Source organism: Cupriavidus sp. FW305-27, from assembly GCF_058787995.1.
On record NZ_JBYTAG010000027.1, the window covers coordinates 1 to 55,385 of the forward strand.

The window sequence follows — 55,385 nt, forward strand, 5'->3', positions numbered from 1 at the left end:
CTCCCGATCCCCTGCCCCTCCCCCAGGAGCCACAAGCATGACCGTCAGTCTGAACAAGGCCGTACCCGACTTCAGCGCGCCGATGACCGGCGACGCCACCTTCCGCCTTGCCAACTACCGCGGCAAGACGGTGGTGCTGTACTTCTACCCGAAGGACAACACGCCGGGTTGCACCACGGAGGCCATGAACTTCCGCGACCAGTATGAGGACTTCCAAAAGGCCGGCGTGCAGGTGTTCGGCATCTCGCGCGACAGCATCCGCTCGCACGAAAACTTCAAGGCCAAGCTTGAGCTGCCCTTCGAGCTGATCTCCGACGCCGACGAAGCCGTGTGCACGCTGTTCGATGTCATCAAGCTGAAAAAGCTCTATGGCAAGGAGCACCGGGGCATCGAGCGCAGCACCTTCATCATCGACGGCAAGGGCATCCTGCGCCACGAGCTGCGCGGCATCAAGGTGCCGAACCATGTTGACGAAGTCCTGGAAATCGTGCGCGGGCTCTGAGGTATCGCGTCGGTATCGGCCTTGCCACGACACGGACGCCAGCCCGGCCGTGCTGTGTCGCAACACGCCGTTGGCAAACCCAATTGCCAAACCCAAAACCTTCGGATACATTGGCCCGTAATGAGTTCAGATTCCGGATGCCACGCTGTTTCGACTCCCCGGCCCAGGCGGTTCGCGCCACAGGCCGGTAGCGGACCTGCCGTGTCGGCAGTCCGCAAAAGAGCCGCCAATCCTGTTATGCAGGCATGGCGGCTTTTTTGTTTGCAACCGCGTCTGTCCTCATGCCTGTCCGCGCCGGGAGCCTCGCGCATGCATGCCCCGGCCATCGGTCGCCACGCCGTCTCCGACGTATCGCGGCGTCGCGGCACGGATACCCTCGCCCCCTTCTTGTCCCCCTGAAAGGAAAGCCAAGCATGCCGCTGCCTACCATGCCCGCCAAGCCTGCCCAATTGCTGGATCCGAGCGAGTTTGCTCCGGTCTCCGCGGTGCCCAAGGCCAAAGCCGCCACACAGGGCAAGAAACCTGTGCCGGCGCTCGAGCGCGTGGCATTGCTGGAAACCGGCGACACCGAGGTGCCTGAGGTCCAGGCCCGCGCCGCCGGTGGCACCCGTGCCCGCAGCACCGAGACCCCGGCCGTATCGACGCCTGCCGTCAATGCCGCACCGGTCAGCCTGGTCAAGCCGTCCACCGGCCCCACGCGCCGCGCCCGCAAGTCCGAAGGCCCGAGCAAGCTGTTCGTGCTCGACACCAACGTGCTGATGCACGACCCGGCCTCGCTGTTCCGCTTCGAGGAACACGACATCTATCTGCCGATGATGACGCTCGAAGAGCTGGACAACCACAAGAAGGGCATGAGCGAAGTCGCGCGCAACGCGCGCATGGTCAGCCGCACGCTCGATTCGCTGGTGGGCGGCACCGACGGCGTGCTCGACGAAGGCCTGCCGCTGGCCAAGCTGGGCAACCGCGACGCGCAGGGCAAGCTGTTCTTCCAGACGCGCCTGAACGACATCAAGCTGCCTGAAGGCCTGCCGCAGGGCAAGGCCGACAACCAGATCCTGGGCGTGGTCAGCGCGCTGCAGCAGCAGTACCCCGAGCGCCAGGTCGTGCTGGTGTCGAAAGACATCAACATGCGCATCAAGGCGCGCGCACTGGGCCTGCCGGCCGAAGACTACTTCAACGACCAGGTCCTGGAAGACAAGGACCTGCTCTATGCCGGCGTGCTGCAGCTGCCCGGCGACTTCTGGACTAGGCACGGCAAGGGCGTGGAAAGCTGGCAGGACCCGAAGTCAGGCGCCATGTTCTACCGGCTCACCGGGCCGCTGGTGCCGTCGTTCCTGGTCAACCAGTTCGTCTACCTGGAACCGGTCGACGGCAGCCTGCCGCTGTACGCGCAGGTCAAGGAGATCAACGGCAAGACCGCGCTGCTGCAGACGCTCAAGGACTACACGCACCACAAGAACAATGTGTGGAGCGTGACCGCCCGCAACCGCGAGCAGAACTTCGCGCTCAACCTGCTGATGAACCCGGACATCGACTTCGTCACGCTGCTCGGCCAGGCCGGCACCGGCAAGACCCTGCTGGCGCTGGCAGCCGGGCTGGAACAGGTGCTGGACCAGAAGCAGTACAACGAGATCATCGTCACGCGCGCGACGGTGCCGGTGGGCGAAGACATCGGCTTCCTGCCCGGCACCGAGGAAGAGAAGATGCAGCCCTGGATGGGCGCGTTCGACGACAACCTCGAGGTGCTGCAGAAGAGCGACGACAGCGCCGGCGACTGGGGACGCGCCGCCACGCAGGAGCTGATCCGGTCGCGCATCAAGGTCAAGAGCATGAACTTCATGCGCGGGCGCACCTTCGTCAACAAGTTCGTCATCATCGACGAGGCACAGAACCTGACGCCCAAGCAGATGAAGACGCTGGTGACGCGCGCGGGCCCGGGTACCAAGATCATCTGCCTGGGCAATATCGCGCAGATCGACACGCCGTACCTGACCGAGGGTTCGTCGGGCCTGACCTACGTGGTCGACCGCTTCAAGGGCTGGAGCCACAGCGGCCATATCACGCTGGCGCGCGGCGAACGCTCGCGCCTGGCCGACCACGCCGGCGACGTGCTCTGACACCGGCAACCTGCGGGCGCGCCCTGCCGGTGGCGGGGCGCGCCCGCAGCGCCTGAGCACCGTCGTCAACGGCAAGCACTTTGGGGCTATGATGGCCCCATGTTTGCCGTTGCCCCGCATCCCCACTGGAGGCGTCGATGAATACCCAGCATCTGCCCGGCGGGCATGCGCCTGCCGTCGCCCGCAGCCAGCACAGGCAGCGCCTTGCACTGGCCATGCTGGCAGCCGCCGGCATGGCGCTGGCCGCCAGCTGGCGCCCGGCCCATGCCGCCGCCGAAGAAATGGTGATCCGCACCATGGGCCCGGTCAGCTACGTCTGCGGCGGTGTCGCCGAGGACGAGCGCCAGGCGCTGGCCGCGAAGGAAAAGGACTTCAACATGGGCATCCTGTTCACCCAGGGTGCGAACGGTGAATTCCTGTCGGACGTGGCGGTCCGGCTGACGCGCGACGGGCAGGAAGTCGCCAGCTTCCGCGCCGCCGGCCCGCGCTGCCTGATACGTGCGCCCGAAGGCAGCTACAATATCGAGGCCAGTTACAAGGGCCAGGCCAAGTCCATCAAGGTCAGCACCGGTACGCGCAACGCCCAGCTACGCTGGTAGCGGCAAGGCTTCCGGTGCGCCGGCAGGCCGGCGACCGGAAACCCAGGATGCCATTGCGCCGTACCCGAATCCCTACCCATCCACTGCGTGCGCAGGGCCTGCTTGCCCAGGTCCGGCTGCCGCTGCTCTGCGCCACCGCCCTGCTGCTGGCGGCCTGCGCCAGTTCCCCGTCTTCGCGCCACGCCGGCCTGCCGCGGACGCCGGGCAAACCCATGATCGACCCCAGCGCCGGACTGGAAGAGATTTCGATCCAGGCGATGTCCCTGGTCGGCACACCCTATCGCTACGGCGGCAATACACCGGACTCCGGCTTCGACTGCAGCGGGCTGGTGCGCTACGTGGTGTCGCGCGCGGCCAATGTGAACCTGCCGCGCACCACCGAGGCGATGGGCGTCCGCGGCAGCTCGCTGGACCGCAGCGAAGTGGCATCCGGCGACCTGGTGTTCTTCAACACCACCGGCCGCGCCAATTCGCACGTGGGCATCTACGTCGGACAGAACCGCTTTGTCCATGCACCGTCGTCCGGCGGCACGGTCCGTCTCGAAGACATGGGCAAGCCTTACTGGGCCTCGCGCTACAACGGCGCGCGCCGCGTGGTCGCGGCGGTCAACCAGCCGCCCGCGCCAGTGGCAGCCCCGGCCGCGCCACCGCTGCCTGAGCCGGCGCCGGCCTCGGCACCGCTTGGGGTAGACGACGATCCCATCGCGGCCTTCGCCAACCAGTGAAGCGCCCAAACAAAAAGCCAGGCATCAGCCTGGCTTCTTGTTGGTACGGCGGCCCCTGCCTTACAGGATATGCCGCCCGATCCACCATGCGATCGCCGCCATGAAGGCCGACGCCGGGATCGTCAGCACCCAGGCCCAGACGATATTGCCGGCCACGCCCCAGCGCACCGCCGACATCTTCTGCGCCGAGCCGACGCCGACGATGGCGCCGGTGATGGTATGCGTGGTCGATACCGGCACGCCCAGCGCCGAGGCAAAGAACAGCGTAATCGCCCCGCCCGTCTCGGCGCAGAAGCCGCCGACCGGCTTGAGCTTGGTGATCTTCTGGCCCATGGTGCGCACGATCCGCCAGCCGCCGAACAGCGTGCCCATGCCGATGGCCACGTAGCAGCTGACGATCACCCAGGTCGGCGGCTGGCCGCCGGCGACCACATGGCCGCTGGCAATCAGCAGCATCCAGATGATGCCGATGGTCTTCTGCGCGTCATTGCCGCCGTGGCCCAGGCTGTACAGCGAGGCCGAAACCAGCTGCAGCCGGCGGAACCAGCGGTCCACCCGCGACGGCGGCGTGCGGAAGAAGGTCCAGCCCACCATCACCATCATCAGCGAACCGAGCAGGAAGCCCAGCAACGGCGAGACCAGGATGAACGCCACGGTCTTCAGCAGGCCGCTGCCCACCAGCGCGCCCGTGCCGGCCTTGGCCACCGCCGCACCCACCAGCCCGCCGATCAGCGCATGCGACGACGACGACGGGATGCCGTAATACCAGGTGATGACGTTCCAGGCGATCGCCCCGACCAGGGCCCCGAATATCACGTAGTGGTCGACGATATTGACGTCGATGGTGCCGGTCCCCACCGTGGCCGCCACCTTCAGGTGAAAGACAAAGATTGCGACGACGTTGCACATCGCCGCCATTGCCACCGCATGGTGCGGCTTGAGCACGCCGGTGGACACCACCGTGGCGATCGAGTTGGCCGCGTCGTGGAAGCCGTTCATGAAGTCGAACAGCAGCGCGAGCGCCACCAGCAAGGCGATCACCCACAGGCTCATTTGTATGGTCTGCATGCCGATTGCCGCCTCAGGCGTTTTCCAGGACGATGCCTTCGATGATGTTGGCGACGTCCTCGCACTTGTCGGTGATCGTCTCGAGCTGTTCGTAGATGGCCTTCAGCTTGATCAGGCGCTTGACGTCGGTCTCGTCGCGGAACAGCTTGGACATCGCCGAGCGCATCACGCGGTCGGCTTCAGATTCAAGCTGGTCGATCTGCTGGGCGGTCTTCAGGATGGTGCTGGCATTGCCCATGTCCTCGAGCAGGCCCACCGCGATCTTGACCTGGTCGCAGCACTGCACGCAGATGGCCGCCAGGCGCAGCGCTTCGTCGGTCAGGTTGGTCACGTCGTACAGCGAGATAGTCTCGGCCACGTCTTCCATCAGATCCAGGATGTCGTCCATGGTCGTGATGAGCTTGTGGATCTCGTCGCGATCCAGCGGCGTGATGAAGGTCTTGTGGAGCAGGTCGATGGTGTCGTGCGTGATCCGGTCGGCCTTCTTTTCAGTGGCCTGGACGCGGCGGGCATGGGCCTCGGCGTTGGGCAAGTCGTTGACCAGTGCCTGGAGCTCATGGGCGGCGGTCACCGCGCAGTCGGCATGCTGGTTGAAATATTCGAAGAACTTGCCCTCCGTGGGCATGAATCGGCCGAACATGGAATGTTCCTTGTGGCAGCGTGGTGACGCTGCTGATTGTGTTGCAGGATTGAGCGGACGCGTTGCATGACAGTCGCGGGTGGCGACTGTCATCAAAGCGCAATATTTTACAGGGTTACTGGGACATTGCCCGCGAATTTGGCGCAAACAAGACGGCGCCGCACGGACGATTGCAGGCTGGCTTGACTTCGTCAGGTATCGTTGTCGAAGAAAGCCGGGCCGCCGCTGAAGTTGTCGAACTTGGTGAACTGGCCCAGGAAGGTCAGGCGCACCGTGCCGATCGGGCCGTTACGCTGCTTGCCGATAATGATCTCGGCCGTGCCCTTGTCCTGGGAGTCTGCGTTATAGACTTCGTCGCGGTAGATGAACAGGATCACGTCGGCATCCTGTTCGATAGCGCCGGATTCGCGCAGGTCGGACATCACCGGACGCTTGTTGGGACGCTGTTCCAGGCTTCGGTTCAGCTGCGACAGTGCAATCACCGGACAGTTGAGTTCCTTGGCCAGACCCTTGAGCGAACGGGAGATTTCTGAAATTTCCGTGGCGCGGTTCTCGCCGCCGCCCGAACCTGACATCAGCTGGAGGTAATCGATGATGATCAGGCCAAGCTGCCCGCACTGGCGCGCCAGGCGCCGCGAACGGGCACGCAGCTCCATCGGGTTCAGCGCCGGAGTTTCGTCGATGAACAGCTGGGTGTCGTTCATGCGCTGGATCGCATGCGTCAGCCGCGGCCAGTCTTCATCCAGCAGGCGGCCAGTGCGCAGCCGGTGCTGGTCGAGGCGGCCTACCGAGCCGAGCATACGCATGGCCAGCTGGGTGCCCGCCATTTCCATCGAGAACACTGCCACCGGCAGGCCCTGCTCCACTGCCACATGCTCGCCGATGTTCAGCGAGAACGCGGTCTTGCCCATCGACGGGCGGCCGGCCACGATGATCAGGTCGCCCGGCTGCATGCCGCTGGTCATCTTGTCCAGGTCGATGAAGCCGGTCGGCACGCCGGTGACGTCGGTGGTGGAATCGCGGTGGTACAGCTCGTCGATGCGCTCGACCACCTGGGTCAGCAGCGGCTGGATTTCCTGGAAACCCTTCTGGCCGCGCGAGCCTTCTTCGGCAATCGCAAAAACCTTGGACTCGGCCTCATCCAGCAGCTCGCGCACCTCGCGGCCCTTGGGCGCGAACGCGGCCGAGGCGATATCGTCGGCCGCCGTCACCAGCTTGCGCAGCACCGAGCGCTCACGCACGATCTCCGCGTAGCGGCGGATATTGGCCGCGCTGGGCGTGTTCTGCGCCAGCGAATTCAGGTAGGCCAGCCCGCCCACCTCCTCGGCCTTGCCGGCGACCTGCAGCATTTCATAGACCGTGATCACGTCGGCCGGCTTGGTGGCCGAGATCAACCGGGCGATGCTCTGGAAGATCATCCGGTGGTCAAAACGATAGAAATCCGCCTCGGAAATGAAGTCCGCAATGCGGTCCCAGGCGGCGTTGTCCAGCAGCAGGCCACCCAGCACCGATTGCTCGGCTTCGATGGAATGCGGCGGGACTTTGAGGTTCTCGAGTTGGGGGTCGGCGACGGGCGCGTTCATGGGGAGGCATTATAACGGCGGGAGGACGCACTTCGCCGGACATTTGGCGACCGGGCAGGCAAAGACAAGCGGGCAACAAAAAAAGGCAGGAGCCGGGGCTCCTGCCTTTCTTCCTTGCGGTGCTTCAGCCGGCGCAGCGCGCCGGCAAGGCGGCACGTCCTTAGACGCTCTCACCCACGACCGACACGGTCACGTCGACCACGACGTCCGTGTGCAGCGCAACGCTGACCGGGTGGTCGCCCACCATCTTCAGCGGACCGTTCGGCATGCGAACCTGGGCCTTTTCCAGCTTGAAGCCTTGGCCAGCCAGGGCTTCAGCGATGTCGGCATTGGTCACGGAACCGAACAGGCGGCCGTCCACACCCGACTTCTGGCTGATCTGGACGCTCAGGCCGCTCAGCTTCTCGCCTTCGGCTTGCGCGGCGGCCAGCTTCTCGGCAGCGGCCTTTTCCAGCTCGGCGCGCTTGACTTCGAATTCGGCGATCGCGGTTTGCGTAGCACGGCGGGCCTTCTTGCCCGGGATCAGGAAGTTACGGGCGTAACCGTCCTTCACCTTGACGATGTCACCCAGGTTGCCCAGGTTGATGACTTTTTCCAGCAGAATAATTTGCATCGTATTCTCTCCTTAACGGACCTATGGCCTGATCAGTTCTTGTGCAGGTCGGTGTACGGCATCAGCGCGAGGAAACGCGCACGCTTGATGGCCGTATCCAGCTGACGCTGATAGTGAGCCTTGGTACCGGTCAGGCGGGCGGGCGTGATCTTGCCGTTGTCGCCGATGAAGTCCTTCAGGGTGTCCAGATCCTTGTAGTCGATCTGTTCCACGCCAGCCACGGTGAAGCGGCAGAAGCGCTTGCGCTTGAACAGCGGGTTCTGTTGCTGGAAGCGCTTCTTGTTCTTGTTGTCACGTTTGACGAATGCCATGATTCAATCCTTTTCGAATGCTTTACATCCAGTGATGTGAAAGACGAGAGCCTTGCTGTTGCGGTGCTTGCGGGCCAGGAATCCTTCGCAGTCGAGCAGCGTGCCGAGCGGTAAGCGCTCCAGACGCTGGCCAACCTGTCCGACCCCCATCGCTGAGATTGCAAACTCGACCTGCCGCGGCGTTTGCGCCTCGACGGCCTCGCCGCTGTACTGCAGGATGCAGTTCACGACGGGAACCCCGGCCGGGGTATAGCGCAGGGCATCGCGTTCCGCCAGGGTGGCGGCAAGCCGAAGCTGGTTCAACGCGGGACCTCTTGCTGGTTGCAATCCATGCTGCCGTAGCCGACGCTGTCAGCCATGGCGCGCACCGCAGTCCGCACTCAGGCGGCCTGGCCTTCGGTGGTCGTTTGCGCGGCCTTGCGGGCTTCTTCGCGCTGCACTTCCTTCATCATCGGCGAAGGTGCGGTCTCGGCCTTCTTGGTCTGCACGATCAGGTGGCGCAGGACGGCGTCGTTGAACTTGAAAGCGTGTTCCAGTTCAGCCAGCGTTTCCTTGCCGCATTCGATGTTCAGGCAAACGTAGTGAGCCTTGGCCAGCTTCTGGATCATGTAAGCCATCTGGCGACGGCCCCAGTCTTCCACGCGGTGAACGTTGCCGTTCTGCGAGGTCACGAGCTGCTTGTAGCGCTCGATCATGGCCGGCACTTGTTCGCTCTGGTCCGGATGGACGATGAAGACGATTTCGTAATGACGCATTGACGCTCCTTTTGGATTAGCCACCCGGGCGTCACGAGTCCGGTGTGGCAAGGTTGAATAGCCTTACATTATAGCGCGCATGGCGGCAAGTGCGCAAGCCGCTGATTACACAGGCAAATCAGTACACAGGCAAATCAGGCGTTGGCAAACACGGCCTGCAGCCTTGCCGGATCCCGCGCCAGGCCTGAGTCGGCTGCCAGCGCCAGGGCCAGCAGTACGCGCGCCTTATAGGGATTGAGGTCCGTTGCGGAAACAAAAGCTCCATCCGTCGGGCTGAGCTGGGGCGGAATCGCCACATGGCCGGCCCCGGTGCGGGAACTGCGCACCACGGCCACCCCCGCGGCAGCGGCATCGGCCAGCGCCCCGGCCAGCACCTCATGCACCGAGCCATTGCCGGCGGCAGCCACCACCAGCCCGGCTACACCCGCGCGGACCAGCGCATCCACTGCCACCCTGCCCGGCTGCGCGTAGCTCGCCACGATCTCCACCATCGGCCACGCCGCCGGCATCGGCCCGATCACCCAGGCCGCGCGTGGCGCGCGGGCGAAGCGCACGTAGTCGTCCTGCACGAAACCCAGCGGCCCGCAGGCCGAGACAAAGGCGTCCACCGCCGACGTGTGGGCCTTGGCCACATCCCGCGCAGCGTGGATCTGCTGGTTCAGCACCACCAGCACACCCTTGCCGCGCGCATCGGGATGAGCGGCCACGCGCACCGCATCCAGCAGGTTCAGCGGCCCATCGGCCGACAGCGACGTCGACGGCCGCATTGCCGCTGTCATCACCACGGGCACCGGACACGATTGCGTCAGGTGCAGCGCCATCGCAGTTTCTTCCAGCGTATCAGTGCCGTGGGTGATCACGATGCCAGCCACGTCGGGCTGCGCGGACCAGTGCTCAACCCGCGCCGCCAGCGTTTGCCAGAGCGTGAAGGTCATGTCCTTGCTGTCGACCTGGGCCACCTGCTCGGCCTCGATGCGAGCCGCCGACTGCAGCGCGGGCACCGCTGCCAGCAACGACGACACCGGCACGGTCGCCGCCTGGTAGCGTGCGCTGCTGGCAGAGTTTCCGGCCGCGCCAGCAATGGTGCCGCCGGTGGCCAGTACGACGATGCGAGGCAATTGGGTCATGGAGCGTGCAAAGAAAGTGGAAAGGCAGGAATGCCGATTGTAACGGGCGCACCCCGCCTCGCCGCGGCTCTCGCCGGTGATCCGCATTCCGTCCATGAGACACGCCCCAAAAATTCTGCTTGCGCTCAGGCCGATACTGTATAAAATCACAGCATACTGTTTAAACATACAGTGCCCGGTCAGACGGATGCAGGATAAAGGATCGACCGATCCTCTTACCCGAAACCCCGCGGCCCCGCACGGAACGGCGATCCCATGGCGACCCTGACACCCCGGCAGCAGCAGATTTTCGATCTGATCCGCAACACGATCCGCCGCACCGGCTTTCCGCCCACGCGCGCCGAAATCGCCGCAGAGTTTGGCTTCTCCTCGCCCAATGCCGCGGAAGAACACCTGAGGGCGCTGGCACGCAAGGGCGTGATCGAACTGACCCCGGGCGCTTCACGCGGCATCCGCCTGAAGGTGGCACGCAGCGATTCGGAAATGCCCGACCAGTTTTCGTTGCCGATGGCCGGCGTGATGCAGCTGACGCTGCCGCTGGTGGGTCGCGTTGCTGCCGGCAGCCCGATACTCGCCGCCGAGCATATCGACCGCCAGTACCAGGTCGACGCCTCGGTCTTCGACGAACGCCCCGATTACCTGCTGCGAGTGCGCGGCCTGAGCATGCGCGATGCCGGCATCCTCGACGGCGACCTGCTGGCCGTGCGCCGCGCCAGCGAAGCCGCCAACGGCAAGATCGTGGTGGCGCGCCTGGGTGATGACGTGACCGTCAAGCGCCTGCAGCGGCGCGGTGGCCATATCGAACTGATCGCAGAAAACCCGGACTTCACCAACATCATCGTGGAGCCTGGCGAGGAGTTCTCGCTGGAAGGCATCGCCGTCGGGCTGATCCGATCTTCCGGCTTCTAGCTGGGCACCGCAGGCCAACCGCCTGCGCGGGCCCACCCGCTTCCATTGCTTTGCAGACGCCGCCCGGCTTGCCGGGTGTTGCCCCCGCTTTGCCTAAAAGAGGTGCCACCATGCCGCAAATCCACCAAGTCGCCGCCCGTCGCCCGGTCAAGCCCGTGCCGTTCCGCCAGAGCAAGGGCGTACGCGTCTACCAGGGTACGCAGCGCCGCACCATGGTCGGCAGCATGGCGGCGATCTGCCGCATGCTTGAACTCGAAACCGCCGAAAAGCTGGCCGCCTGAAATCTGCCGGCTGTCTCCGAGCAGCTGCGGGCGCCGTCCTCAGCTACGCGGCGCACACGCCTTGGCTTCGGCTTCCAGCTCCGTCGGCGTCAGCTGCGGGAACCACGTATCGCTCTTGCGCAGCTCCAGCGCCGTACCATCCGGCTTCGCCGTCAGCGAAATCAGATAGGCATATTGGTATTCACCGCCAGACGTGGTCTGGCCGATGCGGATCTCGGTCTGGCTCTTCGCCGGATAGTTGACGACCGCGGCGTCATCGCCCAGATTGTTGCGCAGGCATTTCGCAACCTCACCCATCTTGGCGGGCGTGAACAAGCGCATCGGCGCACGCGCGCGAATGTCCTTTTCAGAAGTGCCGGTGGCACACCCTGCCACCATGGCTGCCATCGCTACGCCAACCGCTGCCGCTCGAACAGACATACCGCCCCCGGGAAATGCAGAACGGCGCCCTCGCGAGGCGCCGTTCTGGGAAATGCTTTGGGGTGGCTGATGGGACTCGAACCCACGACGACAGGAATCTCAATCCCGGCATCAATCGCCATTTTCCCCTTTGGAATCAACGCTTTCGGCCTCGTTTTTTCCCATGAACGCTCAATTTTTCACAAGCATTCATGCGGCTTCTACGGGTGCCGTGGGGAAAAATTGTAACCCGTGCGAGCCCCATGCGCCACCTCAATTTTTTGGCCCGCAAACGGCGCCCCTCGCCTGCAGCAACCCCCGAGACATACCCGACCACCACCGGCGCAAACTTTCCGTAGCCCGCCTTGTACGCGGCTTTTTTGCATGATTTTTGCATGGCGGAGCAAGGAGGGGATGACCACTGTGGCCGAGATCTGGCGGAAAGAAGCAGTGATCTAAAGCGTGCCGGAGACCGCCGGCGTCATGGCTTACACCACGCCGCCATCCGGGATCGAGCGAGCCGAAACAGATCGGGAATCGTCGTTGTGCTTAATGATCTCGGCCATCTCCGCGCGCGAGACATCCACGATGTCGTCAAGCTCAAGCCCTTCTGCATACGTAAGCGCCTCTTCACCGCGCGCAATATGAAAAATCGTGCCCCGCCAGCTGTCCACGCCGTCCCCGGGACCGGATAGGCGGATGCCAAACTCGACATCCTGATCAAGGACGCGAACGGTCACTAGATCTCCCACGTCAACTTGAATACCGTCAACCGCGTATTCTCGGGCCACGACTATCACGGGCCGTTGCGTGTAGCCTCTGGCAAATATCGCTTGCATTTTTCGCTCCCGCTGAGCATCGCCCCAAACTGCAGAGGCAACCGGGACATCCACGACAGGCGTGGGACCGCTTGTTCCTGCGCTTTGACTGCAATGCATCGAGCTCGCTACACTGCGACGGCGAGGTACAGCCCGCCCAGAATGATCAGCCCAGCAACCAGCGCGAAGTAATAGCGCGCGCCGTGCACGGGGAGTTCTGGGTGGCCGGGTAGGTGAGAAACGTGGCGCTTCATCGCGGTTAGCGTGCAGAAGACTGAGTTAAGCATAGGCCTCTGAGAACAGGAACGCCATGTTGGCACCGGCGCCTGACGACGGCTCGAATACACCCTCCCTTCGATCTCTCGACCCGACCGAGGGCTTTTTTGTGCACGGATCGGCGGTTTTGCACAACGTATAGCGCGCTTTCCTGACACGAATGCGCCTCTGACCAGCTATTTGCCATCTCCATCCACGAAGGTAGGAGGTTGCCCGACATCGAGTTCGACTCATCGCGCCTACAACGAAGACATGCCCCAACCAAGGAGGTGCATTAATGTCTGTCAATACCGTCCAGGTTGTGCTGACCGAAGAATCCCGATGGGCCGTAGAAACCGATGATCCAAGCGGCACGCGTGTAACCTATCCCTCCCGCGGCGCAGCGATTGCCGCAGGCGTTCAAATGGCAATGGCGCAGGATGCCGTCCTCACGATCCATGGCGTGGAAAACGAGCCAAGTGAGATCGATTTTCGCGATTGCGACGCGAGCGCGCTCACTTGCATCCGTGATGCCGATTAAGGTCATGCCCTCAGTTGGATTCTAAGTGGGCGGTCCTGCGACACGCCTGCCTCCACTTCGGGCCCTCGCCACCCTGGTCGAGGGCTTTTCTTTTGCCAGACAGGCCCGATTGAGCATCTGTCCAACATTGATTGCTCATGTGTAGGCCCTAGACTCGAATTGCATACTGATGCGGGGGTCCCAAAATGCGACACGTTCACATCATGCCGCATCTCGGCCATTGGGACATCTGTCGAGACGGCAGTCCGAATATCCCGTTCACTACGAAAGCGGACGCCGTCCGTGACGGCTGGACAGCCGCCTGTGCCGAACGCGTCGATCTCTACGTTCACAGGCTAGACGGGACAATGCACCGGTACTTGAGCCGGGTCGATGGAACCAATCCAGAGCGCGACGAAGAATAGCGCCGGCATGCTTGCTGGGAAGAAACGCCTGATCGTCTCGTCTGGGTCGCCGGCGGCTAGCGCGTTGCCGAGTTGGTCGACGGCGATCAGCACGTTTCAGAAGTAGCGCTTCATCACTCCCCTCCTTCGCGGGGCGGCCAGCAGCGAACTCGCCGGCCACCCGGCCGCGCAGACCCTTCGGCGCCCCTTTCAACATCCGATCTGCGCTCGGCGTCGCCATCTGCTTGACGCGGCTCTGCAACTGGCGCCCGTTGATCAGGATGGGTGATTCCGGGTTCTTTTCGTTCCAGCTATGCAGCCAGGCTGACGCCCGGTCCTGAATGCCCTTGTCGCGCTCGGCCAGGCCGCGCGACCAGAGATCCAGGATGTCGGCTTGCGTCTTCTGCACCAGGGCGATGTCCTGGCGCGTCGGCATGCGGCGGCGGGTGAGTACCGACATCGACAACGGCGGCTCGGCATTTCCCACGTCGTTCAACAGGGACTACCCGAACGAGATAGTTGGCGGCATGACCCTTCGCGACTACTTCGCCGCGAAGGTTGTCGTTGGCGATGAAATCGGCGTCCGCTATGCGGAGCAACTGCTCGGCCGCGCCATGCCTGACTACGCCGCCCACCCGCTAGCCAACGCGATCTTCTGGGCTGATGCGCGTGCCCGCCTCCGCTACATCGAGGCCGACGCCATGCTCGCCGCTAGGGAGGCAGCATGACAACCCTGAAGGCATACGAGGTCCACTTCGGCGATCACCACGAAGCTCGAGCGCAGGTCCGCCGACGCCTACGACTTCGCGGCACACGCCAACCCATCGACCACCCACCGTCACTACGATCGGCGCAAGGTCAAACGGGCAGCAGCAACAGAATAAGGGAGCAGAAAACAGAAACGGCACCAGTGGCGCCGTGGGGAAATTCCGCATCATGGGACGGTTAGAAAGCCCGTAAGGCCTTGATGCGAAAGAAAATTTGGGGTGGCTGATGGGACTCGAACCCACGACGACAGGAATCACAATCCTGGACTCTACCAACTGAGCTACAGCCACCGTAGAGGTCATCAGCGCGTTACGTTGCTGATCGACGAAAACCAAGATTATACAAACAGTTTGCCGGAATGGCTAGTATTCCGCACAATTTTTTTGAGAGAAAAGCTCAGGTTCTGGACGGGCTCCACTTTGCTTCAAGCAGCACTGCCTGCTTGATGGCTTCGACGGTCTCCGCTTCGGTATCGAACTGCCCCAACAGGCGGCGCGACTTGCCGTTCAGCACGGCTTCCTGCAACGCCTTGCCAGCAGCTTCCGAAGTGCCGGGATGCCAGCAGTAGCGTGCCGTCCATTTGCCGTCCTGCAGTTGCTCGGCAACCCAGATCACCCTGAAGTCTTCATAGACAACGCCGAACGGCGCTTCGTTTTCCACGTTTTCTTTTTCCACGCTGCTCCCCCTGCCGGCTCGGTCCGCATGCCATGCCTTGTCTCGCCTGGGGCTATGCGAGGGATCGTATCACGGCCGCCGACCAGGGCGCCCGCCCGGCGCTGGCACCTTCGCGCCTGCCGCTGATTCGCTCGCGGAAATATGCTGTGCACAGCCCCTACCTCTGCAGGGTTCATGCCGCAAATGCGCGAAGCGATACTTGTGCCTGAGGGACATTGACCCCCCTCGACCTTCCCGTCAGGCGGCCCGCCCCATCGGGCCGCCTGCCTCTTTTTGGCCACCCTGCCTTCTCATTGTCGTGGCGCCAGCACCTGGCGAAGGAACCTCACGAGCATCTGAGAGCCCAATCGACGTCATCGACAAAAATCGACACGTCTACGAACGGCAGGAAACGGGAATGCAAATCAAGTGTAGATGGCCAGCGCGGATTCTTGCGCTGACGGCATTGGCGGCCACCTTGCTCGGCGGATGCGCTGGCGGCGGGGTCGACGGCAGGGAATCGAGCATCACGACGTACGGCACGCTGGACGTAGGCATCAGCCATACGCGCTAGCCTGCTGGCGTGACCGATGGAACTCTTTACGGGGACAACCGTCTAATCCCCTCGTCGGCGCAAGCAAAGCGAGCGCGCAAAAAAAGAGTCCGCAGCGCGGACTCTTAAATTTAGCGATCTCAAATGCCCTGAAGGCGGTTGCACTGTAACTGTCATCCTGGGAATGCACCATTCGGGTAAACGAAGAGCAACAAGCCTGGCGTAGCAACAAGAGTACGGCGACGAAAAAAAAGCCCGCCGAAGCGGGCTAATAATCAGTTGAAGAAAGCCCTGTATTCGAGGGCAGGCACAGTGTATGAAAGTGCCCTGCCTCAGCGAATTAGGGGAATCCCTTTCCTGGCGCCGGTTTCCGGGCGATCAGGCATTGCAAGTGCGGCGCGCGGTACCCCCGCGCAGCCATGCACATTTTCACGATTCGGAGTTAGAGCGCGGCCTCGGCAGAACGCGCAGCCCACGCTCGCTTACGCGGCCAGAGGCTCTTGTGCCTGCGGCCGCAAGTGCGCGCGCGCCTCTTCGAACAGTGCATCCACATCGGCTCGCGTGCGTGCCGCATTCATGCGCTTGGCATCCGACAGCACGCGGCGCCAGCCACGTCCGCCCGCGATGCCACGATGCAGGCCAAGCATGTGGCGCGTGACCGCGCCCATATAGCCACCCCGCTCCACCAGGTCGCCGATATAGCGCTGCATCGCCAGCTCGACATCGAGCCGCGACGGCGCCGGCGCACTCGCATCGCCATAGAAGCGCGCATCCATTTCGGCCAATACATAGGGCTGATGGTATGCCTCGCGACCGATCATCACGCCATCGACGTGCTCGAGGTGGGCCGCCACCTCGTCATAGCTGACGATGCCACCGTTGATCAGGATCTCCAGCTCAGGAAACTCCTGCTTCAGCTGGTACGCCACCTCATAGCGCAGCGGCGGAATCTCACGGTTTTCTTTCGGGCTCAGGCCCTTCAGGATCGCATTGCGCGCGTGGACGATAAACGTGCCGCAACCCGCCTCGGCCACCCGGCCGACGAAATCACGAACAAAATCGTAGTGCTCGATCTTGTCGATGCCGATGCGATGCTTGACGGTGACCGGGATATCCACCGCATCGCGCATCGCCTTGACGCAGTCGGCCACCAGTTGCGGCTCGGCCATCAGGCACGCGCCGAAGGCCCCGCGCTGCACGCGCTCGGACGGGCAGCCGCAGTTCAGGTTGACTTCCGCATAGCCCCACTGCTGCCCCAGCTTGGCCGCCATGGCAAGATCTGCCGGCTCGCTGCCGCCCAACTGCAGCGCGACCGGGTGTTCGGCCGCATCGAAGTCCAGGTGGCGCGGGACGTCGCCATGCAGCAGCGCGCCGGTGGTCACCATCTCGGTGTACAGCCAGGTGTGGCGGCTGAGCTGGCGGTGGAACATGCGGCAATGGCGGTCGGTCCAGTCCATCATCGGGGCCACGGATACCCGGCGCGGGCTTGCAGCAGCGATCTTCCCTTGATAATCAGTCATTTCACAACGATCCGCCTGGACCGATATTCCTACTTAGAAAAACTCAAAAACTGCCTCGTCAGCCTGTCGGGAAACGGCAAGTTCGCTGATGAGCGGAAGCGCTTGAGTTTACCATCGAGGGCAGATCGAGATCGATCGAAGCAACACAGGTGCACTCGCGATGCTGAAACGGCTCCTTGGCATCACTCCACGTGCACGGCTTAACTGGGCTATAGAAGACGTGCAGCACAGATAACATGCACATTCGGACTGCGCTGATTGATTCCCGAAGCCCTCTGCGTGCAAATGGGAACGTGCGCGCCCGCCCCTGACAGGGGCCCCGCACCACCGCGCGGCAGGATGATTTTCAACACTGGGAAATTACAAGCATCTTCAACAGATGCTGCCTGCATTCTCAGGCTCATCAACATCAAGGCCGGGCGATGGCCGGGCTGTACGACAGCCTGGGGAACCCGGCGCATTGGGTTGCAGCCACGCCGGGGACAAACGTGTTTGGCCGAAGCAATTTCACGATCCACGGCGGAAGCTACCCTGGCTCTGCAGGTTGCATCGACTTCACCAGTTCAATGAACTCCTTTGCCAAGGAGTTTTTGTACTATGCGAAAGACATGGAACTGGAAGTTCGCTATTAAGGCTGTCGGTTCCGGCATCCTCGGTCTCGTCGCCATGCTGATGCTTGTAGAGATACGGGGAGCCTGGACAGGCCCTGAAAACTATCCGTTCGGCGGCCAAGGACCATCTGCGGCGATGTGGGCATATCAATCACAGGCGAACTACCTGCTGTCGTGCTTCGCACTCCTGCTTGGTTACTCACTTGCAATTTGGGCGTTGCTGGCAATGAACCGCAGCATTTGGCTGCGCTGGCTGGCCGGGATGCCGGTGCTTCTCCTCTGGGCATGGATGGCACTCGATGGTTCTCGACTCGACCTCTGAACGTTCGCTGACAGGAGCCGGGGCGGATGCGCACGCCTTCGTAACCTGACACGTCCCCCCAAACCGCGGTTACAGGCTACCGCGTCGAGGTTCACAGCGCCCGGCCCCCGCAGTATCACCGCGGCGCAGTCCGCTCGATCCAGCCTGCAAACGTCGTCAGAAATTTGCCGAGAAAGCCCTTGGTCGATTCATTGGCGATCCCGCCCTGCTCATCAAACAGCTTGTCGACGCCGCTGATATACGCCTCAGGCTGCTGCAGCATCGGGACATTGAGGAACACCATCGACTGGCGCAGGTGCTGGTTGGCACCGAAGCCACCGATGGCGCCGGGCGAAGCGCTGATGACGGCGCCAGGCTTGCCGTCCCAGACGCTGCTGCCGTAGGGCCGCGAGCCCACGTCGATGGCGTTCTTCAGCGGCGCGGGCACGGAGCGGTTGTATTCCGGGGTCACGAACAACACGGCGTCGGCGCGGCGGACGCGGTCGCGGAACGTGGTCCAGGCCTGGGTAGGTTTGTCGTCCAGGTCCTGGTTGTACAGCTGCAGCTCGCCGATCTCGACAATCTCCAGCTTGAGTTGCTGCGGCGCCAGCGCGATCAGCGCCTTGGCCAGTTTGCGGTTGTATGACTCCTTGCGCAGGCTTCCCACCAGTACAACGACATCACGAGGATTACTCATTGCGGCTCCTTTGACTGTGTGGACGGAATGACGCGGACGGCGCACGCGGCCAGGGTTGGCCTGGCCGCGTGCGCCGGTCCAGCCGTCACTCTACCCGAGTCGGCGCCGCCACGTCCTGCGCAGCGGATGTCAGGCAGTCTTGCCGAGCGACGCCAGCGGATGTTCCTCGGCGCGCCACGGGCTGTCGAAGAACGACAGCACCTTCTCGCGGCTGACATCATCAAGCCGCGCATGCTGCCAGCGCGGCTTGTGGTCCTTGTCGACAGCCAGTGCGCGGATGCCCTCGACACCGTCGCCGTTGCGGAACACGTAATGCATCATGTCCAGTTCCATGCGCAGCTCGTCTTCGAGCGACATGCTGCGCGCACGGCGGATCTGCTCCAGCGTCACGCACAGCATCAGTGGCGAGCGGCTGCGCAGCATGGCGGCGGTCTGCGCGGCCCAGTCGCCCGGGGCGTCGCTGACGGCGGCGAGGATGTCCGGCATGGTGTTGCCCGCGAACAGGCTGTCGATCTGCGCCGACAACCCGGCCAGCGTGCTTTGCGCCGGCACGCAGTCATCGCGGTGCGCAGCGGTAAAGCCTTCGATGTGCGCCAGCACGGCGTCGCCGCTGGCAAACTGCTGCGTGCGCAGCGAATCGACCAGCTCGGCCAGCCGGTTGCGCGGCAGATAGGCGTCGGCCAGCCCGGCGTAGAGTGCGTCGGCGGCATGGATCACGGTGCCGGTCAGCCCCAGGTACTCGCCGATGCGGCCCGGCGTGCGCGCGAGGAACCAGCCGCCGCCCACATCCGGGAACAGGCCGATATTGGTTTCCGGCATCGCCATCTTGGTGCGATCGGTGACCAGGCGCAGCCGCGCCCCTTGCGAGATGCCCATGCCGCCACCCATCACCACGCCGTCCATCAGTGCGATATAGGGCTTGGCATAGCGGTGGATCAGGAAGTTCAGCGCGTATTCTTCGACAAAGAACTGGTCGAGCAGCGGATCGCCTTCGTGCGCAGCCTTGTGAAAATAGCGGATATCGCCCCCGGCGCAGAAGGCCTTGCCGCCGGCACCGGCAACCACCACGGCCGCCACCTCGGGTGCGGCGGCCCAGGTCTGCAGCGCCTGGGTGATGGCGCGGATCATGTCGAGCGACAGGGCGTTGAGCGCCTGCGGGCGGTTCAGCGTCAGGTATCCGATGCCACCGCGGACCTCGGTCGTGACGAATTCAGTCATGTCGTACTCCTCCAATGCAACTCGCGATTTTACGCCAGTCGCATCGGCAAGCGCACCCCTGTGGGCAGCTTGCTGCGCATGTGCAGTCACTGCGCATGCGCCCGGCACCGTCACGCCAGCCGGAACGTCGCCACCAGCGAGGTCAGGCGCTGCGCCTGGTCTTCGAGCGATGCCGCCGCGGCGGCCGCCTGCTCCACCAGCGCCGCATTCTGCTGCGTCATGCTGTCCATCTGCGACACCGCCACGTTGACCTGCTCGATGCCGTTGGACTGCTCGTCCGAGGCCGCGCTGATATCGCCGATGATGGCCCTGACACGCTGCACCGCGTCGACGATGTCCTGCATCGCCCGACCGGCGTCATCGACCAGCCCCGAGCCCTCACGCACATTGGCCACCGAGGCGCCGATCAGCGCGCGGATTTCCTTCGATGCGCCGGCGCAGCGCTGCGCCAGGTCGCGCACATCGCCAGCCACCACGGCAAATCCCCGGCCGTGCTCGCCGGCACGCGCGGCTTCCACGGCCGCGTTCAGCGCCAGGATATTGGTCTGGAACGCAACCTTCTCGATCACGTCGATGATGTCGACGATCTTGCCCGAGCTGGCATCGATCGATTGCATGACGTTGACCACGCGCAGCACGGCCTCGCTGCCGCGCTCGGCCAGGCTCGCGGCATCCGTTGCCAGCCCGCGGGCCTCGCGCGCGCTGTCGGCATTCTGGCGCACGGTACTGGTCAGTTCCTCCATGCTGGAGGCGGTCTCTTCCAGCGAGGCCGCCTGCTGCTCGGTACGCTGCGACAGGTCGGCGTTGCCGCTGGCGATCTGCTTGCTGGCCGAGGCAATCGAGTCCGCGCCGCCACGCACGTCGCCCACCATGGCCACCAGGCTGGCCTGCATCCGTCCCAGCATGCCGAGCATGCGCGCGGTCTCGTTGCGCGCCGACTCATCGGCCAGCACCTCGCCGCCGGAAGCGGCGACGCTCAGGTCGCCACCCGCGATCTTCTCGAAACGCCCGATCGCAGTATCCAGCGGCTGCACGATCGAACGGCGCAGGCGCCATGCCACCACGGTGCTGAATGCCAGGCCCACTGCCAGCACGCATGCCGACAGCGCGAACAGGTTGCGATAGCGTTGCTGCGATGCCTCGTAGACCTGCTTGGCGCTGGCCACCTGCAGCTTGTTCAGTTCGGCATTGACGGCGGTGAAGGCGATGTCGAGCTGCGGGATGGTTTCGAGCACGGCCTTCATCACGCCATCGCGGTCGCCGGCATGCAGCGCAGTGATCATCGGCGCGACACCCTGCTTGAAGAGCGCATCGCGCCTGGCGGTGACATCCTCCACCGCCCTGGCTTCGTCAGCCGAGCGCGGCAAGGCGAGATAGGCCTGCCAGGCCTTCTCTGAATCGCGCGCAAAGCCTTCCGCGGTCGCGGCGCGCGCCTTGGCATCGGCGGGGTCCGTGGCGAAGGTCGCCTGGTCCAGCAGTACGCGCACCAGCAGCTGGTTCGAACGCGCTTCGGCCAGGTTGACCGCGGCCGACAGCTGCTGCCCATAGATCTGGTGCGTCGCCTCGTTGCTGCGCGACATGCCGAGCCAACCCACTGCGCCGACAATCAACAACAACAAGTTTGTGACGATGGTGAGGAACCACAATCTGGCTCCGATGGTAGTGTTCTTGAACATGAAGGCTCCGGGGGAAGAGGAATCGGGGAAATCGGGAGCGCGAGCCGCGCCGCCGCCCTGTTCAACTACGGCACGCTGGCTGCGTCCTTTACCGGTATTCACCACCTTCACACGCGTGACAGAATTGCGTGGCAGTACAGCAATCCACCATGTGGCGGATGCGCCGCGAGACCCCGCGCAGCGCCGTTTGGAGGAGTCCCTCGTGGCAATTCCATGCGGAATATGCAAACTGGCGGCATGAACACTGAATCGCTCGATCCCGGACTGGTGCTGCTGGCCTTTGCGCCAGTGTTCCTGCTGACCATCGGCGCCGAGGCATGGTACTGGGCCCGCCGCGACCCGACCGTCTACAGCCTGCGCGACACCGTATCCAACGCAGCGCTGGCGCTGATGCACCAGGCCTCGGATGCGTTCTTCCTCTGGCTGATGATCCGCACGGTCTATACCTGGTGCTACCAGCACGGCCTGCGCGCCATGCCCGAGACCCTGTGGTCATTCGCGCTGCTATTGCTGCTGCAGGACTTTCTCTATTACTGGTTCCACCGCGCCAGCCACCGCGTGCGCTGGCTGTGGGCTTCGCACGTGACGCACCATTCGTCGGAAGGCATGAATTTCTCGACGGCGTTCCGGCAGAGCCTGACGTATCCGCTCTCAGGCATGTGGCTGTTCTGGATTCCGCTGGCATGGATCGGCTTCACGCCGGACTGGGTGATCCTGGCGGTCGGCGTGAACCTGGCCTTCCAGTTCTTCGTGCATACGCGGCTGGGGCAACGCTGGCAGCTGATCGAGTCGCTACTGAATACGCCATCGGTCCATCGCGTCCACCATGCGAAGAACCCGCAGTACATCGACCGCAACTACGCCGGTGTGCTGACGATCTGGGACCGCCTGTTCGGCACCTTCGTCCCCGAGCATGAGGCCCCGGTGTACGGCATCACCCGCCAGGTGCGCACCCATAACCCGCTGACGCTGACCTTCCACGAATGGCGTGACATGTTCGCCGATGCCTGGCGCGATCGCGACCTGCGCTACCTGTGGAAGCCGCCCGAGTGGCGCAGCCCGCGCGCACCGGCACTGGAGCCGCTGCCCGGCACGCAATAAAAAACCGCGCCTTCGGGGCGCGGTTTTTTTATTGCCGGCGTCAGCGCTTATGCGCCTTCGCGGGAAGCACGCTTGCGCTCGTGCTCCTTCAGGTGGCGCTTGCGCAGGCGGATGCTCTTGGGCGTGAGCTCGACCAGTTCGTCGTCGGCGATGAATTCCACCGCATATTCGAGCGACATCTGGATCGGCGGCACCAGGCGCACGGCTTCGTCTGTACCCGAAGCACGAACGTTGGTCAGCTGCTTGCCCTTGATCGGGTTGACCACCAGGTCGTTGTCGCGGCTGTGGATGCCGATGATCATGCCTTCGTACAGCGCATCGCCCGGCTTGACGAACATGCGGCCACGGTCCTGCAGCTTCCACAGCGCGTAAGCCACGGCGTCGCCGTCGTCCTGCGAGATCAGCACGCCGTTGTGGCGCTCGCCCAGGCCGCCCTCGCGCACCGGCGCGTAGTCGTCGAAGATATGGCTGATCAGGCCGGTGCCGCGCGTCAGCGTCATGAACTCGCCCTGGAAACCGATCAGGCCACGGGCCGGGATGCGGTATTCCAGGCGGGTACGGCCCTTGCCGTCCGACGCCATGTCGAGCAGTTCGCCCTTGCGGCGGCCCAGCTCTTCCATCACGCCGCCCTGGTGGCTGTCTTCGACGTCCACGGTCAGCAGTTCGTACGGCTCGCACTTGACGCCGTCGATTTCCTTGAACACCACGCGCGGACGCGACACGGCCAGCTCGTAGCCTTCGCGGCGCATGTTTTCCAGCAGGATGGTCAGGTGCAGTTCACCGCGGCCAGACACTTCAAAGATGGTGTCGTCGCCGGTATCGGCCACGCGCAGCGCCACGTTGGACTTCAGTTCGCGGTCCAGGCGCTCGCGCAGCTGGCGGCTGGTCACGAATTTGCCTTCACGGCCGGCCAGCGGCGAGGTGTTGACGCAGAAGTTCATGGTCAGCGTCGGCTCGTCCACCTTCAGCATCGGCAGCGCGTCCTGGGCCTCCGGCGCGCACACGGTGCAGCCGATACCCAGTTCTTCGATGCCGTTGATCAGCACGATGTCGCCGGCTTCGGCCTCGGACACGATCTCGCGCTCCAGGCCCTGGAACTTCAGCACCTGGTTGATGCGGCCCTTGATCGGGTTGCCTTCCGGGCCGAACTTGACCACCACGTCCTGCAGCGGACGGGCGCGGCCACGCGAAATGCGGCCCACGCCGATCTTGCCGACGTAGCTGGAGTAGTCCAGCGAGATGATCTGCAGCTGCAGGGGGCCGTCCCGATCGTCGTCACGCACCGGCACCTTGTCCAGCACGGTCTCGAACAGCGGCTTCATGTCGCCGTCGCGCACGTCTTCGGTCAGGCCGGCAAAGCCGTTCAGGCCCGAGGCGTAGATCACCGGGAAGTCGAGCTGCTCGTCGGTGGCGCCCAGCTTGTCGAACAGGTCGAAGGTCTGGTTGATGACCCAGTCCGGGCGCGCGCCCGGGCGGTCGATCTTGTTGACCACCACGATCGGCTTCAGGCCCAGCGCCAGCGCCTTGCGCGTGACGAAGCGGGTCTGGGGCATCGGGCCCTCGACCGCATCGACCAGCAGCAGCACGCCGTCGACCATCGACAGCACGCGCTCCACTTCACCGCCGAAGTCGGCGTGGCCCGGGGTGTCGACGATATTGATATGGGTGCCGTTGTACTCGACGGCACAGTTCTTCGCGAGAATCGTGATCCCGCGTTCCTTTTCCAGGTCGTTCGAGTCCATCACCCGCTCGGCGACTTGCTGGTTGTCGCGGAAGGTGCCTGCCTGGCGCAGGAGCTGGTCGACCAGGGTGGTCTTGCCATGATCGACGTGGGCGATGATGGCGATATTTCGGATGGCGCGGGTCATTGCTGCGTCTCGCTTTGGAGAATCTGAGGTAACCCAACATTCTAGCATGTTGCAGCGCAAGACGCGTTGATCGGAACCGCCACTTACCGAATGAATATCATTGCGAAAAGTGGAATAACCAATTTCCGTTCTTGCTTATCGTTAAACGTGAACATATATTTGCCTCAGCAAAGATTGCAAAGGCAAAGATGTCACGGCTCCCTTCCTCCGATCAACCAGCCGAATCCACGGCCGGCCTGTTCGATCCCGCCCAGTACCAGATGTGCGACAGCGTCGGCTACCTGATGCAGCGCGCCAGGAACATGCTGGCGCACGGGGTCGAGCAGGAAGTCAGCAGCCTGGACATCACGCAGGCACAAGCCAGCTGCCTGATGATGCTGGCGACCGGCCGCGCCTCGACCGTCACCGACCTGGGCCGCGAACTGAATACCGACATGGGCTCGGTCACGCGCCTGCTCAGCCGCATGGAAAAGCGCGGGCTGATCGAACGCCGGCGCCGCGACGCCGACCGCCGCGTGGTCGACCTGTCGGTCACGCCACAGGGCCAGGAACTGGTGGAACGGCTGCCCGCCATCTTCTGCAAGGTGCTTGCCCACCACTTCCGCGGTTTTTCCGAGGATGAGATCCAACTGCTGCGCAGCATGCTGCGACGGATCATCGAAAACAACAGCGGGTAGCGGGCGTGCCTGCCGGCTTCCGGCAAGCCAGAACGTCCGGTCAACCGGACCCCGCAACAGCCCGTAGAAAAAAACAGCATGGCTCCGGCAACGGAGCGTCATCATGAAACCAGCTCTCACTCCCCAAGCCTCCCAGCCAGCCCGCACAAGCGCGCTCGTGCGCCGCGCCGGCACACTGGCGCTGACCGCCGTGGCCGTGGCGGTGCTGGCCGGCTGCGCGGCCCTTGGCAATTCGCACAGCACGCAGACCGTGGCCGACCCGGCCACGATGGCCACCTCGCAGACCTTGCCCGACGAGCATGGCCAGTGGCCCTCGCAGGATTGGGTCGCGCAGTTCAAGGACCCCCAGCTGAGCGCCCTGGTCGATGAGGCGGTCAAGGACAACCCGAGCCTGCAGGCCGCGTTCGCCCGCGTGGAAGCCTCGCGCGCCATGGCCGATGCCACCCGCAGCGCGCTCTATCCGCACCTTGAGTTCGAAGGCAGCCTGATCCGCCAGCGCTTCTCCGAGAAAGACCTGTTCGAAGGCACCCCGCTGGCGGGATCGTGGCAGAACCAGTCGCGCCTGCAGGTGGGCCTGTCCTATGACTTCGATTTCTGGGGCAAGAACCGCGACGCGCTCGAAGCCGCGCTCTCCGACGACCGCGCCGCCGAGGCGGAAAGCCAGGCCTCGCGCCTGATCCTGGCCACCTCGATCGCCCGCAACTACGCCCGCCTGGCTGCGCTGTATGCCCAGCACGACGTGGCAGAGCGCGCCATCGCCCAGCGCAGCGACCTGACCGAGCTGTCGCGCCAGCGCCTGGCCGCCGGCCTCGACACCCAGGTCGAGACCACGCAGGCGCGCGGCACGGTGGCTGCTTCGCGCACCGACCTGCAGCGCGTCGACGAGGAAATCGCCCTGGCGCGCAACCAGCTTGCAGCGCTGCTGGGCAAGGGCCCGGACCGCGGCCTGCAGATCCAGCGCCCGGTGCTGCTGGCGCAGGCCACGCCGACGCTGCCCGACAACCTGACCATCGGCCTGCTGGGCCGCCGGCCGGACCTGGTGGCGGCACGCTGGCGCGTGGAGGCGGCGTCCAAGGACATCAGTGTCGCCAAGAAAGAGTTCCTGCCTGACGTCAGCCTGACCGCCTTTGCCGGCCTGGCCGCGCTGGATCCGTCCAACCTGCTGATGGGCGTCAGCCGCACCTTCGGCATCGGCCCGACCATCCGCCTGCCGATCTTCGAAGGCGGCAAGCTGCGCGCCAACCTGAAGGGCAAGTACGCCGGCTACGACATCGCCGTGGCCAACTACAACCAGGCCCTGGTCGATGCGCTGCGCGAGACCGCCGACACCATGACCAGCATCCGCAGCGTCGACAAGCAGATCCAGACCCAGCGCGAAGCGCTGGACCTGGCCGAGCACGCCTATGCGCTGGCCACCACCCGCTACAAGGCCGGCCTGGGCACGCAGCTGACCGTGCTGAACGCCGAGAGCAATGTGCTGCAGCAGCGCCGCCTGGCGACCGACCTGCAGGCGCGCCGGCTGGACCTGCAGATGGGCCTGATGAAGGCGCTCGGCGGCGGCTACGAGGAGCCTGCGGAAGGCCACGAGAGCGCGGGCCACGGACCGGCGCAGCAACAGCACAACACCCAGGCGGGCGCCCGCGGCTGATCCGCGCACCCAGTGATCGAAGACAAGATTATTCAGAAGACATCATGAGCAACAACCAGCAAGCGGCCGGCACCAACGCCCCCCAGCACCCTGCCCAGCAAGCGCCGGCCACCACCAACAACAACGGCAAGCGCAAGCGCATGCTGCTGTCGCTGACCGCGGCAATCGTGGTCGCCGGCATCGGCTATGGCGTTTACTGGGGCATGTACGCCCGCCACTTTGAAAACACCGACGACGCCTATGTCGCCGGCAACGTGGTCCAGGTCACGCCGCTGGTGGGCGGCACCGTGGTGTCGATCTCCGCCGACGACACGCAGCTGGTCACCGCCGGCCAGCCGCTGATCCAGCTTGATCGCGCCGATTCGCAAGTGGCACTGGAACAGGCCGAGGCCCAGCTGGCACAGGCCGTGCGCGAAGTGCGCACGCTGTACGTCAACAACGGCTCGCTCGCCGCCAACGTGGCGCTGCGCGAAGCCGACGTGGCCAAGGCCCGCGACGACCTGCGCCGCCGCCAGGCCATCGCCGGCTCGGGCGCGGTCTCGAATGAAGAGATCTCGCATGCGCAGTCCGCGCTCAAGGGTGCGGAGTCGGCGCTGCTGGCCGCGCGCGAGCAGCTGGCGTCGAACAAGGTGCTGACCGACCAGACCACGGTGGAGAAGCACCCCAACGTGCAGCGCGCCGCCGCCAGCCTGCGCTCGGCCTACCTGTCGTTCGCGCGCTCGGCCATGCCGGCGCCGGTCACCGGCTACGTTGCCAAGCGCTCGGTGCAGGTCGGCCAGCGCGTGGCCGCCGGCGCGCCGCTGATGGCCGTGGTGCCGCTGGACCAGGTCTGGGTCGACGCCAACTTCAAGGAAGTGCAGATCACGCATATGCGCATCGGCCAGCCGGTGACGCTGGAAGCCGACGTGTACGGCTCCAAGGTGGAATACCAGGGCAAGGTCGCAGGCTTCTCGGCAGGTACCGGCTCGGCCTTCTCGCTGCTGCCGGCGCAGAACGCCACCGGCAACTGGATCAAGGTGGTGCAGCGCCTGCCGGTGCGCATCGCGCTTGACCCGCAGCAGCTCAAGGACCACCCGCTGCGCGTGGGCCTGTCGATGACCGTCAAGGTCGACGTGCGCCGCGAGGAAGGCGCCGCCATGGCCCCTGCCGCGCCGGCCAAGCCGATGCAGACCGATGTCTACGACAAGGTTGCGCAGGACGCCGACCAGCTGATCGCGCGCATCATCGCCGCCAACAACGGCGGCCGCAGCACCGGCCTGCCCTCGGCCAGCGCCGCCAACGCCAAGCCCGCCAACACCTGACCATGGCCATCTCCCCCTCCGCCGCGCAGTCCGGCGGCAGCCAGGCGCCGGCGCGGCCCGTCCGGCCGCTGGCACCGCAGCAGCCGCAGCCGCTGACCGGCGGCAAGCTGGTGGTCGGCACCATCGCGCTGTCACTGGCCACGTTCATGAACGTGCTGGACTCGTCGATCGCCAACGTATCGATCCCGGCGATTTCAGGCGACCTGGGCGTGGCGCCCAACCAGGGCACATGGGTCATCACCTCGTTTGCGGTGGCCAATGCGATCTCGGTGCCGCTGACCGGCTGGCTGACCACGCGCTTCGGCGCGGTGCGGCTGTTCATCACCTCGATCCTGCTGTTCGTGCTGGCATCGTGGCTGTGCGGCGTCGCTCCCAACCTCGAGACGCTGCTGGCCGCACGGGTCCTGCAGGGCGCGGTGGCCGGGCCGATGATCCCGCTGTCGCAGTCGCTGCTGCTGTCGAGCTATCCGCCGCAGAAGAGCACCATGGCACTGGCACTGTGGGGCATGACCACGCTGGTGGCGCCGATCATGGGCCCGCTGCTGGGCGGCTGGATCTCGGACAACATGACCTGGCCGTGGATCTTCTACATCAACGTGCCGGTGGGCATCGTCACGGCCTATGTCACCTGGGCCATCTACAAGGACCGCGAAACCCCGACCAGGGTGCTGCCGATCGACCGCATCGGCCTGGCGCTGCTGGTGATCTGGGTGGGCTCGATGCAGCTGATGCTCGACAAGGGCAAGGAACTGGACTGGTTCCACTCGACCGAGATCGTGGTGCTGACGCTGGTGGCGATTGTCGGTTTCCTGTTCTTCCTGATCTGGGAAAGCCATGAGAAGCACCCGGTCGTCGATATCAGCCTGTTCAAGGGCCGCAACTTCAGCGCCGGCGTGGTCGCCATCTCCGTGGCATACGGGCTGTTCTTCGGCAACCTGGTGATCCTGCCGCTGTGGCTGCAGACGATTGTCGGCTATACGGCCACGGACGCGGGCATCGTGATGGCGCCGGTAGGGATCTTTGCGATCCTGCTGTCGCCGCTGATTGGCAAGAACCTGCCGAAAATGGATGCCCGCTGGGTGGCCACGGCCGCGTTCATCACCTTCGGCATCGTCAGCCTGATGCGCGCCGGCTTCACGACCCAGGTGGACACCCGCACGCTGATGATCCCGACCCTGATCCAGGGCGCAGCCATGGCGATGTTCTTCATCCCGTTGACCTCGATCATCCTGTCGGGCCAGCCGCCGGAAAGGATTCCGGCGGCGTCAGGACTGTCCAACTTCGTCCGGATCACGTTCGGGGCCATCGGCGCTTCGATTTCGACCACGCTCTGGGAAAACCGGACGGCGCTGCACCATGCGCAACTGGTGGAACAGGTCACCCCGTACAACCCGGCCTACCACGACCAGCTCAACCACCTGATGCAGATGGGCATGAGCCAGGCCCAGGCGATCGGCGTGATCGAGCGCAATATCACCCAGCAGGCGGCCATGCTCGGCGCCAACGATATCTTCTGGATCTCGGGGATGCTGTTCTTCGTGCTGATCGGCTTTGTCTGGCTGACGCGGCCGGCCAAGGGCGGCGGCGGGTCAGCGGATGCGTTGGCGGCGCACTGACCCCACCTCTCCGGTTTTCAAGAACTTGGCCCCTGATCGGGGCCGTTTTTTTTTGCTTCGCCGCGGCGTTGCCGCGCCGGGAATGTCCCCCTTGTGTTCCTGTCTTCGTGCCTCTATTATTTGCAAACCAATTTACGGAACCTTGGTTCCAAAAAATGGAACCATAAACAGGTAAGAAGACGTGGAGCATGGAGCGGCGGAGTGAGCATTCTTGAAGGCGTGGAAAGCGTCCTGGACATGTTCGGGCATCACCGGCACGAGATCACTTTTAACGATGTCCTGGACGAACTTGGCCTTGCCAAGAGCTCGGCCTCGCGCCTGCTCGCCCAGATGGTGCGCTACCGCCTGCTGGAACTGCAGCCGTCCACGCGGCGCTACCGCCCTGGCGCGCTGCTGATCCGCGCCGCGCAGGCTGCTGCACAGGCGCATCCTTTCGACGAGCAATGCCGCGAGATCCTGGCCACGCTGTCCGATGCCACCGGCTTCACCGCCTACCTGTCGATGCTGGACGGCACCGACACCGTCGTGCTGCAACGCCTGAACGGAAGCAACCCGGTGCAGGTGCTGTCACCGCCCGGCGCACGCCGGCCGGCATTCACCACAGCGATGGGCCGGGTACTGCTGTCGCGCCTGCCCGAGCCTGAATTCAACTCGCGCTATGGCGCCGCCGGCACCCGCAAGCTGCCGGATGCACCCGCAGGCTGTCCCGCCACGGTCGCCGAGCTGCGCGAGCGTGTGGCGACGGCCCGCGCCGAGCGCAGCGCCATCGCCGTGAATGAAGGCATGCCCGGCATCGGCGCCGTGGCCGCCACGCTGGCAGATCCGCTCTCAGGCGACGTGCGTGGGCTGTGCCTGTCTTTCACCGCGATGCAGGTCAGCCAGGCCCAGGCCCAGGCGCTGCGCGCGACGCTGGTGCAGGCCGTGGCACCCGTGGGACAGCGCATCGGCGACCCACTGTGGCTCGACGCCACCCCACTTATCTAGACTTCGCCGCAACGACTTATGGAACTCCTGTTACTCAGCAACTCCAGCAGCGACGCCGGCTACCTGGTCCACGCCCAGGCGGCAATCCGGGACCTGGCCGCCGGCCGCAAGACTGCCTGCTTCATCCCGTTCGCCGGGGTCACGCGCGACTGGGACACCTACGAGACGTTGGTCCGCGACGCCTTCGCGCCGGTCGGCATCGCGGTGCAATCGCTGCACCGGCAGGCCGAGCCGGCGGCAGCCGTGCGCGCCATCGAGGCGGCTGAACTGATCGTCGTTGGCGGCGGCAACACGTTCCGCTTGCTGCAATGCCTGCGCGAGCGCGGCCTGCTGGCGGCGATCTCGGCGCGGGTGCGATCCGGTGCGGCGCGCTATATCGGCTGGAGCGCTGGCGCCAACCTGGCCTGCCCGACCATCAGCACCACCAACGACATGCCGGTGGCCGACCCGGGCGGCCTGGACGCGCTGGCGCTGGTCCCCTTCCAGATCAACCCGCACTACTTCAACCTGGTCGTGCCCGGCTTCCGCGGCGAAACGCGCGACCAGCGCCTGGCCGAATTCACCGTGCTGCAGCCCGACATGCCAGTGCTGGGGCTGCCCGAAGGCAACTGGGTGCGGGTCTCGGACGATCGCCTCGAAATGGGCGGCGCCCATCCCGCGCGCTGGTTCAGGGGCGCGGACATTGCCGACGTGCAGCCCGGCGCGCTGTCGCTGCCGCGCTGAATTTGCCGGCCTGAGTCCCTGCGTACAGAACCCCACCCCAGCCCCAGGAAGTCAAGCAAGATGTCTATCAAGCAGGTTATTGAATCGATCGAGCTGCTGTCGGCAGCGAATGTCGACGGCGCAGCCGTCGCCTCACTGCTGCGCTCGCGCGGCCTGGACGATGTCACCGTCACGCGCGTGGAAGAGAACGGCCTCTACACCGATTTCCTCGCCTGCACGGTGCCCGGACAGAACCCGGACGCGCCCGCACTTGGCGTGGTGGGCCGGCTGGGCGGCGTCGGTGCACGCCCGGCCGTGACGGGACTGGTGTCCGATGCCGACGGCGCCATCGTGGCCGTCGCCAGCGCGTTGAAGCTGGCCGACATGGCCGCCACCGGCGACGTGCTGGCCGGTCCGGTGCGCATCCACACCCATATCTGCCCGCATGCCGCCACACGGCCGCATCATCCGGTGCCGATGATGAAATCGCCCTTTGCGATGCGCACGATGATGTCGCATGAGGTGCACCCGCGCATGGCGGCGATCCTGTCGGTCGACACCACGCGCGGCAACCGCTTTGTCAACCGCCGCGGCGTGGCGCTGACGCCGGTGGCCAAAGAAGGCTGGCTGCTGCGCCTGCCGGAGCGGATGCTGGACCTGATGGGATGGGTCAGCGGCGAACTGCCGATGGTGTTGCCATTGACCACCCAGGACATCACGCCGTATGAGAACGGCCTGTGGCACGTCAACTCGATCATGCAGCCGGCCATCGTGACCCCTGCCCCGGTGGTGGGCGTGGCGCTGACCGCGCAGACCACTGTGCCAGGCTGCGCAACCGGCGTCACCAACGCCTTCGACATCGACGTGGCGACGCGCTTCTGCATCGAGGTGGCGAAGCAGTTCGGCCAGGGCCAGTGCGACTTCTACGACGCGGTCGAGTGGGCCGAGCTGCAGCGCCGCTATGGCTCGCTGGCCCATCTGCAGACCGTGGGAACCGAGGCATGAACACGCCTGCCGCACGCCAGCCACGCGTGGCCTTCGTCACCATCGGGCAGGCGCCCAGGACAGACGTGGTCCCGCAGATGATTGCCGACCTGGGCCTGCCGGCCACTGTGGAAGAGTTCGGCATCCTGGACGCGCTGGGCCCGCAAGATATTGCCGCGCTGGCGCCCGCGCCCGGCGAGTACCGCTTTGCCAGCCGGCTGCGTGACGGCACGCAGGCGGTGATGGGCAAGCCGGTGGCCGAGGCCATGCTGGCCCGGCTGATGACCTCGCTGGACGACGGCCGCTTCGACGCCCTGGTGCCGCTGTGCACCGGCACCGCCCTGCCGCCGATGCGGACCCTGGTCATCGAACCGCAGCAGGTAGTGGACCATCTGACCGTGGCGCTGGCGCAGGGCTGCAAGCGGCTCGGCATCGTATTGCCGCTGGAGGCCCAGGTAAGCAGCTTCCACCTGATCCAGCCGGTGCCCTGCGAACTGCGCGTCACCCATGCCTCGCCTTATACCGACGCCAGCACCGATCGCTTCGCGCAGGCGGGCGAGACGCTGCGCGGCTGCGACCTGGTGGTGATGCACTGCATGGGCTACACCGAAGCCATGCGGGCCGAGGTGGCGCGCCATGCCGGCGCGCCGGTGCTGCTCTCCAACCGCATGGTGGCAAGGCTGCTGGGACAGGTACTGGCTGGTGCCGCGGCCTGAATCCAGGCACGAAGCGAATCCATTTTCGGGTAAGGGCAAGCCCGCTGACAGATTGCCCATGACACTGCTGGAGTGGAAGTAACAATGAAACAGGTGGCGAAGTGGATGGGGCCGCTGGCACGCGGCATGATGTGGATGAGCCTGGGCGCGGCGGTGATCCCGGGCGCGCAGGCGCAGGAGTGGAAGCCGGCCAAGCCGGTGCGCCTGCTGGTGGGCTTTGCGCCCGGCGGCTCGGCCGATCTGCTGGCGCGCCTGGTGCAGGCGCCGCTGTCGGAAAGCCTGGGGGTTCCGGTGGTGGTGGAGAACGTGCCGGGTGCGGGTGGCAATATCGCCGCCGACAAGCTGGCCAAGGCCCCGGCCGACGGCTACACCATCGGCATGGGCGCCGCCGGCGCGATGGCGGTGACCCACGTGCTCAACCCCAAGGGCACGCCATACAAGGCGGATGATTTCACGCCCATCGCCATGCTGGCCACCCAGCCGAATGTCGTGATCGTCAATCCGGCCCTGCCGGTCAAGACCATGGCCGACTTCGTCGCCTACGTCAAAAAGACGCCGCAGGTCACCTACGGCACCGCCGGCGTCGGCACGTCAAATCACCTGATTGCCGAAACCATGCTGCACCGTCTTGGCATCGACATGGTCCATGCGCCGTACAAGGGTGCCACCCCGGTGATCACCGACCTGATGGGCGGGCATATCGCCATGACGGTCGACAACATCACCACCGCGGCGACGCTGGCCAAGACCGGCAAGGTCAAGGCGCTGGCAGTCACCGGCAGCAAGCGCTCGCCCCTGTTGCCGGACGTGCCGACGCTTGCCGAGAGCGGACTGAAGGACTTCAACATGCCGACCTGGCAAGGCATCTTCGGGCCGAAGGACCTGCCGAAGGCAATCGTGGTCCGCTACAACCAGGCGCTGGTCAAGGCCTTGGCGAACCCGGAAGTCAGGAAGAAGATGGCTGAATTCGGCTCCGAGCCCGTGGGCGATACGCCGGAGCATTTCGCCGGGTTCCTCGCCCAGGACCGCAAGATGTGGGCCGATGTCATCAAGACGGCCAAGATCACGCTCGAGTAATTGCTGACGGGGCGGCCATTTACGCCCCTCACGCAATTTACAGCTTGACCAGCCGCTCCGGCCGCAACGCGCCTTCGCGCATGCGTGCCACGCCCAGCAGCCGGGCTGGTTCGCCGGCATAGACGCGCGCCAGCGCATCCTCGGCCAGCCCGGTGTCGGCCGGCAGGTCGCGCTGAGCGATGCGCTGGCCCTGCAGGAAGCGCGCTGCGGAGACCTCGTCCAGATGCACCGGCGCACACTTCTGCAGCAAGGCGTCCACAGGTGCCAGCATGGCCGGGCGCTGCGAGTCGTCGCGCTGCTCGATCTGCTCCAGGGTCACCGCGCCGTCCAGCGTCAGGTCGCCCACGGCGATCCGGCGCAGTCCGGTCAGGTGCGCGCCGCAGCCCAGCGCTTCGCCGATGTCCTCGGCCAGCGTGCGGATATAGGTGCCCTTGCTGCACGTCACCCGCATCGTGAACGACGGGGCTTCGGGCAAGGCGCACTCCAGCAGCGCAATCGAACGGATGGTGACGCGGCGCGCCGCGCGCTCCACGGTCTGGCCGGCGCGCGCGTATTCATACAGCGGGCGGCCGTCCTTCTTCAGCGCCGAATGCATCGGCGGCACCTGTTCGATCTCGCCGAGGAAGCTTGCCAGCGCCTGCTCCACTGCGGCGCAATCGCAGGTGACCTCGCGCACGTCGAGCAGTTCGCCTTCGGCGTCGCCCGTGCTCGAGCGCGAGCCCAGCCGCACTACGGCGTCATAGGTCTTGTCCGCTTCCAGCAGGTCCTGCGAAAACTTGGTGGCTTCGCCGAAGCACAGCGGCAGCAGCCCCGTGGCAAGCGGATCCAGCGTGCCGGTATGGCCGGCCTTGGCCGCGCGCAAGAGGCGCTTGGCGCGCACCAGCGCGTCGTTGGACGACAGGCCCAGCGGCTTGTCGAGCAGCAACACACCATGGACCTCGCGGCGCGGCAGGCGCGGCGGACGGTTGGCGTTGGAATCGGTCATCGGGAGAAAGCGGGAGGCGGGACGGCGATGCGGCGCGGATGGCGGCAACGTAAACGTAGTGGCCGCGAAACCCATGCCAGGGCGGCATGGGCGCCGGCTTCAGTCGTCTTTCGAACGCGTGGCGTTCGCTTCGTTGATCAGCTTGGACATCTCGATCGCATGTTCGACCGAGGTATCGTGGAAGAAGCGCAGCGTCGGCACGGTATGGATGTGCAGGCGCTTGTACAGCAGCGAGTGCAGGTAGCCGGCCTTTTCGTTCAGGATGGCTTCCGCCTCGGCGGCTTCGGCGCCCAGCACGGTGAAGTACACCTTGGCGTGCGCGTAGTCCGGCGTCAGCGCGACCGACTGCAGCGTGACCAGGCCGAGGCGCGGGTCGCGCAGTTCGCGCTGGATCATCTCGGCCAGGTCCTTCTGGATCTGGTCGGAGATGCGGAGATTGCGGGAGGAGATACTGCCTTTCTTGGCCATTCAATACAGTCTGGTCGAGATGACAACGGCAGGCCGAAGCCTGCCGTTGCTTGCGACGCCTTACAGCGTACGCGCCACCTCTGTGATTTCGTACACCTCGAGCTGGTCGCCTTCCTGAACATCGTTGAAGTTCTTGATCGACAGACCGCACTCGAAGCCTTGCTTCACTTCCTTCACATCGTCCTTGAAACGCTTGAGCGAATCCAGCTCGCCGTCGTGGATGACCACGTTGTTGCGCAGCACGCGCACCAGCGAGTTGCGCTTGACCAGGCCGTCGGTGACCATACAGCCGGCCACCGCACCGATCTTCGGCACGCGGAACACCTGACGTACCTCGACCTGGCCGATGGTGGTCTCGCGCTTCTCCGGCGCCAGCATGCCCGACATCGCCGCCTTGATCTCGTCTACCGCATCGTAAATGATGTTGTAGTAGCGGATATCGATGCCGTTGTGCTCGGCCAGCTTGCGCGCACCGGCGTCGGCACGCACGTTGAAGCCGATGATGACCGCCTTCGAAGCCGTCGCCAGGTTGACGTCGGATTCGGAGATGCCACCCACGCCGCCATGCACGATCTGCACGCGCACTTCGGCGGTCGACAGCTTCTGCAGCGACTGCACCAGCGCTTCCTGCGAACCCTGCACGTCGGCCTTGACGATCAACGGCAGCGTCTGCACTTCGCCTTCGGCCATCTGCTCGAGCATGTTCTCCAGCTTGGCGGCCTGTTGCTTGGCCAGCTTCACGTCGCGGAACTTGCCCTGGCGGAACAGCGCGATTTCACGTGCCTTGCGCTCGTCCGGCAGCACCAGCACTTCTTCACCGGCGGCAGGCACTTCCGACAGACCCTGGATTTCCACCGGGATCGACGGGCCGGCTTCCTTGGTCGGCTTGCCGTTCTCGTCCAGCATGGCACGCACGCGGCCGTAGGCGCTGCCAGCCAGGACCACGTCACCACGCTTGAGCGTGCCGCTGCTGACCAGGATGGTCGCGATCGGGCCCTTGCCCTTGTCCAGCTGGGCTTCCACCACCAGGCCCTTGGCCGGGGCATCCACCGGAGCGGTCAGTTCCAGCACTTCGGCTTGCAGCAGCACTTGCTCGAGCAGGTCTTCCACACCGGTACCCATCTTGGCGGAAACCGGCACGAACGGCGAATCGCCGCCGTATTCTTCCGGCACCACCTGCTCCGCCACCAGTTCCTGCTTGACGCGGTCCGGGTTGGCATCGGGCTTGTCGATCTTGTTGATCGCCACCACGATCGGCACACCGGCAGCCTTGGCATGCGCAATGGCTTCCTTGGTCTGCGGCATCACGCCGTCGTCGGCGGCCACCACCAGGATCACGATATCGGTCGCCTTGGCACCGCGGGCACGCATGGCCGTGAAGGCCTCGTGACCCGGGGTATCCAGGAACGTGATCACGCCGCGGTCGGTTTCCACATGGTAGGCACCGATGTGCTGCGTAATCCCGCCGGCTTCGCCCGCGGCCACCTTGGTGCGGCGGATGTAGTCCAGCAGCGAGGTCTTGCCGTGGTCGACGTGACCCATCACGGTCACCACCGGCGGACGCGGCAGCAGCTCGGCGTCGGTGTGTTCCTCACCGCCCACCACCAGCAGCGCTTCCGGATCGTCCAGCTTGGCGGCATACGCCTTGTGGCCCATTTCTTCCACCACGATCATGGCGGTTTCCTGGTCCAGCACCTGGTTGATGGTCACCATCTGGCCGAGCTTCATCATCTGCTTGATGACCTCGGATGCCTTGACGGCCATCTTGTGCGCCAGGTCGGCCACCGAGACGGTTTCCGGCACGTGCACTTCACGCACCACCGGCTCGGTCGGCGCCTGGAAGCTGCTGCGGCTGTCGTCGTGCTGCTGCTGCCTGCCGCCGCGGCCACGCGGGCCACCGCGCCAGCCGCCCACGCCACCCGAAGTATCGCCGCGGGTCTTCAGGCCGCTGCCCTTCTTGCGGCTGCTGTCGTCCTGCCAGCCCGCCTTCACGACCTTGCCCTTCTTGTCGGCGGTTGCCGTGGTCGTGGTCGTGGTGGCCGGCTTCTTTTCGTCCTTCTTCGCTTCCGTGGTCGCACCGGCCGGCTTCACCGGCTTGTGCAGCGTACCGGTCTGCTCGGCCTTCTTCTCTTCAGCCTTGCGCTCGGACGGCGCCTTCAGCACGCGCGGCGGCGCGTTCAGCATCTGCTGGATCGCACGGGCCTCGGCTTCGGCAGCCTCGCGGCGCTTGCGCGCAGCGACTTCCTGCTCTGCGCGGGCCTTGTCGGCGGCAGCCTTGGCTTCGTCGGCAGCCTTCTGCGCCTCGGCGCGTTCGGCGGTGACGCGTGCCTTCTCGTCCTCTGCCTTCTTGCGCGAGGAATCCTCGTTGGCCTCGGTCACGGCGCGCGACGCGGCAGCCTCTTCCTCCGCCTTGCGGGCGGCGAGTTCGGCCTGGCGGCGCTGTTCAGCCTCCAGCGCTTCCTGGCGGGCGCGGCGCTCGGCTTCCTCGCGCTCGGCTGCCTCGCGGGCGGCCTTGGCTTCAGCTTCCTGGCGCGCCAGCAGTTCGGCCTGCTGGCGTTCTTCCTCGTCGCGGCGAGCTTCCTCGACAGCATCGACGACAGGCGCCTGGGCTTCGACCGCGTCGGCCTGGGCATCGGGCGCAGCTTCGTCGCGCTTGATCAGCACGCGCTTCTTGCGCACTTCCACCTGGACCGTGCGGGTCTTGCCAGTGCCATCCGACTGGCGGATCTCGGAGGTTTCGCGCTTGGTCAGTGTGATCTTCTTGCGGGAGCTGTCGTCGGCCTGGCCGTGCGAACGCTTCAGATAGTCCAGCAGCCTGGTCTTATCCGATTCCGTGATGATGTCTTCTGGCGTCGCTTTGCCCACCCCAGCCGCCTGCAATTGTTCCAGCAGGGCAGCTGCGCTGCGACTCAGTTCTGCGGCCAGTTGGGCAACTGTTGTGCTTGCCATTCAAACCCTTTCAATGCTTGGTTTCTACGTCGGGACAAATCGTTGCGGAAAGCGCGCCCGGGCCAGGTGTAGGCCGGCCCGGCCGTGTCCCTCAGTTGAACCAATGTTCCCGTGCTTTCATGATCAGCGACTTGGCTTCTTCCTCGCTGACACCGGTCATCTCGACCAGCTCGTCCACGGCCAGTTCGGCCAGGTCGTCACGCGTATGGATATCGCCTTCGGCCAGCTTGCCGATCAGTTCCGGGTTGAGGCCGTCGAGCGAGCGCAGGTCCTGCGACACCTCTTCCACCTTTTCTTCCCGGGCCAGTTCCATCGTCAGGAGCGCATCACGCGCGCGATTGCGCAGCTCGTTGACGGTGTCTTCGTCAAAGGCCTCGATCTCCATCATTTCACTGATGGGGACATAAGCCACTTCTTCCAGCGTGGAGAAGCCTTCCTCGATCAGGATGTCGGCAACTTCCTCATCCACGTCCAGCTTGGACATGAACAGCTTGCGCACGACATCGCTCTCTTCGGCCTGCTTCTGCGCCGACTCTTCCTGCGTCATGATGTTGATCTGCCAGCCGGTCAGCTCGGTCGCCAGGCGCACGTTCTGACCGCTGCGGCCGATCGAGACGGCGAGGTTTTCCTCGTCGACCACGACGTCCATGCTGTGCTTTTCTTCATCGACCACGATCGACTGCACCTGTGCCGGTGCCAGCGCGCCGATCACGAACTGCGCCGGGTCTTCCGACCACAGCACGATGTCCACGGCCTCGCCGCCGATCTCGTTGCGCACCGCGGTGACGCGGGTACCGCGCACGCCGACGCAGGTGCCGATCGGGTCGATGCGCTTGTCATGCGCGACCACGGCGATCTTGGCGCGCACGCCCGGATCACGGGCAGCCGCCTTGATCTCCAGCAGGCCTTGTTCCATTTCCGGCACTTCGTTCTCGAAGAGCTTGATCAGGAACTCGGGCGCGGTGCGCGACAGTTCAATCTGCGGGCCGCGCGCGGCGCGGTCCACATTCAGGATATACGCACGCACGCGGTCACCGGTGCGCAGGTTTTCCTTGGGGATGATCTGGTCGCGGGCCAGCAGCGCTTCCACGCGGCCGGACTCGACGATCAGGCCCTTCTTGTCGGCGCGCTTGACCGTGCCGGTCATGATCTTCTCGCCGCGATCCAGGTAGTCGTTCAGGATCTGCTCGCGCTCGGCGTCGCGGATGCGCTGCAGGATCACCTGCTTGGCAGCCTGCGCACCGATGCGGCCGAACTCGACCGACTCGATCTGCTGCTCGATAAAGTCACCCAGCTCGATGCTGGGGTTTTCATCGCGGGCTTCGAACAGCAGGATCTGCTTGTCCGGCTCTTGCAGGCCCAGCTCGTCGGGAACGACCAGCCAGCGGCGGAAGGTTTCATGCTCGCCCGACTCGCGATCGATCGCGACACGGATATCCACGTCTTCCTCGAAACGCTTCTTGGTGGCCGAGGCGAGCGCCGCCTCCAGGGCACCGAATACCACATCCTTGTCGACGTTCTTCTCACGCGCAAGCGCATCGACGAGCAACAGAACTTCGCGGCTCATTGCTTGTTCCCTTTTCTTTGATTTCCTTTGAAGTCGATCACCGGCACCAGGCGTGCCTTGTCGACATCGGATACGGCAAATTCCAGCAGCGCCGGGCCATCTTTGCCTTCGAACTCCAGGCCAATCTTCTCCTCGCCCGCCGCGCCGGTGGGCTCGCGCAGGATGCCTGTGAAGTTCTTCTGTCCGTTGACGGGCAGGCGCAGCGTCACGCGCGCCTCCTCGCCGGCAAAGCGGACGTAGTCGGCCAGCTTCTTCAGCGGCCGGTCCAGTCCGGGCGACGAGACCTCGAGGCGTTCATAGTCGACGTTCTCGACCGTGAACACGTGGGTGAGCTGGCGGCTCACCTTTTCACAATCCTCGATGGCAATGCCGGTTTCAGGCTGATCGATATAGACACGCAGCAATCCGGCCGGGGCACGCTCGAGCTCGACCAGCTCATATCCCATGCCGCTTAGGGTGGTTTCGATCAAATCTGCCAGATGCACTGTTATCCCGAGTAATGGCCATCAACACCGTGGCAGGCAAACCCGCCGGTGCCGTCCGGGACGACCCTGCTGCAGCCCTGCCTGTCCGCCATCCCCCCGCCCCAGCGGAGAGAACCGAAAAACGGGCGAACCAAAAAAAAATGGGCGCAATGCCCATCATTCGCCCATCCTCGACGAGGATGGCTTTTTGAATAGACTTGAATTATACGCGGATTATGTCGAAAAGGCAAAAGCCAGACATTTCCGTGCACTGAATCCGGCGCCGGCGGGCGTTCAACCCGCCATGCGCCGGATTCAGCGCTTATCGGTTGCCGCCGCGGTTGCCACCACGGTTGCCGCCGCCACCGCCACTACCGCCGCGCGGGGAACGGTTGCCGCCCGGCTTCGACGCCTTCGGCATCACATTGCCGTTGGCTTCGCCGCCGCCGCGACGCGGCTTGCCCTGACCCTGGCCACCCAGGCCGCCCTGACCACCCTGACCGCGCATGCCACCCATGCCGCCCATGCCGGCGCCACCACGTCCCTGGCGTGCGCCAGTGCCGCGCCCGCCGCCCAGGCTGGCCGCGTGCGAGGTCAGCAAGGTGGGCCCGTGGGTGATATAGCCCATCGAGGTCTTCATCGGATCCGGCTGGCTGCTGCGGCCGCCGCTACCGCCCCGGGCGCCGCCCTGGTCGAAGCGCGGCAGGCCGTCCATGCCCGTGGGCATCGGCATGCCGGCAATCGCGGCTTCGGTGCGCTGCTTGCGCCCGCCTACCTTGGTGGCGCCCTTGGGAGCCTGCTCGCCCTTGCCGGGCACCTTCAGGCCGACACCGGCCATCAGCGCCTTGACGTCATTGGGCTCGACTTCCTGCCAGCGGCCGCGCTTGAGGCCACGCGGCAGCAGGAACTGGCCGTAGCGGGTGCGGATCAGGCGCGACACGGTCAGCCCGACCGCCTCGAACATGCGGCGCACTTCACGGTTGCGGCCTTCGGTCAGGGCCACGTGGTACCACTGGTTGACGCCTTCACCGCCGCCGTCGGCAATGCGCAGGAAGTTGGCCTCGCCGTCATCGAGCTTGATGCCATGCAGCAGGCGCTGGCGGTCGGCCTCGGCCAGCTCGCCCAGCGTGCGCACCGCGTACTCGCGCTCCACGCCATAGCGCGGATGCATGAAACGGTTGGCAATATCACCAGAGGTGGTGAAGATCAGCAGGCCTTCAGTATTGAAGTCCAGGCGGCCCACCGCGACCCACTTGCCGGTCTTGATGCGCGGCAGGCTGTCGAACACAGTCGGACGGCCTTCCGGATCGGACTGGCTGACGATCTCGCCGGCGGGCTTGTGGTACAGCAGCACGCGCGGCGGCTTGGTCGACACCTTGCGGTGGATCAGCTTGCCGTTCACGCGGACCTGGTCCGCCGGCAGGATGCGCTGGCCGATATGGGCCGGCAGGCCGTTGACCGAAACGCGGCCCTGCAGGATCAGTTCTTCCATCTCGCGGCGCGAGCCCAGCCCGCCCTCGGCCAGCACCTTGTGCAGCTTGGGCGCGTCGTCGTCGGCCGACAGCTCGCGCACCGGCTTGGCCTTGGTGCGCGGAATGACGGTGTCTTCGTTGTCGTACTGCTCAGAGATCACGAAGCGGAACAGGTCTTCGCTGCTCGCCGTGGTCTTGTCCCCGCCGCCCTGGCCCTTGCGGGGCGCCTGCGGCTTGCCGCCATCCTTGCGGCGGCCCTGCTGCCGCGCACCGGCACCCTGCGCCTCGCCCGGCGCTGCCGCCTTGCCTGAGCGCTGGACCGGCTTGCGCTTGCGGCCGGGCTGCTCAGGCTTGTCGGTGCCTTCGGCCCTGGCCGCACGGTCGACCTTTTCTGCCTTGCTGGTGCCCTGGCCGCCTTGGCTACCCTGGCCACCCTCGCCCTGCCCCGTCTTGCGCTTGCCGCGGCCACGCTGGCCACCGCGCGCACCGCCCGCCGCCTGTGCGGCGCCCGCTTCACCGGCATCGGCCTGGCCGCCGGCGCCTTCGGCGCCCTCGCCGCGGTCCTGTGCCTGGCGGCGCGATGCGACCAGGTTCCTCAGCCCGCGGCGCAGCCCCTTGCGGCGGGGCGCGGCTTCGCTGCCCGATCCGGGTTCTGCGGCGCCGGTGTCGGCGGGTGCGCCCGCATTGCGGGTGTCTTGCTCAACGGAATCAGACAAGATATTCACTATCGGATGTTGCATGTTGTTCAGTTCGGCACGCGCTCGTCGTGCTCGCTCGGGTGCGGCGGGGTGCCGTTGTCCGGCAAATCGCCCCGCGCCCCGTCCGGATTGGGTGCGGCTGGTTCGGTGGAAGCGGCCTCGGCGGCATCGTCGGCTGCAGCTTGCAGCGGTTGCGCGTCAAAGCCATTGGCGCCTTGGTCGACCGGGCCGGTCGTCTCGGCTTCGTTTGCGACGGATGCTTCAGCCACATCCGCCGCATGCGCGGCGGGGTTGGCAAAAGCCTCTTCGTCGGCGCTGGCCGCCTTGTTTGCAGCCAGGTCTTCAAAATTGATGGCCTGCTGTTCCAGCAGGGTTGCCTGCGCCTGCGCCTGGGCATCTTCCAGCGGCGGCAGCTCATCCAGCGTACGCAGGCCAAGATCGTCCAGGAACGCCTTGGTGGTCGCATACAGCGCCGGCCTGCCCGGCACGTCGCGGTGTCCGATCACCTCGATCCAGCTGCGGTCCTCAAGCTTCTTGATGACTTCCGTGCTGACCGTCACGCCGCGGATTTCCTCGATATCGCCGCGGGTCACCGGCTGCCGGTAGGCAATGATCGCCAGTGTTTCCATCACCGCGCGCGAATATTTTGGCGGCTTTTCTGGATTCAGCCGATCCAGGTATTCACGCATTTCCGGCCGGCTCTGGAAGCGCCAGCCGCTGGCCAGGGCCACCAGTTCCACGCCGCGCGGCCGCCAGTCCTGCCGCAGTTCATCAAGCAGCACGCGGATGGTGTCTGCGCCGACGTCGTCGTCAAACAGCCGCCGCAGATCATTGACGCGCAACGGTTCCTGCGCGCAGATCAGCGCCGTCTCGAGGACGATCTTCGCCTCTTGGGTATTCATGTTGATGGTGTGCAGCCTGTCTTTGCACCTGCTCCCGGACGGATCCGGGGCACCGGAGATTTTGGATACAGCGGTGCGAAAGCCACCGCCATCTCATTGCGCAGCTAGCCGGATACCTGCTGCATCCAAGCCGTGCACTTCCCTATCTTTGCATCGAGTTGCCGGGCGTTCCGGCAGGAGATCGTTCGCATGCCGTTATGGGCCAGCCAGCGAACCTCTTGCGTAGCGCGTCCGCACATACCGGACGTCGCTGTCAGCGAACTGAAGGCCTCGGACGCAAGAAAAACGGGTATCGGGAGCAAGGCCGGCATCGCCAACACCGCAGTGCCAGCCGGACTTTTGAACCAGATCTTTTGAACCGGATGGACTGTGGGGACGGGACGGGCATCGAAAACCTTCCGCTTCCCCTGCCCTGAACTCACCTTCTGGTATGAAGGCCGCCTGGCGCTGCTCGCCCGCTGCTTACCGCGGCTCACAAGACACCGCGCGATACCGCAATGTTGGCGATTGTATGGCATTCCCGCCCCCGCCTGCAACCATCATCCGTTGCCGGCGCAGCGCCGGCGCCTCAGAACACCAGGCAGAATCCATGCTCGGCCAGCGAATGTGGCAACAGCACCGCTCGCGCAATGCCAAGGCCGCCGAACGCCATTACCGCCAGGCCGGCCCCCAGGCGCACGCCGGGACGTCGCGACAGCGTACGCAAATAGCCTGACAGGCCGGAGAGCACCAGCAGGTTAGGCAGTGTGCCGAGCCCGAACACGCCCATCACGAGTGCGCCGGACGCCGCATTGCCCGCCAGCAGCGCGAGCGTGAGCGCCCCATAGACCATGCCGCACGGCACCAGCCCCCACGCCAGGCCCACGCCGTATCGCCGCGCCAGGCCGCCGCGTGCGCGCACAAAGGACGGCATGCCGCGTGCCACGCCACCCAGCCGGCGCGCCACCGCTGCGCTGGCACGCGACGCCAGCCGCTCCAGCCAGTCGACGGTAAACGTGTTGCCGCGCAGCAACCGCCAGCCCGACCACAGCAGCATGACGCTGCCCGCGCCGAACAGCCAGCGCTGCACCGGCAGATAGTCCTGTTTCCACGCCGAAGCACCGACCGCGCCTAGCGCGGCCCCAAGCAGCATATAGGTCGAGATCCGGCCCAGGTGCATTATCAGCAACTCGCCGAGCCAGGCGGCACGGCTGGGCACCAGACTGATCGTCGCCGCCGCGCCGTGACGCTGCTCCACGGCCAGCGCCACGCCGCCGCACATGGCGGCGCAGTGGACCCCGCCCAGCAAAGCCAGCAGAAAAACGCTGATCAGTACGCCAAGTGTCAATTCTCACTCCCTACCACATCACATCGCACGGTAAAATGCCGTTATCGCGCCCTCGCTGCCATTTCTAGCAGGTTCCAATTGCTCACCTCCATTCCCATTACCGAGATGTCACCACGCTGCTCCACCTGTGCGATGGGGCAGCTGTGCCTTCCGGTCGGCATGTCGCAGCAAGACCTCGCCAAGATGGACACGCTGGTTCAGGAACGCATCCGTGTGCACAAGGGTGAAACCCTGTATCGCATGGGCGATCCGCTCACCGCGGTCTATGCCGTGCGCTTTGGCACGCTCAAGACCCACGTCACCACTGAAGACGGCCGCTCGCAGATTACCGGCTTCCACCTGCCCGGCGAAATTGTCGGTCTCGACGGGCTGGGCGAGATGCAGCATGCCTCCGATGCCGCCGCGCTGGAGGACACCGAAGTCTGCGTGGTCCGCATGAGCGAGTTGCAGTCCCTGTCGGCAGACCTGCCGTCGCTGCAGCAGCAGTTCCTGCGCCTGATGGGCAAGGAAATCACGCATGACCAACTGATGCTGGTCACGCTGGGCTCGATGCGCGCCGAGGAACGGCTTGCCGCCTTCCTGATCAACCTCTCTGAGCGCCTGTCGGCACGCGGCTATTCGGCGTCCGAGTTCGTGATGCGCATGAGCCGCGAAGAGATCGGCAGCTACCTGGGCCTGAAGCTCGAAACCGTCAGCCGCCTGTTCTCCCGCTTTGCCGAAGCCGGCCTGATCCAGATTCGCCAGCGCCACGTCAAGCTCGTGGACATCGACGGCATCAAGCAGCTCTACAGCCGCTCCTGCTAAGCGGCCAAGGCGCTGCCAGGTACCGCATGCGGACATGGCAGCGCAGACCTCACACCGATCCGCTTATTCCAGTTCGTCGGTATCGCTGAGCCGCGTCGGCATGGTGTAGAGCGTCAGTCCGCTGGACAACGCGCAGAACACCCAGGCCATCAGGAAACCAACGGTGTAGACCGATTCGCGGGACGCTTCGATCGGCTGGCCGAAGAAGTTCAGGTCACCGGGATCCACCACCGAAAACACCGTCGCGGTCGCGAACCCGGCCATCAGGAACGCCGGCCAGAGTACCCACATCAGCCAGCGCAACCTCATGGCTGCCTCACAGCGGCAGCCTTGGGCGGCGCGGCGTCGGCCTTCTCGACCACCAGGCCATGGCGCGTTGCACCCTGCACCGGCATGTCCGGATGCGTGGATGCCAGCCAGATCGTCACGCCACACGCCACCATCGCCACCAGCGGGCCGCTCATCAACAGCCACGGCCACGGCTCCTTCCACCACGGATTGCCTTGCTGACTCATCTTGCCCCCTTCATCTTGACGACCTAGCTTCACAAATCGCGCGGCACGATGAAACTGGTGGATTGCCGGATTTCGGCATGCCCCTGCTCCGTGCCTTCGCTCGTCACCGTCACGTTGATCTTGTGCGTGCCCTGCGCCGCGGCCTCGATCGGCACGCGGATCCGGATCGGCAGCAACCGGTTGGACGTCGGCGCCAGCGATTCGGCCTGCTTATCGTATTCCACGGTCAGGTTCTTCAGTTCGTCGCTGTCGGCGCGCACGCTGATCTGCATCGGCGCTTCGGTGGTGTTGATCAGCTGCAGGCGATAGACATTCTCGATCCAGCGGCCTTCCACTTCACGGCCGAGCGCACCACGGTCGCGGATGATGTCGACCTTCAGCGGCGTGCGCAGCGCGATCGAAGCCATGAACCCGGCCAGCAACGCCACCCAGATCACGGAATAAATGACCACGCGCGGGCGCAGCAGGCGCTTGCGTGATGCCGCCGCGGACAAGCCCTTGCGCATCGCGTTTTCCGAGGTGTACCGGATCAGGCCGCGCGGATATTCCATCTTGTCCATGACCTGGTCGCAGGCGTCGATGCAGGCGCCGCAGCCGATGCACTCGTACTGCAGGCCGTCGCGGATATCGATGCCCGTCGGGCACACCTGCACGCAGATGCTGCAGTTGACGCAGTCGCCAAGCCCCGCCTTGTGGTGGTCGGTCTTGCGCGACCGGCTTCCGCGCGGCTCGCCGCGGCCGACGTCGTAGGTCACGACATAGGTATCGCGATCCACCATCACGCTCTGGAAACGCGCATACGGGCACATGTACTTGCACACCTGCTCGCGCATGAAGCCCGCATTGCCCCAGGTGGCGAACGCGTAGAACAGCATCCAGAACGACTGCCACGGCCCCAGCGACAGGCTGAGCACCTCGCCGCCCAGTTCGCGGATCGGTGCGAAATAGCCGATGAAGGTAAAGCCGGTCCAGAGCGCAATCAGCACCCACAGGAAGTGCTTGGTCGCCTTGAGACGGAACTTGCGCAGGCTCCACGGATCGCCATCGAGCCGGATGCGGGCGATGCGGTCGCCTTCGACCCGCCGCTCGATCCACATGAAGATCTCGGTGTAGACCGTCTGCGGACAGGCATAGCCGCAGAACAGCCGCCCCGCGATCGCCGTGAACAGGAACAGCGCCAGCGCCGAGATGACCAGCAGCACCGCCAGGTAGATGACGTCCTGCGGCCACAGCACCAGCCCGAAGATGTAGAACTTGCGCTCGCCAAGGTCAAACAGCACGGCCTGGCGGCCATTCCATTGGAGCCAGGGCGTGCCGTAGTAGATCAGCTGGGTCAGGATCACCAGCCAGACCCGCCAGCTGGAGAATGCGCCCGTCACCGAGCGCGGGTAGATCTTGCGGCGGACCTCGTAGAGCGTTTCGTCAGAGGTCTCGCCCGGCGCAGCGGCCGACCGTTGCAGGGCGGCCGCCCGGGCCATTTCTTCGGTCCCGGGTGCGTTCATGGGCATGCTCTCCCGCGAGCTGCCAGCGCCCGCTCACATGAGTCGTCGGTCATTGCCCGGCTCCGCCCCCAGTATTGGACAGACCCCAGACATAGGCCGTCAGCATCCGGATGCGTTCAGGCGTCAGGATCTCCTCATGCGCAGGCATGTGGTTGTTATGGCCCTTCAGGATTGCGTCGACGATACTGCCTTCCGAGCTGCCATACAGCCAGACGTTGTCCGCCAGGTTGGGCGCGCCGAGCGCCTGGTTGCCCTTGCCGCCGGCGCCGTGGCATGCCACGCAGGTCGTCTTGAAGGCGCCCTCGCCACGCGACGCACGGATCGGGTCCGACGACAGGCCCGACAGCGAGCGCACGTATTGCGCCACGTCGCCCGCCTGCTTGGCGTCGATGGCCGCGGCAAACGGCGGCATCACGCCATTGCGGCCCTTGGTGATGGTCTGCTGGATGATGTCGGGTTCGCCACCATAGAGCCAGTCGCTGTCTGTCAGGTTCGGAAAGCCGCGGCTGCCGCGCGCGTCCGAGCCGTGGCATTGTGCGCAGTAGTTCAGGAACAGGCGCTGGCCGATCTCGCGCGCCTGCGGATCCGCCGCCACCTGCTTGACGTCCATCTTCAGGTACTTGGAGTAGATCTCGTTCTGCATTTTCTCCTGCGCCGCGCGGTGCGCGGCAAGTTCGCCCTGCGTGGAGAACTTCAGCACGCCGGCATACGAACCCAGTCCCGGATACAGCACCAGGTAGGCCAGGCTGAAGATGCAGGCCAGCAGGAACATCCACATCCACCAGCGCGGCAACGGGTTGTTCAGCTCGCGCAGGTCACCGTCCCAGACATGGCCGGTGTCTTCAGTGCCGCCGGTGGTCTTGGCGACCTTGCGTTGCGAGAACAGCAGCCACACGCACCAGACGATGCCGATGAGCGCGATAGCGGCAATGTAATAACTCCAGAATTCGGAAATGAAATCGCTCATGGCTAGGTGTTCCGGCTCGATGTTGTCGTGGTTTCGTCAGGCAGCGCGAACGGCAGCATGGCGGATTCCCGGTTAGCGGCCTGCCGGCCGGCGGACCAGGCCCACCAGCAGATCCCCAGGAAGACGACCATCGACACGACGGTCGCAATGGCAGTGATCATGGCCATGGCTTACTCCTTGGGTGCCGCAGCCGCGGCGGAATCCACGCGGACGTTGCGGCGGTTGGTGCCCAGGCCTTGCAGGTAGGCAACCAGCGCATCTTCTTCGGTCTTGCCCTTGAGCTCGTCCGGTGCCTTGGCGATCTCGGCATCCGTGTACGGCACGCCCAGGCGCACCAGCGCGCGCATGCGGGCCTGGATGTCGTTGGTGGGCAGCTCGGCCTTTTCCAGCCACGGGTACGATGGCATCACGGATTCCGGCACCACGTCGCGCGGATTGCGCAGGTGGATGCGCTGCCAGTCATCCGAGTAGCGCCCGCCCACGCGCGCCAGGTCGGGACCGGTGCGCTTGGAGCCCCACAGGAACGGGTGGTCGTAGACCGACTCGCCCGCCGTGGAGAAGTGGCCGTAGCGCTCGGTCTCGGCCTGCAGCGTGCGGACCTGCTGCGAGTGGCAGCCGACGCAGCCTTCACGGATATAGATATCGCGGCCCATCAGCCGCAGCGGCGAATACGGGGTGATGCCCGGATCCGGCTCGGTGGTGGAGTGCTGGAAGAACAGCGGCACGATCTGGACCAGACCCGCAATGCTGACCACGAGGATCGTGCAGATGATCAGCCAGCCGATGTTCTTCTCCAGCGTTTCGTGGGAAAAGAAGCGTTGTTTGTCGGACATCTTTCTATCCTGGATTGATCAGTGGGCAGAGGCAGTGATGCTGGCCGGAATCGGCGCATCCACGGCGGGCTTGCCGACGATGGTCTTGAGCACGTTGTAGGCCATCAGCAGCATGCCGGACAGGAAGCACAGGCCACCCAGCAAGCGAATCAGGTAGAACGGGTACTTGGCCTTGACCGCTTCGACGAAGGCATAGGTCAGCGTGCCGTCAGGCTGCGTGGCGCGCCACATCAGGCCTTCCATCACCCCGGCGATCCACATCGAGGCGATATACAGCACCACGCCAATGGTCGCGATCCAGAAGTGCCACTCGATCAGCCGGACGCTGTACATCTGCTTCTCACCGAACAGACGCGGAATCAGGTAGTAGAGCGAGCCGATCGAGATCATCGCGACCCAGCCCAGCGCGCCCGAGTGCACGTGACCGATGGTCCAGTCCGTGTAGTGCGAGAGCGCGTTGACGGTCTTGATCGACATCATCGAGCCTTCGAACGTGGCCATGCCGTAGAACGACAGCGCCACCACCAGGAACTTCAGGATGGGGTCGGTGCGCAGCTTGTGCCAGGCCCCCGACAGGGTCATGATGCCGTTGATCATGCCGCCCCACGACGGCGCCAGCAGGATCAGCGAGAACACCATGCCCAGCGACTGTGCCCAGTCCGGCAGCGCGGTGTACTGCAGGTGGTGCGGGCCGGCCCACATGTAGGTGAAGTTCAGCGCCCAGAAGTGGACGATGGACAGGCGGTAGGAGTAGATCGGGCGCTCGGCCTGCTTGGGAATGAAGTAGTACATCATCCCCAGGAAGCTGGTGGTCAGGAAGAAGCCCACGGCGTTATGGCCGTACCACCACTGGATCATCGCGTCCTGCACGCCGGCATAGGCCGAGTAGGACTTCCACAGCGACACCGGCATCTCGATGTTGTTGACGATGTGCAGCAGCGCGATGGTCAGGATGTAGGCGCCAAAGAACCAGTTGGCGACGTAGATATGCCGGGTCTTGCGCTTGACGATGGTGCCGAAGAACACGATCGCGTAGGCCACCCAGACCGCGGTGATCAGCAGGTCGATCGGCCATTCCAGTTCCGCGTATTCCTTGGAGCTGGTGATCCCCAGCGGCAGCGTGATGGCGGCGGCGACGATGACCAGTTGCCAGCCCCAGAACGTGAACGCGGCCAGCGGGCCGCAGAACAGGCGGGCCTGGCAGGTGCGCTGGACCACGTAGTACGAGGTCGCGAACAGCGCGCTGCCGCCGAAGGCGAAGATCACCGCATTGGTATGCAACGGCCGCAGCCGGCCAAACGACAGCCAGGGTGTGTTGAAGTTGAGTTCGGGCCAGATCAGCTGTGCTGCCAGCAGCACGCCGACGGCCATGCCGACGATCCCCCAGACTACCGTCATGACAGCGAACTGTCTTACGACGCCGTAATTGAAGGTGTCGACGCGTGAAGACGCGGCAGTGACATCCATTCAGACCCCCAAAGCTTAGAGAAAAGAAAAAACCTACTGACAGTGTGACTTTAGAAAAACCATGCTGCATGTGCGTTGATCTTTATCAAGTCGCTCAGGGCATGCATGGAACCTGCGTGCTGGGCCCCGGTCGGAGGGCGCGCCGCGCGGCGGGTTCATGGCTTGTCGTTGTCCAGCAGGATCGATTCGGCGGGCCGGTCCAGGTCGTCGTACTGCCCGGCATGGAGGGCCCACCACAGCGCGCCCGCGATGACCACGACAAGCACCAGGCTCATCGGCACCAGCAGGTAAAGCGTTTCCATCTGTCAGACTCCCTTGTGGCGCGGCTTGCCGGCGCGCAGCAGGCGCCAGGCATTGGCCACTACCAGCAACGACGACAGCGACATGCCGATGCCGGCCATCCAGGCCGTGACCAGCCCCGTCGCTGCGAGCGGGATGGCCACGACGTTGTAGAAGAAGGCCCAGCCCAGGTTCTGGCGCACCACCCGGCGCGTCCGGCGCGACACCGCCAGTGCGGTGGCGATCTCGGCCACGCCGCCGTGCGTCAGCACCGCGTCCGCACCGGCCTGGGCCAGCGGCGCGCCGCTGCCGATGGCGATCGACACCTGGGCCTGCGCCAGCACCGGCGCATCGTTGATGCCATCGCCCACGGCCAGCACCACCGCCCCGCCCTGCTGCAGCCGCGCGACGTAGTCGCGCTTGCCTTCCGGGGTGACCGCGCCGGCTACGCAGGCTATGCCGAAGTGCGACGCCCACCAGTGGACCGCTTCGGCGTGATCGCCCGATACCAGGTGGCAGCGCACGCCAAGTTCACGCAGCCGCGCGAGCAACTGCGGCGTCTGCGTCCGCTCCACATCGGCCAGGACGAAGCGCGCCAGCGGACCCGCTGGCGCGCCCAGCCACACCACGGTGGCGCCAGGATGGTCCGCGTCGCTGCGCCAGGTGTCCGGTGCCTGGCCGCTGTCGGGCGCCAGCGCCGCGACAAAGTCGGCGCGGCCGAGCCGCAGGCGTTGGCCATCGACGATCGCCTCCAGGCCCTGACCCGGGACGTTGCGCATGTCGGACACCTGGAGCGACATGCCGGAGTTACCCTGCGCCGCGGCCACCAGCGCGCGCGCGATCGGATGTTCGCCACCGCGCTCCATCGCGGTGGCCAGCGCCTGGCATCGGGTCCGATCGGCGTCAGCCAGCGGCTCGACCGCGGCCACGGCAAAGCGCCCTTCGGTCAGCGTGCCGGTCTTGTCGAGCACCACGTCGGTGACGCGCGCCAGCGTCTCCAGCGCGTGGCCGCGTGTCAGCAGCACGCCGCGGCGCGACAGCGCCGCACCGGCCGCGGCCAGCGCGGCCGGCGTGGCCAGCGACAAGGCGCACGGGCAACTGACCACCAGCACCGCAATCGTCACCAGCAAGGCGCGCGACGGATCGATCCAGAGACCCCATACCAGCCCGGTCAGCGCCGCCAGCCCCAGCAGCGTCGCCACGAACCAGCCCGCGACGCGGTCGGCCAGCGTGGCAAGGCGCGGCTTTTCAGCCAGCGCGCGGTCCAGCACCGCGACGATCTCGGCCAGGCGGGTGCCGGCGCCGACGCGCGTGATCCGCAGTTCGAGCGGGCTTGCCGTATTGAAGCTGCCGGCCAGCACGGTCTCGCCGGCGGCGCGGCGCACCGGGCGGCTCTCGCCGGTCAGCATGGATTCGTCGAGTTCGCTCGCGCCCGCCACCACGGCGCCATCGGCGGGAACGATCTCGCCGGCCTTGACGCGGATCAGATCGCCCGCACGCAGGCGCGCGACCGGCACACGCTCGCCGGCCTCACCCGTCGCGACCAGCCGTTCGCAGGTGGCCGGCAGCTGGCGCGCCAGCATCTCGGCGCCGCTGCGCGAGGCCTGGCGCACGCGCAGTTCCAGGTAGCGGGCCAGCAGCAGGAAGGCGACGAACATCGTCACCGAATCGAAATACACCTCACCCACTCCGCGCACCGTGGCCAGCGCGCTGGCGGCAAAGCCGGCGCCGATGCCGATCGCCACCGGCACGTCCATACCCATGTGGCGCTGGCGCAGGCTGCGCCAGGCACCGGCAAAGATCGGCGAGGCGGCATAGAACACCACCGGCAGCGTCAGGGCGAAGCTGGCCCAGCGCATCAGCTGGAGCTGGCCAGGGTCGATGGTGGCCTCGTGCGTGTAGATCGGCCACGCATACATCATGACCTGCATCATGCCGAGCATGGCCACCGCCATGCGCATCAGCAGCCCGCGGCGCGCGCGGCGGTCCTGCTGGTCGGTGCGCGAGACTTCGAACGGCCAGGCCATGTAGCCGATGCCAGCCAGCGCGGCCAGCAGCCCCGCCACCGTCTGGGCGCCATCGCGCCAGCGCACCACCACGCGCCGCGTGGCGACATTGGCGACCGCGGACTCAACGCCCGGCTGGCGGCTCAGGTGCTGTTCGATCAGCCACGCGCAAGCGGCACAGCGGATGTTCTCTGGCGCCAGCGTGATCTCGGCGCGGCCGCTGTCCAGCGGGCGGACAAACTGGGCGCGCAACTCAGGGGTGTCGTAGGCGGCCCAGATCGGTTCGGCCTCGCGACGGGCGTCGTCGTCGATGGGGCGGGCGAAGCGGGCTTCATCCCCGTACAGGTGCGCAAAGCCGGCCGCATGGAGGGTCTGCGCCAATGCCTGGCAACCGCCGCAGCAGAACACCCGGCGGCTGCCGTCCAGCTCGGCGGCAAGCGGCTCGGTGTCCGTGACGGGCAGGCCGCAATGGAAGCAGGCCAGCCGCGCACCGGCGTCGGCAGCCGGGCCCAAGGCATCACGGAGCGCGGACGGCGGGTACGGTGCCAGTAAGCTGGCTGAAGGACTGGTGACTGGGGGCGACGACATGGGAACCTTTTTCTACCCGATGGAGGGTATATGCGGGCCCCCGAATCGACCTTGATATAGGTCAATGCGGCCCGGCAATCGTCGCGCCGGGCCGGAAAACAACGCTCAGGTGAGCGTGGTATCCATGGTGCGGCGCTCGGATTCCAGGTATTCGCGCGATTGCATCTCGATGATGCGCGATACGGTCCGATGGAACTCATTGGCCATCTGGCCTTCGGTGTAGAGTTCGTCCGCGGGCACTTCCGCCGACATCAGCAGCTTGACCTTGTGGTCGTAGAAGACATCGATCAGCCAGGTGAAGCGGCGTGCCTCGGACGACATGCGCGGCGTCATGCGCGGCACGTCGGACAGGATCACGGTGTGGAACTGGGACGCCAGCTCCAGGTAGTCGTTCTGTGAGCGCGGGCCGCCGCACAGCGTGGCAAAGTCGAACCACACCACGCCGTTGGCCTTGCGCAGCGCACGCAACTCGCGATGCTCGATATGCAGCAGCGGCGACTCGTCGGCCACGCCGGCGATCGAGGTGAAGGCGTCGCGCAGCGCGGAACTGGCCTTGGCGCCGAGCGGCGTGTGGTACGCCTGCACCTGCTCCAGCGCGCGCTTGCGATAGTCGATGCCCGCGTCGACGTTGAGCACGTCGAGCTTCCGCTGCAGCAGCGCGATGGCCGGCAGCACGCGGTCGCGGTGCAGGCCATCCGGATACAGCAGGTCCGGGCGGTAGTTGGAGGTCATCACGAACTGCACGCCGTTCTCGAACATCTGCTGCAGCAGCCGATGCAGGATCATCGCGTCGGCGACGTCGCTGACGTGGAATTCATCGAAGCAGATCAGCCGGAAGCGGCGCGCGATGCGTCTGGCCAGCTCATCCAGCGGATCGGGACGGCCGCGCAGCTCTTCGAGCTGGCGATGGACCTCGCGCATGAACTCATGGAAATGCAGCCGCGTCTTGCGCACCACCGGCACGCAGGTATAGAAGCTGTCCATCAGGAAGGACTTGCCGCGCCCCACCCCACCCCACAGGTAGACGCCCTTGGGCACGTCGGGACGGACCAGCAGCTTCTTCAGCGCATTGTTGCGGCGGCTCTTGTAGGCCACCCATTCGTCGTAGCACTGCTGCAGCCGGGCCACGGCACGCAATTGCGCTTCGTCGGACTGGTAGCCGCGCTCCTTCAGTTCCTTCTCGTAGTACTCGGTGACGTTCATGCTGACGGGTTCCTGCGGCACGGGCCGCAAGTGAAAACGGCGCGCCGTCGGCGGCGGTCAGAACATCTCGCAGGATGCCCAGGTCGCGGAT

The 55,385-nt window shown here is 65.2% G+C and carries 56 protein-coding genes and 1 tRNA gene; 21 read left to right on the forward strand and 36 right to left on the reverse strand.

From position 1 onward, the window contains the following. Window positions 1-37 precede the first annotated feature (37 nt). The 4 genes from AC3WRI_RS14830 (at window position 38) to AC3WRI_RS14845 (ending at window position 3,943) form a co-directional block, all read left to right on the forward strand. Window positions 38-502, forward strand: a complete 465-nt coding sequence (locus AC3WRI_RS14830; RefSeq protein WP_492293484.1) for a peroxiredoxin — start codon at window positions 38-40, stop codon at window positions 500-502. A 413-nt stretch (window positions 503-915) separates the two neighbouring features. Continuing rightward, a complete protein-coding gene (locus tag AC3WRI_RS14835; RefSeq protein WP_010810471.1) occupies window positions 916-2,619 on the forward strand; it encodes a PhoH family protein in 1,704 nt (567 codons plus the stop codon). 137 nt (window positions 2,620-2,756) lie between these two features. Beyond that, the gene (locus tag AC3WRI_RS14840; protein ID WP_492293485.1) at window positions 2,757-3,218 is read left to right on the forward strand and encodes a hypothetical protein; all 462 of its coding nucleotides are present in this window, start codon (window positions 2,757-2,759) and stop codon (window positions 3,216-3,218) included. A gap of 47 nt (window positions 3,219-3,265) precedes the next feature. Next, window positions 3,266-3,943, forward strand: coding sequence for a C40 family peptidase (locus AC3WRI_RS14845; RefSeq protein WP_010809519.1), 678 nt, complete (start codon window positions 3,266-3,268; stop codon window positions 3,941-3,943). Window positions 3,944-4,003: 60 nt separating this feature from the next. Here AC3WRI_RS14845 and AC3WRI_RS14850 read toward each other — a convergent pair whose 3' ends face one another. The 8 genes from AC3WRI_RS14850 to AC3WRI_RS14885 all read right to left on the reverse strand — a co-directional run bounded on the left by AC3WRI_RS14850 (window position 4,004) and on the right by AC3WRI_RS14885 (window position 10,040). Next, a complete protein-coding gene (locus AC3WRI_RS14850; RefSeq protein ID WP_010809518.1) occupies window positions 4,004-5,011 on the reverse strand; it encodes an inorganic phosphate transporter in 1,008 nt (335 codons plus the stop codon). 13 nt (window positions 5,012-5,024) lie between these two features. Beyond that, window positions 5,025-5,651, reverse strand: coding sequence for a DUF47 domain-containing protein (locus tag AC3WRI_RS14855; protein WP_010809517.1), 627 nt, complete (start codon window positions 5,649-5,651; stop codon window positions 5,025-5,027). A 191-nt stretch (window positions 5,652-5,842) separates the two neighbouring features. Next, the gene (locus tag AC3WRI_RS14860; protein ID WP_010809516.1) at window positions 5,843-7,234 is read right to left on the reverse strand and encodes a replicative DNA helicase; all 1,392 of its coding nucleotides are present in this window, start codon (window positions 7,232-7,234) and stop codon (window positions 5,843-5,845) included. A 160-nt stretch (window positions 7,235-7,394) separates the two neighbouring features. Continuing rightward, the gene (rplI, locus tag AC3WRI_RS14865; RefSeq protein WP_010809515.1) at window positions 7,395-7,847 is read right to left on the reverse strand and encodes a 50S ribosomal protein L9; all 453 of its coding nucleotides are present in this window, start codon (window positions 7,845-7,847) and stop codon (window positions 7,395-7,397) included. Window positions 7,848-7,879: 32 nt separating this feature from the next. Beyond that, entirely contained in the window at window positions 7,880-8,158 is a 279-nt protein-coding gene (gene rpsR / locus AC3WRI_RS14870) for a 30S ribosomal protein S18 (protein ID WP_006163606.1), read from the reverse strand. Window positions 8,159-8,161: 3 nt separating this feature from the next. Then, window positions 8,162-8,461 (reverse strand): primosomal replication protein N, encoded by a 300-nt coding sequence (priB, locus tag AC3WRI_RS14875; protein WP_011615586.1) that lies wholly within the window; start codon window positions 8,459-8,461, stop codon window positions 8,162-8,164. 77 nt (window positions 8,462-8,538) lie between these two features. Further along, complete coding sequence (gene rpsF, locus AC3WRI_RS14880) at window positions 8,539-8,913, reverse strand: 30S ribosomal protein S6 (protein WP_010809513.1); 375 nt, start codon at window positions 8,911-8,913, stop codon at window positions 8,539-8,541. Between the two features lie 134 nt (window positions 8,914-9,047). Continuing rightward, a complete protein-coding gene (locus AC3WRI_RS14885) occupies window positions 9,048-10,040 on the reverse strand; it encodes an asparaginase (RefSeq protein WP_037024100.1) in 993 nt (330 codons plus the stop codon). Window positions 10,041-10,295: 255 nt separating this feature from the next. Here AC3WRI_RS14885 and lexA point away from each other — a divergent pair, with 255 nt between their 5' ends. After that, window positions 10,296-10,949, forward strand: coding sequence for a transcriptional repressor LexA (lexA, locus tag AC3WRI_RS14890; protein WP_013957143.1), 654 nt, complete (start codon window positions 10,296-10,298; stop codon window positions 10,947-10,949). Window positions 10,950-11,059: 110 nt separating this feature from the next. After that, entirely contained in the window at window positions 11,060-11,230 is a 171-nt protein-coding gene (locus AC3WRI_RS14895) for a hypothetical protein (protein WP_010809510.1), read from the forward strand. A gap of 39 nt (window positions 11,231-11,269) precedes the next feature. Here AC3WRI_RS14895 and AC3WRI_RS14900 read toward each other — a convergent pair whose 3' ends face one another. Continuing rightward, window positions 11,270-11,617 (reverse strand): hypothetical protein, encoded by a 348-nt coding sequence (locus AC3WRI_RS14900; RefSeq protein WP_011615589.1) that lies wholly within the window; start codon window positions 11,615-11,617, stop codon window positions 11,270-11,272. Window positions 11,618-12,117: 500 nt separating this feature from the next. After that, window positions 12,118-12,468 carry a hypothetical protein gene (locus AC3WRI_RS14905; RefSeq protein ID WP_011615590.1) on the reverse strand — a complete coding sequence of 117 codons (351 nt, stop codon included), beginning with the start codon at window positions 12,466-12,468 and terminating at the stop codon, window positions 12,118-12,120. Window positions 12,469-13,000: 532 nt separating this feature from the next. Here AC3WRI_RS14905 and AC3WRI_RS14910 point away from each other — a divergent pair. From AC3WRI_RS14910 to AC3WRI_RS14920, 3 genes are all read left to right on the forward strand, one after another. Then, complete coding sequence (locus AC3WRI_RS14910) at window positions 13,001-13,243, forward strand: DUF2188 domain-containing protein (protein WP_011615591.1); 243 nt, start codon at window positions 13,001-13,003, stop codon at window positions 13,241-13,243. A gap of 203 nt (window positions 13,244-13,446) precedes the next feature. Next, window positions 13,447-13,647: a DUF2188 domain-containing protein gene (locus tag AC3WRI_RS14915; RefSeq protein ID WP_157886288.1), complete on the forward strand. Its 201-nt coding sequence runs from the start codon at window positions 13,447-13,449 to the stop codon at window positions 13,645-13,647. Between the two features lie 395 nt (window positions 13,648-14,042). Then, window positions 14,043-14,354 (forward strand): hypothetical protein, encoded by a 312-nt coding sequence (locus AC3WRI_RS14920; RefSeq protein ID WP_136227780.1) that lies wholly within the window; start codon window positions 14,043-14,045, stop codon window positions 14,352-14,354. Window positions 14,355-14,608: 254 nt separating this feature from the next. Here the strand turns inward: AC3WRI_RS14920 and AC3WRI_RS14925 are convergent. The 4 genes from AC3WRI_RS14925 to dusA all read right to left on the reverse strand — a co-directional run bounded on the left by AC3WRI_RS14925 (window position 14,609) and on the right by dusA (window position 17,121). Then, window positions 14,609-14,684, reverse strand: a tRNA-His gene (locus tag AC3WRI_RS14925). Window positions 14,685-14,790: 106 nt separating this feature from the next. After that, window positions 14,791-15,069 carry a hypothetical protein gene (locus AC3WRI_RS14930; RefSeq protein WP_011615592.1) on the reverse strand — a complete coding sequence of 93 codons (279 nt, stop codon included), beginning with the start codon at window positions 15,067-15,069 and terminating at the stop codon, window positions 14,791-14,793. Between the two features lie 325 nt (window positions 15,070-15,394). Beyond that, window positions 15,395-15,613, reverse strand: coding sequence for a hypothetical protein (locus tag AC3WRI_RS14935; protein WP_155737068.1), 219 nt, complete (start codon window positions 15,611-15,613; stop codon window positions 15,395-15,397). A gap of 470 nt (window positions 15,614-16,083) precedes the next feature. Then, entirely contained in the window at window positions 16,084-17,121 is a 1,038-nt protein-coding gene (dusA, locus tag AC3WRI_RS14940) for a tRNA dihydrouridine(20/20a) synthase DusA (RefSeq protein ID WP_011615594.1), read from the reverse strand. Between the two features lie 597 nt (window positions 17,122-17,718). Between dusA and AC3WRI_RS14945 the strand changes: the two genes are divergently transcribed. After that, window positions 17,719-18,054: a hypothetical protein gene (locus tag AC3WRI_RS14945; protein ID WP_041687431.1), complete on the forward strand. Its 336-nt coding sequence runs from the start codon at window positions 17,719-17,721 to the stop codon at window positions 18,052-18,054. A gap of 115 nt (window positions 18,055-18,169) precedes the next feature. On the opposite strand, the gene AC3WRI_RS14950 is transcribed toward AC3WRI_RS14945, so the two are convergent. The 3 genes from AC3WRI_RS14950 to AC3WRI_RS14960 form a co-directional block, all read right to left on the reverse strand. Further along, window positions 18,170-18,730: an NADPH-dependent FMN reductase gene (locus AC3WRI_RS14950; protein WP_010809499.1), complete on the reverse strand. Its 561-nt coding sequence runs from the start codon at window positions 18,728-18,730 to the stop codon at window positions 18,170-18,172. A gap of 129 nt (window positions 18,731-18,859) precedes the next feature. After that, window positions 18,860-19,948 (reverse strand): enoyl-CoA hydratase/isomerase family protein, encoded by a 1,089-nt coding sequence (locus tag AC3WRI_RS14955; RefSeq protein ID WP_011615595.1) that lies wholly within the window; start codon window positions 19,946-19,948, stop codon window positions 18,860-18,862. 110 nt (window positions 19,949-20,058) lie between these two features. Further along, window positions 20,059-21,624, reverse strand: a complete 1,566-nt coding sequence (locus AC3WRI_RS14960) for a methyl-accepting chemotaxis protein (protein WP_010809497.1) — start codon at window positions 21,622-21,624, stop codon at window positions 20,059-20,061. 237 nt (window positions 21,625-21,861) lie between these two features. Between AC3WRI_RS14960 and AC3WRI_RS14965 the strand changes: the two genes are divergently transcribed. Continuing rightward, window positions 21,862-22,725, forward strand: a complete 864-nt coding sequence (locus AC3WRI_RS14965; RefSeq protein WP_011615596.1) for a sterol desaturase family protein — start codon at window positions 21,862-21,864, stop codon at window positions 22,723-22,725. 47 nt (window positions 22,726-22,772) lie between these two features. Here AC3WRI_RS14965 and typA read toward each other — a convergent pair whose 3' ends face one another. Then, window positions 22,773-24,593: a translational GTPase TypA gene (gene typA / locus AC3WRI_RS14970; RefSeq protein WP_010809495.1), complete on the reverse strand. Its 1,821-nt coding sequence runs from the start codon at window positions 24,591-24,593 to the stop codon at window positions 22,773-22,775. 188 nt (window positions 24,594-24,781) lie between these two features. Between typA and AC3WRI_RS14975 the strand changes: the two genes are divergently transcribed. From AC3WRI_RS14975 to AC3WRI_RS15015, 9 genes are all read left to right on the forward strand, one after another. After that, window positions 24,782-25,270, forward strand: coding sequence for a MarR family winged helix-turn-helix transcriptional regulator (locus AC3WRI_RS14975; protein WP_010809494.1), 489 nt, complete (start codon window positions 24,782-24,784; stop codon window positions 25,268-25,270). Window positions 25,271-25,373: 103 nt separating this feature from the next. Further along, window positions 25,374-26,918, forward strand: coding sequence for an AdeC/AdeK/OprM family multidrug efflux complex outer membrane factor (locus tag AC3WRI_RS14980; protein ID WP_011615597.1), 1,545 nt, complete (start codon window positions 25,374-25,376; stop codon window positions 26,916-26,918). Window positions 26,919-26,962: 44 nt separating this feature from the next. Further along, complete coding sequence (locus AC3WRI_RS14985; protein ID WP_011615598.1) at window positions 26,963-28,219, forward strand: HlyD family secretion protein; 1,257 nt, start codon at window positions 26,963-26,965, stop codon at window positions 28,217-28,219. A gap of 2 nt (window positions 28,220-28,221) precedes the next feature. Then, entirely contained in the window at window positions 28,222-29,835 is a 1,614-nt protein-coding gene (locus AC3WRI_RS14990; RefSeq protein WP_011615599.1) for a DHA2 family efflux MFS transporter permease subunit, read from the forward strand. A gap of 201 nt (window positions 29,836-30,036) precedes the next feature. Continuing rightward, complete coding sequence (locus AC3WRI_RS14995; RefSeq protein ID WP_011615600.1) at window positions 30,037-30,819, forward strand: IclR family transcriptional regulator; 783 nt, start codon at window positions 30,037-30,039, stop codon at window positions 30,817-30,819. A gap of 18 nt (window positions 30,820-30,837) precedes the next feature. Beyond that, window positions 30,838-31,542, forward strand: a complete 705-nt coding sequence (gene pepE / locus AC3WRI_RS15000) for a dipeptidase PepE (protein WP_010809489.1) — start codon at window positions 30,838-30,840, stop codon at window positions 31,540-31,542. A gap of 60 nt (window positions 31,543-31,602) precedes the next feature. After that, the gene (locus AC3WRI_RS15005; protein WP_011615601.1) at window positions 31,603-32,526 is read left to right on the forward strand and encodes a DUF1177 domain-containing protein; all 924 of its coding nucleotides are present in this window, start codon (window positions 31,603-31,605) and stop codon (window positions 32,524-32,526) included. Then, window positions 32,523-33,221: an AroM family protein gene (locus tag AC3WRI_RS15010; protein ID WP_010809487.1), complete on the forward strand. Its 699-nt coding sequence runs from the start codon at window positions 32,523-32,525 to the stop codon at window positions 33,219-33,221. The genes AC3WRI_RS15005 and AC3WRI_RS15010 overlap by 4 nt, the downstream gene beginning before the upstream one ends. 84 nt (window positions 33,222-33,305) lie before the next feature. Further along, entirely contained in the window at window positions 33,306-34,298 is a 993-nt protein-coding gene (locus AC3WRI_RS15015) for a Bug family tripartite tricarboxylate transporter substrate binding protein (protein ID WP_011615602.1), read from the forward strand. 37 nt (window positions 34,299-34,335) lie between these two features. Here AC3WRI_RS15015 and truB read toward each other — a convergent pair whose 3' ends face one another. The 8 genes from truB to AC3WRI_RS15055 form a co-directional block, all read right to left on the reverse strand. Next, window positions 34,336-35,283: a tRNA pseudouridine(55) synthase TruB gene (gene truB, locus AC3WRI_RS15020; RefSeq protein ID WP_010809485.1), complete on the reverse strand. Its 948-nt coding sequence runs from the start codon at window positions 35,281-35,283 to the stop codon at window positions 34,336-34,338. 99 nt (window positions 35,284-35,382) lie between these two features. Beyond that, the gene (rbfA, locus tag AC3WRI_RS15025; protein WP_010809484.1) at window positions 35,383-35,751 is read right to left on the reverse strand and encodes a 30S ribosome-binding factor RbfA; all 369 of its coding nucleotides are present in this window, start codon (window positions 35,749-35,751) and stop codon (window positions 35,383-35,385) included. A 60-nt stretch (window positions 35,752-35,811) separates the two neighbouring features. Further along, window positions 35,812-38,700, reverse strand: a complete 2,889-nt coding sequence (gene infB, locus AC3WRI_RS15030) for a translation initiation factor IF-2 (RefSeq protein WP_010809483.1) — start codon at window positions 38,698-38,700, stop codon at window positions 35,812-35,814. 91 nt (window positions 38,701-38,791) lie between these two features. Further along, complete coding sequence (gene nusA / locus AC3WRI_RS15035) at window positions 38,792-40,267, reverse strand: transcription termination factor NusA (RefSeq protein WP_010809482.1); 1,476 nt, start codon at window positions 40,265-40,267, stop codon at window positions 38,792-38,794. After that, the gene (gene rimP / locus AC3WRI_RS15040; RefSeq protein ID WP_010809481.1) at window positions 40,264-40,752 is read right to left on the reverse strand and encodes a ribosome maturation factor RimP; all 489 of its coding nucleotides are present in this window, start codon (window positions 40,750-40,752) and stop codon (window positions 40,264-40,266) included. Before rimP ends, nusA begins: the two co-directional genes overlap by 4 nt. Window positions 40,753-41,053: 301 nt before the next feature. Beyond that, complete coding sequence (rluB, locus tag AC3WRI_RS15045) at window positions 41,054-42,943, reverse strand: 23S rRNA pseudouridine(2605) synthase RluB (RefSeq protein ID WP_011615604.1); 1,890 nt, start codon at window positions 42,941-42,943, stop codon at window positions 41,054-41,056. A gap of 5 nt (window positions 42,944-42,948) precedes the next feature. Further along, complete coding sequence (scpB, locus tag AC3WRI_RS15050) at window positions 42,949-43,803, reverse strand: SMC-Scp complex subunit ScpB (RefSeq protein WP_010809479.1); 855 nt, start codon at window positions 43,801-43,803, stop codon at window positions 42,949-42,951. Between the two features lie 568 nt (window positions 43,804-44,371). Further along, window positions 44,372-45,130, reverse strand: a complete 759-nt coding sequence (locus AC3WRI_RS15055) for a sulfite exporter TauE/SafE family protein (protein ID WP_011615605.1) — start codon at window positions 45,128-45,130, stop codon at window positions 44,372-44,374. 78 nt (window positions 45,131-45,208) lie between these two features. On the opposite strand from AC3WRI_RS15055, the gene fnr reads away from it, so the two are divergent. Continuing rightward, window positions 45,209-45,934, forward strand: coding sequence for a fumarate/nitrate reduction transcriptional regulator Fnr (gene fnr, locus AC3WRI_RS15060; protein ID WP_010809477.1), 726 nt, complete (start codon window positions 45,209-45,211; stop codon window positions 45,932-45,934). Between the two features lie 63 nt (window positions 45,935-45,997). On the opposite strand, the gene AC3WRI_RS15065 is transcribed toward fnr, so the two are convergent. From AC3WRI_RS15065 to zapE, 10 genes are all read right to left on the reverse strand, one after another. Next, entirely contained in the window at window positions 45,998-46,243 is a 246-nt protein-coding gene (locus tag AC3WRI_RS15065) for a hypothetical protein (RefSeq protein ID WP_010809476.1), read from the reverse strand. Then, window positions 46,240-46,449: a membrane protein gene (locus tag AC3WRI_RS15070; RefSeq protein ID WP_011615606.1), complete on the reverse strand. Its 210-nt coding sequence runs from the start codon at window positions 46,447-46,449 to the stop codon at window positions 46,240-46,242. Before AC3WRI_RS15070 ends, AC3WRI_RS15065 begins: the two co-directional genes overlap by 4 nt. A gap of 29 nt (window positions 46,450-46,478) precedes the next feature. Beyond that, window positions 46,479-47,951, reverse strand: coding sequence for a cytochrome c oxidase accessory protein CcoG (gene ccoG / locus AC3WRI_RS15075; protein ID WP_492293486.1), 1,473 nt, complete (start codon window positions 47,949-47,951; stop codon window positions 46,479-46,481). 49 nt (window positions 47,952-48,000) lie between these two features. Then, a complete protein-coding gene (ccoP, locus tag AC3WRI_RS15080; RefSeq protein ID WP_011615608.1) occupies window positions 48,001-48,918 on the reverse strand; it encodes a cytochrome-c oxidase, cbb3-type subunit III in 918 nt (305 codons plus the stop codon). Window positions 48,919-48,920: 2 nt separating this feature from the next. Further along, the gene (locus tag AC3WRI_RS15085) at window positions 48,921-49,085 is read right to left on the reverse strand and encodes a cbb3-type cytochrome oxidase subunit 3 (protein ID WP_010809472.1); all 165 of its coding nucleotides are present in this window, start codon (window positions 49,083-49,085) and stop codon (window positions 48,921-48,923) included. A 3-nt stretch (window positions 49,086-49,088) separates the two neighbouring features. Then, window positions 49,089-49,751 (reverse strand): cytochrome-c oxidase, cbb3-type subunit II, encoded by a 663-nt coding sequence (ccoO, locus tag AC3WRI_RS15090; RefSeq protein WP_010809471.1) that lies wholly within the window; start codon window positions 49,749-49,751, stop codon window positions 49,089-49,091. A gap of 18 nt (window positions 49,752-49,769) precedes the next feature. Then, the gene (gene ccoN / locus AC3WRI_RS15095) at window positions 49,770-51,218 is read right to left on the reverse strand and encodes a cytochrome-c oxidase, cbb3-type subunit I (protein ID WP_010809470.1); all 1,449 of its coding nucleotides are present in this window, start codon (window positions 51,216-51,218) and stop codon (window positions 49,770-49,772) included. Window positions 51,219-51,373: 155 nt separating this feature from the next. Continuing rightward, the gene (gene ccoS, locus AC3WRI_RS15100; protein WP_010809469.1) at window positions 51,374-51,520 is read right to left on the reverse strand and encodes a cbb3-type cytochrome oxidase assembly protein CcoS; all 147 of its coding nucleotides are present in this window, start codon (window positions 51,518-51,520) and stop codon (window positions 51,374-51,376) included. A 3-nt stretch (window positions 51,521-51,523) separates the two neighbouring features. Then, a complete protein-coding gene (locus AC3WRI_RS15105; RefSeq protein WP_058697177.1) occupies window positions 51,524-54,091 on the reverse strand; it encodes a heavy metal translocating P-type ATPase in 2,568 nt (855 codons plus the stop codon). A 105-nt stretch (window positions 54,092-54,196) separates the two neighbouring features. Next, a complete protein-coding gene (gene zapE / locus AC3WRI_RS15110) occupies window positions 54,197-55,294 on the reverse strand; it encodes a cell division protein ZapE (RefSeq protein ID WP_011615610.1) in 1,098 nt (365 codons plus the stop codon). Between the last annotated feature and the right edge of the window lie 91 nt (window positions 55,295-55,385).

Bases quoted from the DNA above. Each gene is read 5' to 3' on its own strand.
- AC3WRI_RS14830 (WP_492293484.1), top strand. From the start codon at position 38: ATGACCGTCAGTCTGAACAAGGCCGTACCCGACTTCAGCGCGCCGATG.
- AC3WRI_RS14835 (WP_010810471.1), top strand. From the start codon at position 916: ATGCCGCTGCCTACCATGCCCGCCAAGCCTGCCCAATTGCTGGATCCG.
- AC3WRI_RS14840 (WP_492293485.1), top strand. From the start codon at position 2,757: ATGAATACCCAGCATCTGCCCGGCGGGCATGCGCCTGCCGTCGCCCGC.
- AC3WRI_RS14845 (WP_010809519.1), top strand. From the start codon at position 3,266: ATGCCATTGCGCCGTACCCGAATCCCTACCCATCCACTGCGTGCGCAG.
- AC3WRI_RS14850 (WP_010809518.1), bottom strand. From the start codon at position 5,011: ATGCAGACCATACAAATGAGCCTGTGGGTGATCGCCTTGCTGGTGGCG.
- AC3WRI_RS14855 (WP_010809517.1), bottom strand. From the start codon at position 5,651: ATGTTCGGCCGATTCATGCCCACGGAGGGCAAGTTCTTCGAATATTTC.
- AC3WRI_RS14860 (WP_010809516.1), bottom strand. From the start codon at position 7,234: ATGAACGCGCCCGTCGCCGACCCCCAACTCGAGAACCTCAAAGTCCCG.
- rplI (WP_010809515.1), bottom strand. From the start codon at position 7,847: ATGCAAATTATTCTGCTGGAAAAAGTCATCAACCTGGGCAACCTGGGT.
- rpsR (WP_006163606.1), bottom strand. From the start codon at position 8,158: ATGGCATTCGTCAAACGTGACAACAAGAACAAGAAGCGCTTCCAGCAA.
- rpsF (WP_010809513.1), bottom strand. From the start codon at position 8,913: ATGCGTCATTACGAAATCGTCTTCATCGTCCATCCGGACCAGAGCGAA.
- AC3WRI_RS14885 (WP_037024100.1), bottom strand. From the start codon at position 10,040: ATGACCCAATTGCCTCGCATCGTCGTACTGGCCACCGGCGGCACCATT.
- lexA (WP_013957143.1), top strand. From the start codon at position 10,296: ATGGCGACCCTGACACCCCGGCAGCAGCAGATTTTCGATCTGATCCGC.
- AC3WRI_RS14895 (WP_010809510.1), top strand. From the start codon at position 11,060: ATGCCGCAAATCCACCAAGTCGCCGCCCGTCGCCCGGTCAAGCCCGTG.
- AC3WRI_RS14900 (WP_011615589.1), bottom strand. From the start codon at position 11,617: ATGGCAGCCATGGTGGCAGGGTGTGCCACCGGCACTTCTGAAAAGGAC.
- AC3WRI_RS14905 (WP_011615590.1), bottom strand. From the start codon at position 12,468: ATGCAAGCGATATTTGCCAGAGGCTACACGCAACGGCCCGTGATAGTC.
- AC3WRI_RS14910 (WP_011615591.1), top strand. From the start codon at position 13,001: ATGTCTGTCAATACCGTCCAGGTTGTGCTGACCGAAGAATCCCGATGG.
- AC3WRI_RS14915 (WP_157886288.1), top strand. From the start codon at position 13,447: ATGCCGCATCTCGGCCATTGGGACATCTGTCGAGACGGCAGTCCGAAT.
- AC3WRI_RS14920 (WP_136227780.1), top strand. From the start codon at position 14,043: ATGTCCTGGCGCGTCGGCATGCGGCGGCGGGTGAGTACCGACATCGAC.
- AC3WRI_RS14935 (WP_155737068.1), bottom strand. From the start codon at position 15,613: ATGGCTGATGCCTACGTCCAGCGTGCCGTACGTCGTGATGCTCGATTC.
- dusA (WP_011615594.1), bottom strand. From the start codon at position 17,121: ATGACTGATTATCAAGGGAAGATCGCTGCTGCAAGCCCGCGCCGGGTA.
- AC3WRI_RS14945 (WP_041687431.1), top strand. From the start codon at position 17,719: ATGCGAAAGACATGGAACTGGAAGTTCGCTATTAAGGCTGTCGGTTCC.
- AC3WRI_RS14950 (WP_010809499.1), bottom strand. From the start codon at position 18,730: ATGAGTAATCCTCGTGATGTCGTTGTACTGGTGGGAAGCCTGCGCAAG.
- AC3WRI_RS14955 (WP_011615595.1), bottom strand. From the start codon at position 19,948: ATGACTGAATTCGTCACGACCGAGGTCCGCGGTGGCATCGGATACCTG.
- AC3WRI_RS14960 (WP_010809497.1), bottom strand. From the start codon at position 21,624: ATGTTCAAGAACACTACCATCGGAGCCAGATTGTGGTTCCTCACCATC.
- AC3WRI_RS14965 (WP_011615596.1), top strand. From the start codon at position 21,862: ATGAACACTGAATCGCTCGATCCCGGACTGGTGCTGCTGGCCTTTGCG.
- typA (WP_010809495.1), bottom strand. From the start codon at position 24,593: ATGACCCGCGCCATCCGAAATATCGCCATCATCGCCCACGTCGATCAT.
- AC3WRI_RS14975 (WP_010809494.1), top strand. From the start codon at position 24,782: ATGTCACGGCTCCCTTCCTCCGATCAACCAGCCGAATCCACGGCCGGC.
- AC3WRI_RS14980 (WP_011615597.1), top strand. From the start codon at position 25,374: ATGAAACCAGCTCTCACTCCCCAAGCCTCCCAGCCAGCCCGCACAAGC.
- AC3WRI_RS14985 (WP_011615598.1), top strand. From the start codon at position 26,963: ATGAGCAACAACCAGCAAGCGGCCGGCACCAACGCCCCCCAGCACCCT.
- AC3WRI_RS14990 (WP_011615599.1), top strand. From the start codon at position 28,222: ATGGCCATCTCCCCCTCCGCCGCGCAGTCCGGCGGCAGCCAGGCGCCG.
- pepE (WP_010809489.1), top strand. From the start codon at position 30,838: ATGGAACTCCTGTTACTCAGCAACTCCAGCAGCGACGCCGGCTACCTG.
- AC3WRI_RS15005 (WP_011615601.1), top strand. From the start codon at position 31,603: ATGTCTATCAAGCAGGTTATTGAATCGATCGAGCTGCTGTCGGCAGCG.
- AC3WRI_RS15010 (WP_010809487.1), top strand. From the start codon at position 32,523: ATGAACACGCCTGCCGCACGCCAGCCACGCGTGGCCTTCGTCACCATC.
- AC3WRI_RS15015 (WP_011615602.1), top strand. From the start codon at position 33,306: ATGAAACAGGTGGCGAAGTGGATGGGGCCGCTGGCACGCGGCATGATG.
- truB (WP_010809485.1), bottom strand. From the start codon at position 35,283: ATGACCGATTCCAACGCCAACCGTCCGCCGCGCCTGCCGCGCCGCGAG.
- rbfA (WP_010809484.1), bottom strand. From the start codon at position 35,751: ATGGCCAAGAAAGGCAGTATCTCCTCCCGCAATCTCCGCATCTCCGAC.
- infB (WP_010809483.1), bottom strand. From the start codon at position 38,700: ATGGCAAGCACAACAGTTGCCCAACTGGCCGCAGAACTGAGTCGCAGC.
- nusA (WP_010809482.1), bottom strand. From the start codon at position 40,267: ATGAGCCGCGAAGTTCTGTTGCTCGTCGATGCGCTTGCGCGTGAGAAG.
- rluB (WP_011615604.1), bottom strand. From the start codon at position 42,943: ATGCAACATCCGATAGTGAATATCTTGTCTGATTCCGTTGAGCAAGAC.
- scpB (WP_010809479.1), bottom strand. From the start codon at position 43,803: ATGAATACCCAAGAGGCGAAGATCGTCCTCGAGACGGCGCTGATCTGC.
- AC3WRI_RS15065 (WP_010809476.1), bottom strand. From the start codon at position 46,243: ATGAGGTTGCGCTGGCTGATGTGGGTACTCTGGCCGGCGTTCCTGATG.
- AC3WRI_RS15070 (WP_011615606.1), bottom strand. From the start codon at position 46,449: ATGAGTCAGCAAGGCAATCCGTGGTGGAAGGAGCCGTGGCCGTGGCTG.
- ccoG (WP_492293486.1), bottom strand. From the start codon at position 47,951: ATGAACGCACCCGGGACCGAAGAAATGGCCCGGGCGGCCGCCCTGCAA.
- ccoP (WP_011615608.1), bottom strand. From the start codon at position 48,918: ATGAGCGATTTCATTTCCGAATTCTGGAGTTATTACATTGCCGCTATC.
- AC3WRI_RS15085 (WP_010809472.1), bottom strand. From the start codon at position 49,085: ATGGCCATGATCACTGCCATTGCGACCGTCGTGTCGATGGTCGTCTTC.
- ccoO (WP_010809471.1), bottom strand. From the start codon at position 49,751: ATGTCCGACAAACAACGCTTCTTTTCCCACGAAACGCTGGAGAAGAAC.
- ccoN (WP_010809470.1), bottom strand. From the start codon at position 51,218: ATGGATGTCACTGCCGCGTCTTCACGCGTCGACACCTTCAATTACGGC.
- ccoS (WP_010809469.1), bottom strand. From the start codon at position 51,520: ATGGAAACGCTTTACCTGCTGGTGCCGATGAGCCTGGTGCTTGTCGTG.
- AC3WRI_RS15105 (WP_058697177.1), bottom strand. From the start codon at position 54,091: ATGTCGTCGCCCCCAGTCACCAGTCCTTCAGCCAGCTTACTGGCACCG.
- zapE (WP_011615610.1), bottom strand. From the start codon at position 55,294: ATGAACGTCACCGAGTACTACGAGAAGGAACTGAAGGAGCGCGGCTAC.